The following is a 43,423-nucleotide window of genomic DNA, read 5'->3' as shown; positions in this document are numbered from 1 at the left end:
CGGCTGCCTGCGGCGCCAGGCCAGCGGCGGCCAGCGCCTGCTGGATGGCGTCGGTGGCGGCGGCGGGCCCGCGGCCCATCAGATTGCGGGTTGCGGCGCGCATGTGCGCCAGCATGTTGAGAGGTAGTTTCATGACCATCCTTAACGGTGCCGCGCATCGGCCGGGTCATCGCCGCGAACCGATACGCTAGTGAATTCGCCCTGCGAGCGCTGTCTTGACGACGGTGCTGGCATGCAGGGCACCTAATACGAAAATAGACTCGATGGTGGCCAGTGCCAGTTCCACGGAGACGTCGCCGGCGATGCTGGCCAGTCCCAGCACCTGGATTTGCAGGCGCTGGCCGGCTGCCTGAATCGCTTCCAGGTCGGCGCGCGAATAGTGCTGCATGCCCAATACCAGGCTTTTACGGGCGACGGTCTGTTTCACCACGTCGGCGTGCGTACCCAGCTGGTTGCGTATGGCCGTACGGATCAGATCCGTGCGGTTGGAATAAAATCCCTCCTGGACCAGCAGATCGATCTGCCCCAGGTCGATCAAGCCGAGGTTGATCGTGATTTTCTCGGATTCCCCAATTTTGGGCTTGCTGTCTTGCTTGGCCATAAGTCTCCAAAAACTCCATGTGGCATCCATTTGCCATCTGTATGGATGGTAGTATAGTTCTGAAACACCTCAAGTCAAGCGGCATCTGGCCTGACCGGGGCGCCGGACGGGCCGCCGCAGAGTGAGAATGTCACGTAAAATATATTTTCGGAGCATGCATTTTTCGTCATATTTTCGTTCGAAAATATATGTACGGAAACATTGCATGGCGATGCCGCCGACTCGCCGGCGTGGTTTCGCGGCATAATGAAAGCCTTCACGTTTACCGATGCCGCTCCATGATGGTCGATACTCCGCCAGCCGTTCCGCTCCCCTTGCCGTCACCGGTGCCATCGCCCTGCGTCAGCCTGTGCAAGATGAACCGCGGCAGCGGCTTGTGCGAAGGCTGCTTGCGCACGCTCGACGAGATCATTGCCTGGAGCAAGGCCGACGACGATTTCAAGCGCGCCGTGTGGGCCGAATTGCCGGGCCGTGTATCCCTGCTCGATTTCGAGCCCGACTACTGAGGACGCCCATGCCGCGATCGCCAGCGCTGTTCCCCGATTCCATTCAGGTGTTCGAACGCGGCTGGCTGTCGTCGAATAACATCCTGTTCCAGGGCCGGGACGACACGGCCCTGATCGACAGCGGCTATGTCACGCATGCGCCGCAAACCCTGGCCCTGCTGCGCCACAGCCTGGCCGGCCGGCCGCTGGAGCGGCTGTTCAACACCCATCTGCACTCCGACCATTGCGGCGGCAACGCGCTGCTGCAAGCCGAATATGGCTGCCATACGGCCATTCCCGCGTCGGAAGCGGACAAGGTGGGGGCGTGGGACGTCGACGCCCTCAGCTTCCAGGCCACGGGCCAGCAATGTCCGCGCTTCGGCTTCGACGCCACCGTCTCGCCCGGCGACACCTTCACCCTGGCCGACATGGCCTGGCAAGCGCTGGGCGCGCCGGGCCACGACCCGCACTCGCTGATTTTTTACTGCGCCCAGGAAGGCATCCTCATTTCCGCCGACGCCCTGTGGGAAAACGGCTTTGGCGTGATCTTCCCCGAACTCGATGGCGGCTCCGGCTTTCCTGAAGCGCGCGCCACCTTGGACCTGATCGCCAGCCTGGACGTGCGCGTGGTGATCCCCGGCCACGGGCGGCCGTTCCAGGATGCCGCCGGTGCCCTGCAGCGCGCGTACTCGCGCCTCGACTACCTGGCGTCCGATCCCGTGCGCAATGCGCAGAACGCGGTGAAAGTGCTGCTGAAATTCCTGCTGCTGGAACGCCAGCGCATCGCCCTTGCCGAGATACCCGCGCTGCTGCGCGGCATGCCCGTCTTCGAAGAGGCCAACCGGCGCTTCCTGCGCCAGGAAGCGGCCGCGCTGGCCGAATGGGCCGTCTCGCAGTTAGTGAGGGCTGCAGCGGCACATGTCGAGGGTGAGTACTTGCTTAACGAGGGCTGAAACGCGGGTGCGATAAATTCAGCACGATCGTACTTTTTCTGCACTATAATCAACGCTCAGTGTTTTTTTACGTCCGATCAACTTTCCAGCGAGTCCGCCATGGCATTGCCTGTTGCGTTGCAAAACCTCTCCTTACCCGTTATCGCGTCGCCGATGTTCATCGCCAGCGGCCCGGCCCTCGTCGCGGCGCAGTGCAAGGCCGGCATCGTCGGATCCTTCCCCGCCCTGAACGCGCGTCCCGCCGAATTGCTCGACACCTGGCTCACGGAGCTGCAGGCCGAACTGGCCGCCTTCCAGGCCGCCAATCCGGATAAAAAAGTGGGACCGATCGCCGTCAACCAGATCGTGCACCAGTCAAACGACCGCCTCGCGCATGACGTGGAAGTGTGCGTGAAACACCAGATCCCCATCATCATTTCCTCGCTGCGCGCGCCGCCCAAGGAAATGCTCGACGCCATCCACAGCTATGGCGGCATCGTGCTGCATGACGTGATCTCGATCCGCCACGCGAAAAAGGCGCTGGAGGCGGGTGTCGATGGCCTGATCCTGGTGGCCAGCGGCGCCGGCGGCCATGCGGGCACCCTGTCGCCGTTCGCGCTGGTGGGCGAAGTGCGCAAATTCTTCGATGGTCCGCTGGCGCTGTCGGGTTCCATCGCCACGGGCGACGCCGTGCTGGCCGCGCAGGCGATGGGCGCGGACTTTGCCTACATCGGCTCGCGCTGGCTGGCCACCAAGGAATCGAACGTCAGCGACGGCTACCGCGACGCCATCGTCGATTCCAGCGCGGCGGACATCGTCTACACGAACCTGTTTACTGGCGTGCACGGCAATTATCTGAAGAAATCGATCGTCGCGGCCGGACTCGATCCGGAAGCCCTGCCCGAAGCGGACAAGAGTTCGATGAATTTTGGCTCGGGCAGCGCCAAGGCCTGGCGCGACATCTGGGGCGCGGGCCAGGGCGTGGGCTTGATGGATGACGTGCCGAGCGTCGAAGAGATGGTGGCGCGCCTGAAGGCCGAATACGATGCGGCGCGCGCGCGGCTGAAGCTGTAACGTTGGTGAGGATGTCGGATGACGCGCTGCACGCCAATCCGACCTGCTCGAACCTGGTGGCGTAGGTCGGATTAGCGCAGCGTAATCCGACTACCATCATGAATCACTCCTGCTTCAAGTCCTCGGGCTTGATGGCCCACAGGCCCGGCAGGTTGCGCCAGTAGCCATACGCATCCATGCCGAAGCCGACGACGAAGCGGTTCGGGATCACCAGGCCGACGATATCGGCTTGCACGGGTTTTTTCTTGCCGATGGCCTTGTCGGCAAACACGGCCAGGATCACTTCGGAGGCGCCCATGTCCAGCAAGCGCTGCTTGACGTGCGCCAGGGTTTCGCCTTCGTCCAGGATGTCGTCGAGCACGATGACGGTACGGCCCGCCACGTTCGAGCGGGGGATGACTTTCCACACCACTTCGCCACCCTTGTCGTCGTCGCCGTAGCGGCTGACGTGGATGTAGTCGAACTCGAGCGGAAAGCTCAGCTGCGGCAGCAGGTTGCCCGTAAACACGACGGCGCCGCCCATCACGCCCAGCACCAGCGGGAACTCCTGCGAGTCCTCGGCGTTGAAGCGCGTGTTGAGCACATCGGCCATGCGCGTGATCGACGCCTGCACGGTATCTTGGTCGAACAGCAGTTCCGCGTTCTTGATCAGGTCACGGGCACGGTTGTGATGAAATTCTTGCATGGACTCTTGCATGGCGATGAATGGGGCTGATGGTCAATGCCGGTATTATCCCGCAAATCGGCCTTATTTGTAATCGCGCATGTCGTCGATGACCTTGCCATCCTGCGCCAGGCTGCCCACGGCCACGAGCACCACGTCGCCGCGCAGCTTGGTCAGTTCGCGGATCGAGCCAATGATGGCCTCGGTGCCGCTGGCGTCATGCGGATCGTCGACTTCGCAATGCAAAGCCATCTCGTCGTTGGCCATGCGCCCGGACACCACCAGCCGCGCCTTCCTGATCTGCGGGTGGCGGCGCGCGATTTCATGCACCTGCGACGGATGCACGAACATGGCGCGCACCTTGGTGGTCTGGTCGGCGCGTCCCATCCAGCCGCGGATGCGCGTATTCGTGCGCCCGCACGGCGACTCCGGCGCGTCCGTCAGCACGGCCGACAGGTCTCCCGTGGCAAAGCGGATCAGCGGGTAGTCGGCATTGAAGACGGTGACGACGACTTCGCCCACTTCGCCCGGCGCGACGGGCATGCCGCTGCCCGGGTGGACGATTTCGAGCAGCACGTTTTCATCGATCACCATGCCCGGATTGAGCTTGCCATTGCTGGCCGTTTCATAGGCGATGCTGCCGATATCGGCCGAGGCATAGGTCTGGAACACGTGCGGCACGCCGTTCGCGGCAAACCAGCTGCGCAGGGATTCGGGCAAGGCTTCCGCACCCATCACGGCCTTGGTGACGCTGCTGATGTCGGCGCCCATCTCGCGCGCCTTCTCGATGATCAGTTTCAGGAATGACGGCGTGCCGATATACGTGTCGGGCTTCAGGTCGACCATCGCCTGCACCTGCATTTCCGTCTGGCCGATGCCGGCCGGGATGACGGTGCAGCCCAGGCGCGCCGCGCCCCCTTCGACCATGAAGGCGGCCGGCGTGAAGTGGTACGAAAAGCAGTTCTGCAGCAAGCCGCCGGCGCGCACGCCGGCCGCATACATGGGCCGCGCGAAGCGCCACCAGTCGGGGCCGCGGCCTTCCGGGTCGAAGATGGGGCCGGGCGAGACAAACACGCGCGACAGGGCGTTCTTCGGCGTCGTGTTCAAGCCGCCGAACGGCAGGGTATCGTGCTGCAATTGCTTGAGGTCGGACTTGCGCGTCACGGGCAGTTGCGCCAGCGCGGCGCGGCTGGTGATGTCGGCGGCGTTGACGCCATCGAGGATGCGGGCCCAGCCCGGCGCCTTTTGCGCGCGCGCGATCAGCTGCGGCAGGCCGGCCATCAATTCGCGTTCGCGCTCTTCGGGGGCGCGTGCTTCCAGACTGTCGAGCGTATCGGTCATGTTGCGGATTCTCCAATGTCACGTTGCAGTTTTTTCGTCAGCCTGGCAAAAATCAGGCTGTATGAGCGGTGCAGCAGGGCCGCCATTTCTCCGTCGTCGAGCGCATCGGGGCTGGCGATATGCACCCACTTGGCCCGTGCCAGGTACGGCGCCGGGCGGATGCCGGGGCGGTCCGTCAACTCCAGGAAGCGTTCCGCATCGACCTTGAAGCTCATGCCGCGCGTGCTGTGCGCTTCCGCGCCGCACAGCGCGAACATCCGGCCACCGACGCAAAACGCCAGTACGTTCGTCCATTTGATGTCTTGCGTCGCGCCGGGAAAGCCGCGGCACACTTGCTTCGCCCGTTCCAGGTCCATGCTTTGCTTCCTGCCTCAGGCCAGCCAGCGCTTGCGGCGGCGGTAGAACTTCATGTCGCGGAAGCTCTTGCGCCCGGCGCTGGAGACGCCCAGGTAAAACTCTTTGACGTCTTCGTTGCTGGCCAGTTCCTGGGCCTGCCCTTCCATCACGACGCGGCCGTTTTCCAGGATGTAGCCGAAATCGGCATAGCGCAGCGCCACGTTGGTGTTCTGTTCGGCCAGCAGGAAGGACACGTTTTCCTTGTGGTTCAGGTCCTTGACGATGCCGAAGATCTCTTCGACGATCTGCGGCGCGATGCCCATCGACGGCTCGTCCAGTAAGATCATCGACGGCTTGGCCATCAGCGCGCGGCCGATGGCGCACATCTGCTGTTCGCCGCCCGAGGTGTAGCCGGCCTGGCTGCTGCGCCGGGTTTTCAGGCGCGGGAAATAGTGATACACCTTGTCCAGCGCCTCCTTCAATTCGCCGCGCGACAGGCTGCGCGTGTAGGCGCCCGTCAGCAGGTTTTCCTCGATGGTCAGATGGCCGAAACAGTGGCGTCCTTCCATCACTTGCGACAGGCCCCGCTGCACCAGTTCATTCGGCGTCAGCTGGTCCACGCGCTCGCCCTTGAACTGGACTTCGCCCTTGGTGACGTCGCCCCGCTCGCCGCGCAGCAGGGTCGAGATGGTTTTCAGGGTGGTCGATTTGCCGGCGCCGTTGGCGCCCAGGAGGGCCACGATCTTGCCCTGCGGGACTTGCAGCGACACGCCCTTCAGGACCAGGATCACGTGGTCGTAGATGACTTCGATATTGTTCACCGACAGGTAGGGCGGCGGCGTTTCCGGTGTTTGCGTGGCAGTGGGTGTCATGGCTGCTTCGTTTTCATATGTGTTGGCGATGCTGTCGGATTACGCTTCGCTAATCCGACCTACGTGGATGCGGCGTAGGTCGGATCAGGCCGCAGGCCGTAATCCGACACCACCATCGGCAGCGATTTACTTCATGCACGCCGGCGTGATTTTCTTCTCTTCCGCGTACTTGTTCGAGGATTCCTCGACGAGCTTGCGCACCAGGGCCTTGTCGCCGACGATCCACTTCGGCGTGATGGCGGTCCACTTCTTGCCATCCCACTGCTGCACTTTCACGGCGCCCGAGCCTTCATGGTCGTCGCAGCTGGTCTTCACGGTGGGGAACATGCCCAGCGCGCCGACGGCCTTCTGGCGCGCATCGTCGACGTTCAGGTTTTCCAGGCCCCAGCGCATCTGCTCGCCCGTGATCGGTTTGCCCTTGCCGAATTTTTCCTGCGCCGTGCGGATCGCCTCCACCCACAGGATGCCGGCCGTCACGCCGCGCATGTGGTAGACGGAGCCGATGCGCGACTGGTCGGACAGGTTGCCCTTGCCGGACGCGTAGAGCTTCTTGCGGATGTCGTCGAGCACGGGGTAGTTGCCCGGCGTATTGAACGTCATCGCCGTGTAGCCCTTGGCCGCGTCGCCCGACGGAATCGTGTCTTCCTCGGAACCGGCCCACCAGACGCCCAGCATTTTGTCGCGCGGGAAGCCGTTGCGCTGCGCCGTCTTGATGGCAACGGAGTTCATCACGCCCCAGCCCCACAGGATCACGTGGTCCGGCTTGGCCTGGCGGATTTGCAGCCATTGCGATTGCTGTTCGCTGCCTGGCGGCGCGACGGGAATTTTCACCAGTTCGAAGCCGTACTGTTTCGACAGCGCTTCGAGCACGGGCAGCGGCTCCTTGCCGAAGGCTGAATCGTGGTACAGGTGGACGATTTTTTTGCCTTTCAGCTTGTCCATGCCGCCATCCTTGTCGCCCAGGTACTTGATCATGCCGGCGGCCTGGCTCCAGTAGCTGGAGATCAGCGGATACACGTAGGGGAAGACCTTGCCGTTGGCGGCGTCCGAGCGGCCGTAGCCGATCATCGTCATGGGGATCTTGTCCTGCGCCACGCGGTCCAGGATGCCGTAGGCGACGCCCGTGGAGAGGGTTTCGACCAGGGTGGCGCCGCCCTGCTTGGTTTTCAGGCGTTCATAGCATTCGACGCCGCGCGACGGGTTGTATTCGGTTTCGCATTCTTCCCAGCTGATCTTCACGCCATTGACGCCGCCGCCCAGGTTGACCAGGTTGAAGTAGTCGATGATGCCGCCGTAGAAACCGGAGCCGCCGGCCGCGTAAGGGCCCACGCGGTAGGACGGCAGGGCGATGTACTGTTCCTTGTCCTGATTTTTCTCCTGACCTTGCGCGCTGCCGGCAATGGTGAGTGCGGCACTGGCGATGGCGGCGGCCAGCATGAGCGATTTGATGTGTTTCATTGTGTCTCCTCTTGTTTTATTTGGTATTCAAGTGAACCGACATCGACTGCAAAAACTTAATGGGGGAAGGGCCAGAGTCTCAACTTTTCTTTCGCGATCTGCCACAGCCTGGCCAGGCCGTGCGGTTCGACGATCAGGAAGAAGATGATCAGCGCGCCGAACACCATCAGTTCCAGGTTCGACGCCACGCTGGTCGGCAGTGCCAGGCCATGCGCGATGGTGTTCAGGAAGACGGGCAGCAGCACGATGAAGGCCGCGCCCAGGAAGGAACCGAGGATCGAACCGACGCCGCCGATGATGATCATGAACAGGATGCGGAAGGACAGGTCCAGGTTGTACGCTTCCGGTTCCACCGTGCCCAGATAGGCATACGCATACAGCGCGCCGGCCACGCCGCAGTAGAAGGAGCTGACGGCAAACGCCAGCAGCTTGGTGCGCATCAGTCTGAAGCCGATCACCTCGGCCGCCATGTCCATGTCGCGCACGGCCATCCACGAGCGGCCCACGTTCGAGCGGATCATGTTCTTGGCCAGCAGCGCCATGCCGGCCACGATGGCCAGCACCAGCAGGTATTTGCTTTGCGGCGTGTCGAACTGGTAGCCCAGGATGCTCATCTTCTGCACCGTGATGACGCCCGAGGAGCTGTAGTTGGTCAGGTACGGGATCTTGGTCAGGCACCAGACGACGAAGAACTGCGTCGCCAGCGTGGACGCGGCCAGGTAGAAGCCGCGGATGCGCAAGGAGGGCAGGCCGAAGGCAATGCCCACCATGGCCGCGCACAGGCCGCCCAGGATGAACGACAGCAGCAGCGGCAATCCCGGCAGGCGCGCCATGAAGTTATACGAGGCAAAGGCGCCCACGGCCATGAAGGCGGCCGTGCCCAGCGACAGCTGGCCTGCGTAGCCGGTCAGGATGTTCAGGCCCAGTGCCGCCAGCGCGAAGATCAGGAACGGGATCAGGATCGCCGACAACAGGTAGGGCGAGGCGAAATACGGCAGGAGGAAGACGGCGACGAGGAGCGTGGCCGTCAGCGCCAGGCGGTCCTGGCGGATCGGGAAGATCTGGTTGTCAGCCTGGTAGCTGGTCTTGAATTGTCCTGCTTCACGGTAAATCATGGCGTGTCCTTTGCGATGGAGCGATAGCGTTGTGCGGCGTGTGCATGGTGCGGCGGCGCGGCGTCAGATGCGCCGGATGATGCGTTCGCCGAACAGGCCTTCCGGGCGCACCAGCAGGAACAGCAGGGCCAGCACATACGGGAACCAGCCTTCGATGCCGCCGCCCACCATGGGGCCCAGGTAGACTTCGGCCAGCTTTTCCGACGCGCCGATGATCAGGCCGCCGACGATGGCGCCCGGCACCGAGGTAAAGCCGCCGAGGATCAGCACCGGCAGAGCCTTTAACGCGATGAAGGTCAGCGCGAACTGCACGCCGTTGCGCGCGCCCCACAGCAAGCCCGCCACCATGGCCACCAGGCCCGCCACGCCCCATACGACGGCCCAGATGCGCTGCAGCGGAATGCCCACGGCCAACGCCGCCTGGTGGTCGTCGGCGACGGCGCGCAGGGCGCGGCCCACCTTGGTCTTCGAGAACAGCAGGGCCAGACAGATCACCAGCAGCGCGCAGATGCCGGCCGCCACCACGTCGAACTGCGAGACGATGATATTGAAATGCTCCATCAGGAAGGGCATCGGCACGTCTTCGATGGGCAGGTCCAGCTTGTGCACCTGCGAGCCCCACATCAGCTGCGCCAGGCCCTCGATGAAAAAGGTCAGGCCGATGGTGGCCATGAAGAGCGTGATCTCGGGCTGGTTGACGAGGGGCCGCAAGACCACCCGTTCGATCGCCATGCCCAATACGATCATGGTCGCCATCGTCAGCGGGATGGCCAGCCACAGCGACAGGCCGAATTTGTCCATGATGCCCACGCAGGTGAGGGCGGCGAAAAACACCATCGCGCCCTGCGCAAAATTGAACACGCCCGAGGCCTTGTAGATCAGCACAAAACCGATGGCCACCAGCGCGTACATGACGCCCGACAGCAGGCCGCCGATCAGCACTTCAAAGAAGAAATTGATATTCATGAGTTGTCCAATGGGTTGCGCGTAGCCCTGCCCGATTACGGGCAGGTCGTTTCGCCGGCAGGCAGCGTGCTGCCTGAATTCCCGGCTACACCACCTAAATAAGCGTTGATGACATCCTGGTTGCTGCGCACCTCGTCGGGCGTGCCGTCGCCGATCTTCTTGCCGTAGTCGAGCACCACGACGCGGTCGGAGATATCCATCACCACGCCCATGTCGTGCTCGATCAGCACGATGGTCGTGCCCAGCTGGTCGTTGACGTCGAGGATGAAGCGGCACATGTCCTGCTTTTCTTCCACGTTCATGCCGGCCATCGGTTCGTCCAGCAGCAGGATTTCCGGCTCGGCCACGAGGGCGCGGCCCAGTTCCACGCGCTTTTGCAAGCCGTAGGGCAGGCGCCCCACGGGTGTCTTGCGGATGGCCTGGATTTCCAGGAAGTCGATGATTTCCTCGGCCTTCTTGCGGTGTTCGATCTCCTCGCGCCGCGCCGGTCCCCAGTACAGGGCTTGCAGCAGGAAATTCGACTTCATTTTGAGGTTACGCCCCGTCATGATGTTGTCGAGTACCGTCATGCCTTTGAACAGGGCGATGTTCTGGAAGGTGCGCGCGATGCCGGACTTGGCGGCCGCATAGCAATCCATGCCGCGCCGGTGTTCGCCGCGGTAGATGATTTCTCCCTGCTGCGGGCGGTACACGCCATTGATCACGTTCAGCATCGAGCTTTTGCCCGCGCCGTTCGGGCCGATGATGGCGCGGATTTCATGCTGCTTGACGTCGAACGAGATGTCGGTCAGCGCCTTCACGCCGCCGAACGACAGCGAGATGTTCTTCAGGTCGAGGATGACGGGACCCGTCTTGCGGGCCGTGCCGAAATGGGCGTCGAGTTCGTTCATTTGCATCGTGCTGTGCTCCATCATGCGGCCAGGCCCTGGGGCCGGTACGTTTTGCTGTCCCAGATCTGCAGGTCGGCGCTGGTCGAGCCAAGGCGGCCGTCCTCGAATTTCACCTGGGTCTCGATGTATTGCGTTGCCTTGCCCTCATACAGGGCGGAAATGAGCACCGCGTATTTTTCGGCGATGAATTTGCGGCGTACCTTGCGCGTGCGCGTCAGCTCGTCGTCGTCCGGGTCGAGTTCCTTGTGCAGCACGAGGAAGCGGTGCACCTGCGTGCGGTCCATCAGCGGGTCGGCCGCCAGTTCCGCGTTGACCTGCTCGATGCAGTCGCGGATCAAGCCGTAGGTTTCGGCGCGCGCCGCCAGGTCCGTGTAGCCGGAGTAGGCGATGCCGCGCCGTTCGGACCAGTTGCCCACCGCTTCGATGTCGATATTGATGAAGGCGCAGACCTGGTCGCGCGCATGGCCGAAGGCCACCACTTCCTTGATGAAGGGGAAGAACTTGAGCTTGTTTTCGATGTAGTTGGGCGCGAACATGGCGCCGCAATTCATCTTGCCGACGTCGGCCGCGCGGTCGATGATCTTCAGGTGGCCTTCGCCGTCGAACACGCCCGCGTCGCCCGTATGAAAGTAGCCGTCGGCATCGATCACTTCTGCCGTCGCATCGGGACGCCTGAAGTAGCCGCTCATGGTGGCGGGCGACTTCACCAGCACTTCGCCGTTGTGCGCCAGCTTGACTTCCACGCCAGGCGCGGGCAGTCCCACGCTGTCGAACTTGATATTGCCATCCGGCTGCAGGCACACATAGGCGCAGGTTTCGGTGGAACCGTACAATTGCTTGAGATTGACGCCGATGGAGCGGTAGAAGCGGAACAGGTCGGGGCCGATGGCGGCGCCGGCCGTGTAGGCGACGCGCACGCGCGACAGCCCCAGCACGTTTTTCAGGGGGCCATAGACCAGCAGTTCGCCCAGCTGGTAGCTGAGGCGGTCCGCCAGCGACACGGGCTTGCCATCCAAAATCTGCGCGCCGCAGCGCTTGGCCACGTCCATGAAATGGCTGAACATGCGGCGCTTGATGCTGCTCGCGTCTTCCATGCGTATCATCACGCTGGTGAGCATGTTCTCGAACACGCGCGGCGGCGCAAAGTAGCAGGTGGGACCGATTTCGCGCATGTCGATCATCACCGTGTCGCCCGATTCGGGGCAGTTGACGGTGAAGCCGGCCACCATGGCCTGCGCCAGCGAGAACAGGCAGTCGCCCACCCACGCCATGGGCAGGTAGGACAGGATGTCTTCCTCGTCGGTGAGCTTGTCGAAGGCCACGCCGCCTTCGCCGGCGGCCAGCAGCGCCGTATGGCTCTGGCACACGCCCTTCGGTTTGCCCGTGGTGCCCGAGGTGTACAGGATCACGGCCGAATCGCTGCCGCTGCCCGCCGCCACGGCGGCGTCATAAAAGCCCGGGTGTTCGCGGTCGTAGGCCCGGCCGAGCACCTGCAGCGCGGCAAAGGAGGTCAGCTCCGGCTGGCGGTAATGGCGCATGCCCCGTTCATCGTCATAGGCGATGTGGGCCACGTGCGGGTACAGGCTTTTCAGTTCCAGCAGCTTGTCGACCTGCTCCTGGTCTTCGACGATGGCGTAGCGGATTTCCGCGTCCTGCAGCACGTAGGCCATGTCGGCGGCCGGCGCGTCCTGGTACAGCGGCACGGGCACGCCGCCCAGGCTTTGCGCGGCCAGCATGGCCCAGTACAGGCGGGGCCGGTTGTCGCCGATGATGGCCAGGTTCATGCCGCGCTGGAAGCCGATGGCGGCCAGGCCGCAGGCCAGTGCGCGCACCTCGTCGTTGACCTCATGCCAGGTCCAGGTTTGCCAGATGCCCAGGTGTTTTTCGCGAAATGCGGGCTTGTCGGATCGTGCTGTCCCGTGTTGCAATAAGCGCCGCGGAAAAGTCGGCATGGTTGCTGTGGTATTCGTTTGCACCAGTGTCCCCCTGTTGCTTGTCTCAGGCCCCACCTCGTTGGATGGCGCTCTGTGTTTTTTATGTGTAAGGCGTTTGTGCAATGATAGTAGCTTGCGTTAGTTTGCCGAGTTGTCTTTTCGGGGACATTTACCCACTTTTCGATGGTGCATCGCACAATGACCAACCCTGATATCAGCCTCAAGGATGCCGTGCGCGCGGCCAACTGGGCGCAGCTGCTCGATCCCGTGCAAATGGCCCGGGTGGAGGCGGATGTGTTTGAAACCTTCGTGTCGAAAGGCGGCTTTGTCTGCCGCAAGGGCGAGCCGGTGGACAACTGGATAGGCGTCATCAGCGGCATGGTCAAGATGAATAATTTTTCCGCCTCGGGCAAGGCCATGACCTTCATCGGCGTGCCGCCCGGCAGCTGGTTCGGCGAAGGTTCATTGCTGAAGAATGAAATCCGCAAATACGACACCATGGCCCTGCGCGACACGCGCGTGGCGCGCCTGCCCGGCACCACCTTCCACTGGCTGCTGGAAACGAGTCTGCCGTTTACGCGCTTCCTGCTGATGCAGCTGAACGAGCGCCTGGGGCAGTTCATCGGCATGGTGGAAAACGAGCGCCTGCTGGACCTGAACACGCGCGTGGCGCGCTGCCTGGCCTCGATGTTCAACTCGCACCTGTACCCGGGCGTGGAAACGCTGGTGCAGCTGTCGCAGGAGGAGATCGGCCTGCTTTCCGGTTCCTCGCGCCAGCGCGCCAACCAGGCCTTGCAGGTACTGGAAAAGAAAGGCTTGCTGCGCCTCGATTACGGCGGCATCCGCGTGCTGGACCTCGATGGCTTGCGCCGCTATGAAGCCGACGACGCCGAATGAGGCCGCGCTGCCGGAACAGCCTGCAAGCGCCCGGCTAATCGCGGTATCATAGGCGCTTCCCAGCACCGCACCTTTTCGCCGCCATGCAGACATCCGTTCAGAGTACCCCCGCCTCCCGTTTGACCGAGCTGCGCGCCGCCATGCGCGCGCAGCACATCGACGCCTGCATCGTGCCATCGGCCGATCCGCATTTGTCCGAATACCTGCCGGCCCGCTGGCAGGGCCGCGAGTGGCTGTCGGGCTTTACGGGTTCCGTCGGCACCCTGGTCGTCACGCAGGATTTCGCCGGCGTGTGGACCGATGGCCGCTACTGGGAGCAGGCGGAAGACGAACTGGCCGGCAGCGGCATCGTCCTGAAGAAGATCCCGTCCGGCGCCAGCGTGCTGTATATCGACTGGCTGGGCGAGACCATGCAGCCGGGGCAGACGGTGGCCGTCGATGGCGCCGTGCTGGGCCTGGCCAATGCGCGCCTGCTGCAGCAGGCGCTGGGCGCGCAAGTGACCCTGCGCACGGATACCGATGTGCTGAACGCCGTCTGGCCGCAGCGTCCGGCCATGCCGGCCGCGCCCGTGTACGAGCACGCGGCCGCGTATCCGGCCCTGTCGCGCACGCAGAAGCTGGACGCCCTGCGGGCCGGCATGGCGGCCCACGGCGCCAGCCACCATGTGATTTCCACGCTCGACGATATCGCCTACCTGTTCAACCTGCGCGGCGCCGACGTCAACTACAACCCCGTCTTCCTCGCACATGCGCTGGTGGGTCCGGAGCGCGCCACCCTGTTCGTCGCCGACGGCAAGCTGCCGGCCGCCCTGCGCGCCACCCTGGAGAGCGAAGGCGTGGACGTGGCCGCGTATGACCGCGCGGCGGCCGTGCTGGCCGCCCTGCCTGCGGGCGCCACCTTGCTGCTGGACCCGCGCCGCATCACGTTCGGCACGCGCCAGGCCGTGCCCGATGGCGTGCGCGTGGTGGAAGCCATCAACCCGACCACCCTGGCCAAGTCGCGCAAGACGGACAGCGAAGCGGCGCATGTGCGGGCGGCCATGGAGCAGGATGGCGCGGCCCTGTGCGAGTTTTTCAGCTGGCTCGATGCCACCCTGGCCGACCCGCAGCGCGCGCCGCTGACGGAAATCGGCGTCGACGAACACCTGACGGCCGCGCGCGCACGCCGCGCCGGTTTTGTCAGCCCCAGTTTCGGCACCATCGCCGGCTTCAATGCGCACGGCGCCATCATGCATTACCACGCCCATGCGGGCACGGAAGCGACCATCGAAGGCGACGGCTTGCTGCTGATCGATTCGGGCGGCCAGTACCTGGGAGGCACCACGGATATCACGCGCGTGGTCCCCGTCGGCACGATCACGGCCGAACACCGGCGCGACTTCACCCTGGTCCTGCGCAGCATGATCGCCCTGTCGCGCGCGCAGTTCCCGCGCGGCGTGAAGTCGCCCATGCTCGATTCGATCGCCCGCGCGCCCCTGTGGGCCGAGGGCATCGACTTCGGCCACGGCACGGGCCATGGCGTGGGCTTTTTCCTCAATGTCCATGAAGGGCCGCAATCGATTTCGCAGTCCGCCATGCCGGAGCCGCAGACGGCCATGGAGCCGGGCATGATCACCTCCGTCGAGCCGGGCATCTACCGCCCCGGCCAGTGGGGCATCCGCATCGAGAACCTGGTGCTGAATGTCCCGGCAGGGACGACGCCCTTCGGCGAATTTTTGCGCTTCGAAACCCTGACCCTGTGCCCGATCGACACGCGCTGCGTGGAGCGGGCGCTGTTGCGCGACGACGAGGCGGCCTGGCTCAACGACTATCACGCTACCGTGCGCGCGCGCTTGTCGCCGCACCTGGCGGGCGACGCGCTGGCGTGGCTGGAACAGCGCACGGGAGCCATCTGATGCGCTCGACCCGCGCCACCTCCGCCATCGAGCGGCTCAAGGAACGCACCGGCCACCGCCTCTACACGATGGCGCGCACGGGCGATGAACTGTTTTTTCTCACGGAAGGCCCGGGCTTGCCGCCTTTGTGCCCGCCGCTGGAACTGGACGCCTTTGTCGCCTTCGTCAATGGCCTGGGACCGCAAAAGGCGCGCCGCGTCAGCAAGCTTGACGTGGCGTTTGAAAAGCAGCTGACGAAAAAGCCCCAGGACTAAATGCCGACCATCGACTTCCTGCGCGCCTACTGGTCGCCGGCCGAGCTGGCGACGAATGGCGTGATCCTGCTGAACCTGCTGGGCGCGCTGCTGCTGGGCTTGCTGGTGGGCTACGAGCGCTCGTATCACGGGCGCGCGGCGGGCATGCGCACCTACAGCCTCGTATGCATGGCCTCGGCCGCGCTGACGGTGCTGGGCGGCTATCCCGAGTTCTGGTACGGCGGGCATGGCGCCATCGTCGGCAGCGATCCCACGCGCGTCATCCAGGGCATCGTCACGGGCGTGGGCTTTCTCGGCGCCGGCGTCATCATGCGCGAAGGCTTCAATATCAGCGGCCTGACGACGGCCGCCTCGATCTGGGCTTCGTCCGTGATCGGCATCATGGTCGGCATCGGCTTTTATTTGTCGGCCATGGGCCTGGCCTTCCTGTGCGCGATGGCGATGATTTTCCTGTCAAAACTGGAAAACTGGCTGCCGTCGCGCCACGCGGTGGCCATCACCATGCGCTTCAAGCAGGGGTTTATGCCGCGCGAAGATGCGCTGCGGCGCATGGCCGCCAAGCGCGGTTATGACATCGCCAGCGGCTCGCTGACCATCGGCAGCACGGACGGCATGCAGGAGTGGCGCTTTGTCGCCATCGCGCATGGCAAGAATACGGGCGCCAGCCTGTCGGCCATGTCGGCCGAACTGGCCGCCTTCGAAGGCATCGCCGGCTTCCAGCTGTCGCATGCGCGCAACTGAAAAGGATGGACATGGACGCACAGGCCCAAAACGTACTCGATTTCTGGTTCCTGCCGCCGGATAAGCCAGGCCATGGCCAGTCGCGCATGGAATGGTTCCGCAAGGATGACGGCTACGACGCGCAGATACGCGAGCGTTTCGGCGCGCTGATCGACGCGGCCATCGGGGGCGGCTTGCGCGAATGGGAAGCGACGCCGCGCGGCGCGCTGGCGCGCCTCATCGTGCTCGATCAATTCACGCGCAACGTCTATCGGGGCACGCCGCGCGCGTTTGCCGGCGACGCCCAGGCGCTGGCGCTGGCCGTCGCCCTGACGCAGGCAGGGCAGGACCGGCAACTGCCGCCCATGCTGCGCGCGTTCGCCTACCTGCCGTTCGAACATGCGGAAGACCTGGCCATGCAGGCGCGCGCCGTCGAATTGTTCCAGCTGCTGTCGCAGGCACAGCCCGGCTTTGACGGCATGCTCGATTATGCCGAGCGCCACCAGGAAGTAATCGCCCGCTTTGGCCGCTTCCCGCACCGTAATGCCATTCTGGGCCGGCCCTCCACGCCGGAAGAAGCGGCATTCCTGCGCCAGCCCGGCTCCAGCTTCTAGGCCGCCATGAACGTCACCCTCAACATCATCGGCGCCGGCCATGTGGGCCGCGTGCTGGGCCGTCTGTTCGCCGGCGTGGACGGTATCGCCGTGCAGGACGTGCTGACGCGCTCGATGGCGTCGGCGCAGGCGGCCGTCGATTTCATCGGTGCCGGCACGCCCGTCGCGCACTATGCGGCCTTGCGCCATGCCGACGTCACCATGCTGGCCGTGGCGGACGACCAGATCGGCCCCGCGTGCACGGCACTGGTGGCCGAGGGACGGCAGGCGGGCGCCATCGTGTTTCACTGCAGCGGCGCGCTGGCGTCGAACGTGCTGCTGGCGGCCGCGCAGGCGGGCGCCTCGGTGGCCAGCGCGCACCCGATCCGCAGCTTTGCCGACCCGCAGAAGGTGGCGGCCACTTTTGACGGCACCTTTTGCGGCGTCGAAGGCGATGCGCTGGCGCTGGCCTTCCTCACGCCGGCCTTGAACGCCATCGGCGCGCGCCCCGTGCCCATCGATCCGGCCGCCAAGACCCTGTATCACGCCGCTGCCGTATTTGCCAGCAATTACCTGGTGACGGTGCTCGATGCGGCGCTGCGCGCCTACCAGGCGGCCGGGATTCCCGAACCCGTGGCGCGCGAACTGGCGCAGCCCCTGGTGACGGAAGCGGTGGCCAATGTGTTTCGCCTGGGCGCCGCGCCCGCGCTGTCCGGACCCATCGCCCGCGGCGACTCGGCCACCGTGCAACGCCAGCAGCAGGCGGTGCAAGGCTGGGATGCCGCCACGGGCGAGTTGTACCGGGCACTGGTGGCGCCCACGCAGGCGCTGGCCAAACGCAAGTCCGAGCGCTAGCTCGCGTGCACGCCGTTGCGTCCCTGCTGTTTCGCCTGATACAGGGCGCTGTCGGCGCGTGAAAAGAACGCCGATTCGCTTTCGTCGGGCCGGTACTCGGTCACGCCCAGGCTGATCGTCACGGGTATCTGCGGCGCGGGCAGGCCGAAATCGTGCTGCTCGACGGCGGCGCGCAGGTTTTCCGCCACTTCCGCCGCCTTGGCCAGGCTGCAGTTATTCAGCAGCACCAGGTATTCCTCGCCGCCCCAGCGCGTGATGACGTCGCTTTCGCGCACGGTGGCGCGCGCCACGTCGGCCACGCCACGGATGACCTTGTCGCCCCACAGGTGGCCGTGCGTATCGTTGACGCGCTTGAAGAAATCGATGTCGAACAGGATGGCCGACATCGGCTGCGCCGTGCGCTTGGACAGGAGCATGGCGCGCTGGAACAGCAATTCCAGCGATTGGCGGTTCAATAGCCCCGTCAGCGCATCCGTCGAGGCGATGCGCTCGATGCGGCGCTGGTAGCGGTTCACCGTCAGCAAGGTCAGCACCAGTACCAGCAGGGTGACGCCAAAGCTGATGGCCAGGTTGAAGATGAATACGCGCTGCAGCGACTGGACTTCGTCGCTGACATTCTGCTCGACCACCAGGTACCAGCCCAGTTCGGGAATGAAGCGCGAATTGACGAGGATTTGCGCGCGGCCCAGCTGGTACGACAGGTGCGTCGGTTCGCTCTGCTGGTTGATGATCCGGTCGGCAATGGCGGTCACGCCGGGCAGGCTGCGGATGTTGCCGTGCCCGTTGCGCATGGTCTTGCCTGCCAACACCAGGGTGCCGGCGCCGTCGACAAAATAGATGTTGCGGTGGAAGCGCGCCTGGTAGCGGTCGATGATATGGCTCATGGTGGCCAGGGTCAGGCCGATGCCGGTGGCACCGATGAACTGGCCGTCGTAGTCGTACACGCGGTGGTTGATGAAGATGGTCATGCTGTCGCGGTTGGCCATGTCCACGTCGACATTGGTTTCGTAGTCGCTGTTTTCCATGGCGCGCACGCGGTAGTACCAGATGTCGCGCGTCGCTTGCGGGCTGACGGATTTCAGCGTGCCTTCGGCATAATAATATTTGCTGCTCTTGTCCGAGACGAGAAAGCTGGTGATGGCGCCGTATTTCTTCTTCACTTCGGCCAGGTAGCGCACGATCTGCGCCGGGTCGCGCTCGCCGGCGAGTATCCAGTCGCGCACGAAGGTGTCGTGCGCCATCAGCGACGAGATGAAGACGGGGCGCAGCATGTCTTTCTGGATTTCGGAATAAATATTGTCGCCCGTCAAAGGCAAGGTCTGGTCGGCGATGCCATGCTCGATGGCCTGGCGCGAGGCCAGGTAGCTGGCCAGGCTGGTGGCCATGAAGCCCGCCCCCAGGATCAGGGTCAGGAGGATGAGCAGGCGGTACTTGATCGACAGAAGGCGCATGGAGACGAGGGTGGGCAGGCCAGGGCGTGCAGGTCTTGCCGCAGGCGCCTGGCGCTGAAGCAATCTTTACGCAAGCCAAAAGTATGCAGCAGGCCGGGTATTGGCGCAATGATAACTGGCTTTATTGATAATTTACGCTGGCGAACGCGACCAGATAACCACGACTTACCAAATAAAAGTGCCGATTTGTCGACAAAGATGCAAATTAGCAATAAGATTTAACGAGGGGAATCATTGCGCAGCACCCCTGTCTTGCCGCCCGTTTCAGGCGCAGGACACCACGCGCTGGGAGTGTAGTATGTTATTTTTAAAGAGTACGTCCGTCAGCAAGGCCCCCGGTATTTATGAGGTCGACATCGCCGCCAAACCACCGGGCAAGACCTTCGGCATTTTCCTCGCCACCGATCCCGACCATCCACCGCATGCCTTGCTGGGACAATTGAAGGCGCTCGGTTTCGAGAATACCTATAGTTCGCCCTACCTGCACAAGGACTCGGGCAAGGTGCTGGACCTGCATTTCCAGAAAGATGGCACGGATATCTTCAAGGGCTGGAAAACCGAGGAGTGCACGCACAACCTGGCGGCCATCACGGCCCTGTTCGAGGAGCATGGCATCGCCATCGCGCCGCGCGTCATGTCGATGGCGGAAGCCTACGCCTGAACGCCTGTCACAACCTGCTGCGCGTCGTGCTTTGCGGCCGCCGATGCCCACTGCCTCGGCGGCCCGTGCATGCGCACAGCGCCGCTTCTCAGGCCAGCGGGGGCACCGAGCCCCACTGCCGCTCGCCACGGTTTTGTTTGGCGTTTTAAGCAGCGTCAGCCAACCTCCACGCCGATGTGATACAGCGCCCACGGGCAGCTGGCGAAGCGTTCGGCCAGGGGCAGTGCGGCCACGGCTGCGATGCGGTCCGCATCGTGGATCGCCCACAGGGGCCCCAGGCCGCCCAGCGCCATCGCCTGTCCATCCAGGTGGGTGGCGACAATAAAACGCTGTGCGCGCGCCTGCGCCACGGTCAGCGCCGCCGCGTAGCCGTCCACGGCGCGCAGCAGCAGGCGCACCTCGCTATCGTCCGGGGCGCCCGCTACCTTCAACACATCGACCAGCAGCGGCCCGCGCAGGGCATGCGCCTTGCCGTCGTATTCCAGGGTGGGGTGGATGGTGCGTGCCGGCAAGTTCGCCAGCGCCGCAAAGTCGAATGCCCGCGCCCGCTCAAAGCTGATTTTTTGCTTGTGCATCATCTGGTCGCGCACGGCGTCGAACGGCCCCCGGTTGGGCTTGTCGACGCTGCCCGTGATGGTCAGCAGGGCCGGGCCGCGCAGGCCGGCGGCGGCGGGCGCGGCCCGGGCAATGGCGGGCACGGCCGCGGCAGCCATGGCTGCGGCGAGAAACTGGCGTTTGTGCATGCACTTCTCCTTTGAACTGAAAATCGCTAATGTTCTTAAGTCTATCTTAAGTTCGCTCAACGGTGCGCATCTTTGCTTTATTGTCAGTTTGAAATTTCCGCTTACATCTTGTCACAGTTCTTACGGAATGGAGAAAGACGTAGATTTTTTCGGCTGTTATTGTGTAGTCATCGCACTTCGCTGAACTGCGAATCCAGGCACCATTCACTAATTGAAAGAGAGAACATGATGAAGAAGAAAATCCTGTTTGCAATGATCGCCACGGCCACCGCACTGACCGGCATGAGCGCCGCACACGCCGAAGGCGCCTATGTGGGTGCCGGCATCACGGGCAACCGTTACAACTTCGATATTCCTGGCGCCACCAGCGCCGATAATCACAGCGGCTACAAGGCAGGCGCCAAGGTCTTCGCCGGTTACGATTTCGATAAAACCTGGGCAATCGAAGGCGGCTATGCCGATTTCGGCAGCAGGGATTACAGCTATGTCACCGGCGCCGGCAACGGTTCCGTGAAAAGCGATTCGCACGGCTACTACCTGGCCGGCAAGGCCACCATGCCGGTGAGCGACAAAGTGGGCGTGTTCGGCAAGCTGGGTGTGGCCAAGGTCAAGAACAGCTTGAGCGGCACGGGTCTGTCGTCCGGCATCAGCGGCAACGACAAGACAGGCGTGTACGCATCCGTCGGTGCCCAGTACGCGATCAACGAGAAAGTCTCGCTGACGGCGGAAGTGGAACACTTCGGCAAGAGCGCCGACCAGGGCCGCAAGGCGACGGGCCTGGCACTGGGCGCACGCTACAATTTCTAATCACTTAGAAGTGTGCTGAAAAAAAAGGCAGTTACCGCGAGGTAACTGCCTTTTTGCATTGCCGGACCGAAATTACGTGGTCAGCGGCTTGTAGCGGATACGTTTTGGTTTCGCGCCTTCTTCACCCAGGCGTTTCTTCTTGTCGGCTTCGTATTCTTGATAGTTGCCGTCAAAGAAGGTCACTTGCGAGTTGCCTTCGAACGCCAGGATGTGCGTGGCGATACGGTCGAGGAACCAGCGGTCATGCGAAATGACCATGACGCTGCCGGCAAATTCCAGCAGGGCGTCTTCCAGCGCGCGCAAGGTTTCCACGTCCAGATCGTTCGACGGTTCATCGAGCAGCAGGACGTTGCCGCCCATCAGCAAGGTTTTTGCCAGGTGCAGACGTCCGCGTTCACCGCCGGACAGGTTGCCCACTTGCTTTTGCTGGTCCGAGCCCTTGAAGTTGAAGCGGCCCAGGTAGGCGCGCGACGGCATTTCGAAGCGGCCCACGGTCAGCATGTCGGCACCGCCGGACACGTCTTCAAACACGGACTTGTTGTCGGCCAGCGAATCGCGGTTCTGGTCGACGATGGAGACGCGCGCCGTCTGGCCGATGGCCACTTCGCCGCTGTCCGGCGTTTCCTTGCCGGTGATCATCTTGAACAGGGTCGATTTACCGGCGCCGTTGGGGCCGATAATGCCGACGATGGCGCCTGGCGGCACGGTAAAGCTCAGGTTATCGATCAGCAGGCGGTCGCCGAACGCTTTCGACACGTTCTTGAACTCGATGACTTCATTGCCCAGGCGTTCGGCCACGGGAATGAAGATCTCCTGCGTCTCGTTGCGCTTCTGGTACTCGTGCTCGGACAGCTCGTTGAAGCGGGCCAGGCGGGCTTTCGACTTGGCCTGGCGCGCTTTCGGATTCTGGCGCGACCATTCCAATTCCTTCTGCAGCGCCTTCTGGCGCGCCGATTCCGTCGCCTCTTCCTGTTTCAGGCGGGCTTGCTTCTGGTCCAGCCAGGTCGAGTAATTGCCCTTCCATGGAATGCCGTGGCCGCGGTCCAGCTCCAGGATCCACTCGGCCGCATTGTCGAGGAAGTAGCGGTCATGGGTGATGGCCACCACGGTGCCGGGGAAGCGCAGCAGGAATTGTTCCAGCCAGTCGACCGATTCCGCATCCAGATGGTTGGTCGGCTCGTCGAGCAGCAGCATGTCCGGTTTCGACAGCAGCAGCTTGCACAGCGCCACGCGGCGCTTTTCACCGCCGGACAGCACGCCGATCCTGGCATCCCATGGCGGCAGGCGCAGCGCGTCGGCGGCCATTTCCAGCTGCAGGTTCAGATTGCCGCCGTCGGAAGTCGAGATGATCGCTTCCAGGCGTGCCTGTTCCGTGGCCAGGGCGTCGAAATCGGCGTCTTCCTCGGCATACGCGGCGTACACGGCTTCCAGCTTGGCTTGTGCTTCAAATACTTCGCCCAGGCCCGATTCCACTTCCTGGCGCACGGTCTTTTCCGGGTCCAGCTGCGGTTCCTGCGGCAGATAGCCGATGTTCAGGCCCGGCATCGGCACGGCTTCGCCCTGGATGTCGGTGTCGATGCCTGCCATGATTTTCAGCAGGGTCGATTTGCCGGAGCCGTTCAGGCCCAGCACGCCGATCTTCGCGCCTGGGAAGAAGGACAGGGAAATATCTTTCAGAATCTGGCGCTTGGGCGGGACGATTTTGCCCACGCGATTCATGGTGTAGACGTAATTTGCCATTAGAAATCTCGGGTGATATACAAAGACGGACAGGATACGGTAAACGCCCGCTTCCGGCCAGCGCTGCGCGCTGCCGGGCCGGGCAAAGAGGCGATTACGCCGCCAAGCGGGCGCGGCGGCCGTTCCACAGCCCTTCGGCCGCATACAGGGCCAGCGCCGTCCAGATGACGAGGAAGCCCAGCATGCGCTCGGGCGTGAAGGATTCGTGGAAGACCCACACGCCGATCAGCAACTGGCCCGTGGGGGCGATATATTGCAGCAAACCCAGTACGGCCAGCGGCAGGCGGCGTGCGCCGGCGGCAAACAGCAGCAGGGGAATGGCCGTGATGGGGCCGGACGCCAGCAGCAGGGCGCGCGTGGCGGTGGAATCTGTATTGACGAAGCCGCTCTGGCCATGCCAGGCCAGCCACAGCATGTAGGCCAGCGCCAGGGGAAATAAAATCAGTGTTTCAAACGACAGGCCCTCGAGCGCGCCCAGCGCGGCCGTCTTGCGCAGCAAGCCATAGCCGCCGAACGTGGCGGCCAGCAGCAGGGCGATCCACGGCACCTGCCCCGCCTGCCAGGTGAGCCAGGCCACGCCGCAGGCGGCCAGGCCGATGGCCAGCCACTGCAGGCGGCGCAGGCGCTCGTGCAGCAGCAGGAAGCCCAGCATGACGTTGATCAGGGGCGTAATGAAGTAGCCGAGGCTGGCGTCGACCACATGGCCGTTGTTGACGGCCCAGATATAGATGAACCAGTTGGCGGACAGCAAAAACGCGCTGGCCACGAAGCTGGCCACCACTTTCGGCTGGCTCCTCAGGCTGCCCAGCCAGCCCCACTGGCGGCGCACGGTCAGCACGATGCCCAGGAACAATAGCGACCAGACCATGCGGTGCGCCAGGATTTCCTGCGGCGCGATCTCGCCGATGGCATGGAAATACAGGGGGAACAGGCCCCAGCACAGGAAGGCGAGGGAGGCGTAGAGCATGCCTGGATTCATGATGGCGTTCGCTAAAGAGTAGACAGTCTGTCATTATGGCTGAAAACACCGGGGGCTGCCCGGCGCCGCTGGCGAGGCGTAGAATGGCAACAAATCAACGGCCGCAAGTCCGCGCAGCAACGCGGAGCGGCATAAAACAACGACCTTGGGGCAGCCCGGAACCATGCAAAAATACTCTTGCTATTTGCTAATACCTATCATATTGTGCGATGCAACAAAACAAAAACGGGTGCAATCTTGACGTCGGAACACAAAAAAAGCAGCCTGGTCGGCTTGACGCTGGCTGCTGTGGGCATCGTCTACGGCGATATCGGCACCAGTCCCCTGTACACCCTGAAGACGGTCTTCGACCCGACCCACGGCCTGTCCGTCACGCATAACAACCTGCTGGGCATCGTCTCGCTGATCTTCTGGGGCCTGACCCTGATCGTCTCCCTCAAGTACGTGACCCTGGTGCTGCGCGCCGACAACCGCGGCGAGGGCGGCATCATGGCCCTGATGGCGCTGGTACTGTCGTCCGTCAGCAAGTCGTCGCGCTGGCATGTGCCGCTGATGGTGATCGGCGTCTTCGGCGCCACCCTGTTCTATGGCGACAGCGTGATCACGCCGGCCATTTCCGTGCTGTCGGCCATCGAGGGCCTGGAAGTGGCCACGCCCGCCTTCAGCCCGTACGTCGTGTGGCTGACGATCGCCGTGCTGGTGGGCCTGTATTCCGTGCAATCGCACGGCACGGCCGGCATCGGCCGCTTCTTCGCCCCCGTCATGCTGATCTGGTTTGTCGCGCTGGCCTGCATGGGCGTGGTCAACATCATCAAGTCGCCGGCCATCCTGGCCGCCGTCAATCCCCTGCACGCGGTGGCTTTCCTGTTGGAAAATGGCCGCATCGCCTTCCTGTCGCTGGGCGCCGTGGTGCTGGCGCTGACGGGCGCCGAGGCGCTGTACGCGGACATGGGCCACTTCGGCAAGAAGCCCATCCGCATGGCCTGGTTCCTGATCGCCTTCCCCGCGCTGGCATTGAACTACCTGGGCCAGGGCGGCCTGCTGCTGGCGCATCCGGAAGCCATTTCCAATCCGTTCTACCAGCAGCTGGGCGCCTGGAGCGTGTACCCGCTGGTGATCCTGTCGACCATGGCCACCGTGATCGCCTCGCAGGCCACCATTTCCGGCACCTTCTCGATGACCAAGCAAGCGATCGCGCTGGGCTTTTTGCCGCGCATGCGCGTGCGCCACACGTCGGAAAGCGAAATCGGGCAGATCTACATTCCCGCCGTCAACTGGCTGCAGCTGGCCGTCGTGCTGATGGCCGTCGTCGGCTTCGGCTCGTCGGAAAAGCTGGCCGCCGCCTACGGCATCGCCGTCACGGCCACCATGCTGGCCACCACCATCCTGACCTTCTTCGTCATCCGCTACCGCTGGAAGATGAATTTGCTGCTGTGCTGGGCCGCTACCGGTTTCTTCCTGATCATCGATGTCAGCCTGTTCTCGGCCAGCGCCCTGAAACTGTTTCACGGCGGCTGGTTCCCGCTGCTGCTGGGCTCGATCTTGTTCATCATCATGCTGACCTGGAAGCGGGGCCGCCAACTGGTGTTCGAGAACCTGGAAAAGCATGCGATTCCGCTCGACGACTTCCTTTCCTCGCTGTTCATCGCGCCGCCGCTGCGCGTGCCCGGCACGGCCATCTTCCTGCGCGGCGAAACGGACGGCGTGCCGCATGCGCTGCTGCATAACCTGTTGCACAACAAAGTGCTGCACGAACGGGTGATCTTCCTGACCGTCTTCATGCATGAAGAGCCGTGGGTGGCGCCATCGGAGCGCGTGCGCGTGGTCGACCTGGGCCACCAGTGCTACCAGGTCAATGTGCATTACGGTTTCAAGGATGAACCGGACATTCCGGCGGCGCTGGCGCAATGCGCGCAGCAGGGCCTGGATTTCGAGATGATGGAAACGTCGTTCTTCATCGCGCGCCAGACCATCATCTCGACGCCGGGCGCCGGCATGATGCCGTGGCGCGAGCACCTGTTCGTCACCATGTCGCGCAATGCGCGCACGGCAGCCGACTACTATCAGATCCCCAGCAACCGGGTGATCGAACTGGGTACGCAGGTGGAAATTTAAACAATGTGATAATTATGTCAATGTTGCATTGACGCACAAATTTATCGCCGCGCTTACGTCTGCTTACAAACGGGGCCGGCGACTCCTGTTAAACTCCAGCCCGTACCGGTCCGCACCGTACGGGCCTTAGCCACACACCAATATTTAAAGGGAAACCATGAAATCGGTATTTCAATTGATCGCCACGCTCGCTTGCGCCGTGGCCCTGACCGCCTGCGGTGCTGCTGCCAATACCGAGAAGCCGGTCGTGCTGGACCCGAATACACAGGTGAAAGAGCTCACCATTACCAATCCGGTGGTCGGCACCGGCACGGCGGCGGCGGCCGGCGATACCCTGCTGGTGACCTACACGGGCTGGCTGTATGACGCGACCAAGCCGGACAACAAGGGCAAGCAGTTCGATGCATCTCCCGCGCTCACCGGTTTCGAGTTTCCCTTGGGCATAGGCAAAATGATCCTGGGCTGGGACCGCGGCCTGGTCGGCATGCAGGTGGGCGGCACGCGCCGCCTGCTCATACCGTATGACCTGGGCTATGGTGTCAGCGGCTCCCGCGACCCCGTGACGGGCGCCGTGGTGATCCCGGCCTACGCCGGCCTGGTGTTCGACATCACGCTGGTCAATGTGACGAAAAAGTAAGCGCGCACAGGGTAGCGTGACAAAGGGCGATTCCACGGAATCGCCCTTTTTGCTTTGGAGGACAGGCGCCGTCAGGCCGGCGCCAGCTCCTGGAAGTAATAGGTGGCGCCGCCCAAGTCGGCTGGCGCGTCGTATTGCAGCACCTGCGTGCGGCGCAGCGCCACCGGTGCGCTGAAGGCGGGACCGTCGTAGACGAAGGTGTGGAATTCGCCGTTTTCACCGCAGGCATCGACGCCGGGCGGCAGGTCGGCCAGGAAGGCGGCGTCGAATTCGCGCCCGCAAAATTCGCGCGGCAGGTGCCGGCCATTGATGCACACGACGATGGCCTTGAAGCCGGCGGCGAGAAATTCGTCGACCAGCGCGCGCCGCGCCTCTCCCCACAGGGGCAGATGCGCCGTCAGGCCGGCCGCGGCGCAGACCTTTTCTTCCCAGTCGCGGTGCGGCTGCAGGTCGATGTCGCCGAAGATGGCGTGGGCGATGCCTTCGTCCTTCGCCGCGCGCAGCATGGCGATGAATTTTTCCTCGTAGCTGGCCCAGCTGGCGTGATAGCGCTGCAGGCGCGCACCCAGGCTGGCCGCCTGCGCTTCGAGCAATTCGGGCGGCACGCCGTGCGAGCGCGATTTGCGGCCATCTTCATCCATGGCCGTGACCAGCAGCGGCACGCGCAGGCCGGCGTTGCGCGCGCGCCACAGGGCCAGGCAGGAATCCTTGCCGCCGCTCCAGGAAATCAGGGCCGTCGTCATGCCGCCGTGCCCGCCGCCACGGCACGCAGCATGTCGATGTGCTGTATGCCGTCTTCATCGTAGGGCGCGCTGACGGTGACAAAGCCGAACGACTGGTAGAAGCGCTCCAGGTACTGCTGCGCGCCGATGCGGATGGCGTGGCCCGGGTGCTGGCGCTCGGCCCGCGCGATGCCTTCCGCCAGCAGTTGCCGGCCGGCGCCCGTGGTGCGCGCCTCGGGCGCCGTCAGCACGCGGCCCAGCGACATTTCCTCATACTTGGCGCCGGGCGCCAGCACGCGCAGGTACGCCGCCAGCTGGCGCTGGCCGCCGGCCGTCTGCCAGCCCAGCAAGTGCATGGCTGGCTGGTCATGTCCATCGAGGTCCGGGTAAATGCACTGCTGTTCGATGACGAACACGCGCTGGCGCAAGGCCAGCACCTGGTACAAATCGTGGGGGCCGAGTTCGTCGAACGTGTTCCATTGCCAGCTGATCATGGTTCATCCTTGATTGAGAGTGGCCATGATTTTACCGGCTTCACGCCGCCGGCGCGGGATAGCGCTGCGCATACCACTGCTTCAGGTGCTCGATGCAGCGCGTCACGCGGGGCGCCACCAGCTGGCGCGACGGGTAGATGGCAAACAGCGCCAGGCTGGGACGCTGGATGTCGGGAAACAGCTCGACCAGCGCGCCGCTGGCCAGTTCTTCGCGGCAGACAAAGGTGGGCAGGATGCCGATGCCCAGGCCCTGCAGGATCAGGCTGCGCATGAACAGGGTGTTATTCGTGCGCACCCAGTTCGGCACTTCGATGTCGCTGTGCGGCCCCGCATGGCGCAGCGGCCAGCGGCTGCCGAACAGGGCGTGGCTGTAGATGAAGCAGCAATGGCGTGTCAGGTCCGTGGGGGCCAGCAGGGGAGCGTGGCGTGCCAGGTAGGCGGGCGCGCAGCAGATGTGCAGGCGGTAGTCGTGGATGTGGCGCGCCACATAGCTCGAATCGGTGAGCGCCGTGGTGACGCGAAAACCCAGGTCGTAGTTGGCGGCCGCCAGGTCCACGTATGCATCTTCCAGGTCAATGTCCGGGCGCAAGGCCGGCGACTCGGCCATGAAATCGGCCAGGCCCTCGGCCAGCTCGCCCACGCGGCGCACAAGGCCTTGCTGGACCAGCTGGCGCTGACGGTGCCGGGCCGCTCGCCCGTGATCAGCCTGAAACGGGTGGAGCAGATCGGCCATGGCCACTATGCGGCCGTGCTGGTGCCGGGCGGCCACGCGCCCATGCAGGACTTGTTGAAGGATGCCAGCCTGGGCGCCTTGCTGCGCCAGTTCCATGCGGACGGCAAGCCGACGGCGCTGCTGTGCCACGGCCCCATCGCCCTGCTGTCGGCCCTGCCGCAGGCGGGGGCATTTGCGGCCGCGCTGGAGGCGGGCCAGACGCCGCCAACGCCGGCCGGCTGGATCTACAGCGGTTACCGCATGACGGTGATCAGCAACCAGGAAGAGGCGGCGGCGCAGGGCGCGCTCGGCGGCGGCACGATGAAGTTCTATCCGCAGTCGGGCTTGCAGGCGGCCGGTGCGCAATATGTGCAGAACCAGGCGCCGTGGAGCAGCAACGTGGTGGTCGACCGCGAACTGATCACGGGACAGAATCCCGCCTCGGCGCCGGCCCTGGCGGACCAGCTGCTGCAGGCGCTGTGTTAACGCAACGTTAACGCAACATCCCCGGCGGCGCCAGGGCGCGGCCGGGGATGTGCAACGGGCGCAGGGCCGCGTGTTCTATTACACGATCGTCAGGGTGACGTCGATGTTGCCGCGCGTGGCATTCGAGTAGGGGCACACGATGTGGGCGGCGGCGACCAGCGCTTCGGCGGCGGCGCGGTCCATGCCCGGCAGCGAAATTTTCAGTTCCACTTCGATGCCGAAGCCCGTGTCGATGGCGCCGATGCCGACGTTGCCTTCGATGGACAGGTCTGCCGGCAGGGCGATCTTGTCGCGGCCGCCAACGAATTTCATGGCGCCGATGAAGCAGGCCGAGTAGCCGGCGGCGAACAGTTGTTCCGGATTGGTGCCCACGGCGCCATTGCCGCCCAGTTCTTTCGGCGTGGTCAGCTTGACGTCCAGCACATTGTCGGACGATACGGCACGGCCTTCGCGGCCTCCGGTGGCGGTAGCTTGAGCGCGGTACAGGACTTGTTTGATCGACATGATGGTTTTCCTTGAGTTGATTAAATAGTTAACGACTAAATAGTGTGCTACTTGCTTCGCGGGCTGGCGCCCCAGGATGCCCGTCTGAAGAAGCGATTGCCGGCGTCCATGTGCTCAATATATATCGTGCGCTATTTAATTGCAAGCGATTTTATTTTGAGGCGGCGCCTATTTGTGCATTATTTTTGGGCCTTTGTCGCCGGTATTGCCCTTCCATCGCATAATGGCCTCCGTCGCCGGGGCCGATTGCTATGCTGGGCCCACTTCAAACCCCAAGGAAAAATCATGACCAGCCTCTTCTTTATCCTGCGCATCACCCTGGCCACGATGGTCACCTACATCATCGCCACGGCTATCCTGGTGGAGAATTTCCTGCGCTATATCTTCGGGCATACGGAAGGCTTTTTTGTCATCGTTGGCGCACTGCTGGCCAGTGCCGTCGTCACGAATGCGTTTTCGCATGTGCGGCGCGTGCGCCTGATCGCCGGCGCCGTCAATGCCAGCACCCTGTCGAGCCGCCAGCGGCGCCAGATCGAGATCCCGTTCGAGGCGGGCGAAGTGTTCGACATGATCGACGCGGCCATCCGCGAACTGCCGGGCAGCGAGGTGGTCGAAAGCGCGCGCGACAGCCTGCAGGTGCAGGCCCGCGTGCGCCGCGCGGCGCCGTACACGCACACGGGCTTGCCCCGCATGCGCGTGCTGGGTTTCCTGGAGCCGCGGCCGAACCAGATCCTTGCCACCGTCACGCCGAATGGCGAGGCGGGCAGCGTGACCCTGATCTGCGAGCCGGCGCGCAATGCCTGGACCGACTGGTTCCTCGTCGACCATGGCAGCAACCTGGAAAACGCGGAAGCGGTGACGCGGGCGATGACGCGCCGGGTGGCGCAGCGGCGCCGCGGCGAGCAGGCCGAGGCGCGCCAGACGGTGACGGAAAAGGAACTCACGGTGGCCAAGCTGAGCCTGCTGCACGCGCAGGTGGAGCCGCACTTCCTGTACAACACCCTGGCCAGCGCGCAGCTGCTCACGCGCAGCGATCCCGTGCGGGCCGACGAAATGCTGGGCAACCTGATCCTGTACCTGCGCCACTCGCTGCCGCGCACGGAGCAGGCGATGTCGACCCTGGGCACGGAGCTGGAACGGGCGCGCGCCTACCTCGATATCCTGAAAATCCGCATGGGCGAGCGCCTGAACCTGCAGATCGAAGTGCCGCAATACCTGCGCCAGGTGGAACTGCCGCCCATGATGCTGCAAACCCTGGTGGAAAACGCCATCAAGCATGGGCTGGAGCCGAAAAGCGGCGGCGGCACCATCTGGATCATGGCGCGCAGCGGCAATGGCACGGTGATCGTCACGGTGGCCGACGACGGCAAGGGGTTCAGCGACGACGGCGCGGGCACGGGCATTGGTTTGCGCAATGTGCGCGAACGCCTGCGCCTGACCTACGGCAATGCCGCCGCGTTTGCCATTGTCGCCAATTTCCCCGATGGCGTGACGGCCACCATCACGGTGCCGGACAGCACGGCGCAAGGAGTGTCGTATGCATGAGATTGAAATGACGTGCGTCATCGCCGAAGACGAGACCCTGCTGCGCGATGCGCTGGCGGCGCTGCTGGCTGAAGCGTGGCCCAATTTGCGCATCGTCGCCGCCTGCGACGACGGCGGCACGGCGCTCGAGGCCATCGCCACCCTGCGTCCCGACGTGGCGTTTCTCGATATCCGCATGCCGGGCCTGACGGGGCTGGAAGTGGCGGCCGGCGCGCTGGAAGCGAGTCCCGGCACGCAGGTGGTGTTCGTCACCGCCTACGACCAGTACGCGATCGATGCCTTCGACAACGGCGCCGTCGATTACCTGTTAAAACCCATCGCCCGCGAGCGCCTGCAAGCGACCCTGCAGCGCTTGCGGGCGCGCGCCGGCAAGGCCAGGACGGGCGACGGCGCGCTGGCCGGGCTGCTGCAGCAATTGAGCAGCGCCCTGCCGGCGGCCGCCAAGTCGCCGCCGCTGGTATGGCTGACGGCCAGCAGCGGCAAGGATACGCGCCTGATCATGGTGGAAGATATCGCGTATTTTCAGTCGGACACCAAGTACACGGCCGTCATGACGGCCGAGGGCGAGGCGTTGCTGCGCAAGCCGATCCGCGAACTGCTCGACGTGCTGGACCCGGCCATCTTCAAGCAGATCCACCGCTCCACCATCGTCAACATGAAGATGGTGGCGTCCGTCACGCGCGACGAGGTGGGACGGGGCATCCTGCGCCTCAAGACGCGGCCGGAAACCCTGGCCGTGAGCCAGCCGTTCATGGCGCTGTTCAGGAATATGTAGAGCTGCTCAAGCCGGGGGCAGACCCTCAACACCGCCAACGCCAGGCTCACCGTCAACGTGGACGGGGGGCTGACCCCAGAATTACTCCGCAGTTTCAAAACCCTCAAGCACATTGACGACATTGATGCCGATTTCCTTCACCGCATAGCCGCCTTCGAGGATGAAGGCGGTGGGCAGGTTCAGGTGCGCGAGGCGCTCGCCCACGCGTAGGTAGTCGGCGCTTTGCAGGCAGAAGTGCGACAGCGGGTCGCCGGCGAACGTGTCGACGCCCAGCGACACCACCAGCGCGTCGGGCGCGTACATGGCGATGCGCAGGCAGGCCGTTTCCAGCGCGGCGAACCAGCTGGCCGCGGACGTGCCGGCCGGCAGCGGCAGGTTCACGTTGTAGCCGAGCCCCGCGCCGCTGCCCGTCTCGTCGGCATGGCCCAGGTAAAACGGATACTCGCCGCGCGGATCGGCGTGGACGGAGGCAAACAGCACGTCGTCGCGCGCATAGAAAATGCTCTGGGTGCCGTTGCCGTGGTGGTAATCGATATCGAGGATGGCGACCTTGCGCGCGCCGTCGTCGAGCAGATGCTGCGCGGCCAGCGCCGCGTTGTTGAGAAAACAGTAGCCGCCGAAGAAATCGCTGCCCGCATGGTGGCCCGGCGGGCGCGTGAGGGCGAACGTGGCCCGTTCGCCCAGGCGCAGCGCGTGGGCCGCATTGACGGCGCAGTCGGCGCCCGTCTTGGCCGCCGTCCACGTGCCGGCCGTCAGCGGCGTGCCGTTGTCCATCGAGTACAGCCCCAGCTTGGCCGTGAAGTCGTCCGGTTCGATGTCGTGGCGCAAGGTGCGCACGGGCCATACGGATGGCAGCGCATCCTTGCCCGCGTTGTCCGGGTCGAGCGCCAGCCAGTCGTGCCAGGCGTGCCGCAGGAAGTGCAGGTAGCGGGGCGTGTGGATGCGCTCCAGCGACGTCAGCGGCACGCCGTGCGGCGTGACGATGCGGCCCAGGTTGCGCCGTCCCAGCTCGGCCACCACCATGTCGGCCCGTTCGGGCGTCTCGAAGCAGGGCACCATGGCGCCGCGAAACATCTCGAAGCGGCCCCGGTGCTGGCCGTGCAACTCATTGTAGAAGGTCAGCATGGGGCGCTTTGCGCAAGGTCAGGCTCAGGTGTGCGAGCACAGGGTGCTGGCGCGGTAGGCAGCGACGAAATCGTCGAAGCTGCCGGCGGGCGCCGCTTCCATGGCGCGCTGCTCGGCCAGCGAGCTGGCGGCCATCTCGTCGAAATACGCGCTTTGTTCCGGCGCCGGCGGCTGCGCGCGGAAATAGGCGGCGTGGCGTTCGCTCTGGCGCAGGCCGAAGGCGGCAAACGAGCCGCCGTTGGCGCGCAGTTCGGCCAGCACCTTCGCCGATGGCGTCGCATCGGGGTCGGCCAGTTTACGGGCTTGCGCCGCCAGGCTGTCCGCGTGCTGCGTGCCACCGTGGCGCGCGTCGAGCAGCGCCGCCACGGGGGCGATGCGCGCCAGCAGCTCCTCGCCCCACGCTTGCAGGCCGATCTCCTCGCCGTCGCGGCGCAGGGCCAGGCCCGGCTTGCGGCCTTCCTTGACGGTGCGGGCGAAATTGTTCGTGTAGCAGGCGCTTTGCTCGGCCGAGATGGGCGCGCTGTCGTCGAGCGCGCAGAACAGCAGGAACGCGTCGAGGAAGCGGCCCGTTTCCAGGCTGATGCCCACCGGCTCGAACGGGTCGACATCCATGCAGCGCACTTCGATGTATTGCACGCCGCGCAGGCACAGGGCCTGGATGGGGCGCTCGCCCGTGCGGATCACGCGCTTCGGGCGGATGGTCGAATAGTATTCATTTTCGATCTGCAGCACGTTGGTGGACAATTGGATCCACTCGCCATCCTTTTTGGTACCCAGCGCTTCATACGGCGGATACGGATCGTTGACGGCATGCGTGAGCGCGTTGACGTAGTCGTCCAGGCTGTTCTCGTGCGGACGCAGGCCCGACTGGGCATCGTTCTGGTAGCCGAGGTCGCTCATGCGCAGGCTGGTGGCATACGGCAGGAACAGGGTGTCGTCGGACAGGGTGTCGAGCTTGTGCGCGCGGCCGCGCAGGAAACCGGCCGACAGGGCCGGCGAGGCGCCGAACAGGTACATCAGGAGCCAGCTGTAGCGGCGGAAATTGCGGATCGTCGCCAGGTAGCTTTCCGACTGCACGTCTTTCGGCGTGGCCGTCGCGTGCGCGGGGCTGGCGCTGGTGTCCGGATTGCTGGCCAGCACTTGCCACAGCTGCTCGTCGAGCGAATAGTTATAGTGGATGCCGGCGATGCATTGCATGGCTTTGCCGTAGCGCAAGGCCAGGCCGCGCCGGTAGACGTGCTTGAGCATGCCCATGTTCGAGGTGCCGTAGTTGGCGATCTCGATTTCCGCTTCGGGCGGCAGCTGGCAGGGCATCGACTGGCTCCACAGCAACTCGTCGCCGAGGCGGCTGTAGGCGTGGCGGTGCACGGTGTCGAGCTTGTCGAGCGTGACGGCGATATCCTGTTCCGCCGGCGTGATGAATTCGAGCAGCGCTTCCGCGTAGTCGGTGGTGATTTCAGGGTGCGTCAGCGCCGAGCCCAGTGCGGCGGGGTGGGGCGTGGAAGCCAGATGGCCGGCATGGTCGACGCGCAGGGTTTCACGCTCGATGCCGCGCAAGCCGCCCAGCAGCGCGCGGTTGGCATCTTCGGTCAGCAATGCCAGGCGGCGAGTCAACAGGTTGGGCAATTTGAGCTTCCTTTCTTGTGCAGCAGATAAATAATTTGTGCTGAGATTAACCGAATTTTGGCAAATGCGTCGGCGCCGGCCCAAAAAACGCCGCGTCGCCAGCGTCCGCCCCGGGCAAGGAGGGCGGCGCTTCGGTCAGGAATTCGCTTGATATTTTAACAAACTGCGGAGCATCTGGCGCGTCGCCGGATCAAGCCCCGTGCACGTGGACGGGCTCAGCCCAGGCGGGCGCCGCTGACGCGCTCGATGCCGGCCAGGTCGCGCCAGCTTTGCACTTTGCTGTAGCCGGCGTCGGCCAGCAAGCCGCGCACGGCCGGCGCCTGGTCGTAGCCGTGTTCCATCAGCAGCCAGGCGCCTGACGCCAGGTGGCGCGCGGCGCCGGAGACGATGGTGCGCAGGGCCGACAGGCCGTCCGCGTGGTCGGTCAGCGCGCCGGCCGGCTCGAAGCGCAGGTCGCCTTCGGCCAGGTGGCGGTCGCCGCTGGCGATGTAGGGGGGATTGGAGACGATCAGGTCGAATTTTTCCGTCCCCAGCGCCTCGAACCAGTCGCTGGCCATGAAGGTGATGTTGACGCCGTTGGCGCTGGCATTGCGGCGCGCCACGGCCAGGGCCGCGCTGCTCACGTCCAGGGCCGTGACGACGGCGTCGGGCCGCGTGTAGGCCAGCGCGACGGCGATGGCGCCGCTGCCCGTGCCCATGTCGAGCACGCGTCCGCCGGGCGGCAGGCGTTCGAGCGCCAGTTCGACCAGCACTTCCGTGTCGGGGCGGGGGATCAGCACGGCCTCGTTCACTTCGAACGGCAGGCCGAAAAATTCGCGCTGGCCCACGATATAGGCGATCGGCTCGCCTTGCAGGCGGCGCGCCAGCAAGGCCGATAGACGCCCCGCCTCGTCGCTAGTGAGCACACGCTCCGATTGCGTGATCAGCGAGACGCGCGACAGGCCCAGCGCGTGGCCCAGCAGGATGCGGTTGTCGAGCGGGTCGAGCAGGGGACGGATTTGCAGGGCGCCGACAGTGCTGCCGGCGGGGATCAGTGTTTCTGGCATGGTGCTTTCAATTATTTCTGACGGCGCAGCAAGGTCCACAGCAGGCCGAGGGCAAACATGGCGAACCAGAGGAACGCCCATTGCGGGATGGACAGGCCGAAAAATGGCTCGCCGGCATTTTCGCAGGCGCCATACGATTCAAACATGAAGGGCATGACTTGCGCCGTGAAAATCTTGTTCAGCGCCGTTTCCACGGGGTCGATGCCGCACGAGAAGCCGGGATTGGCCAGCACGTACAAATGCTTGGCGCCCACGCCCAGGCCGCCCAGGGCCGCCAGCAGGCCGATGCCGGCGCCGATTTTCGGCCGCTTCGCCGCCGCGCCCGCCAGGCAGGCGATGCCGATGGCGAGGAACAGGTAGCGCTGGATCACGCACAGCGGGCAGGGCGCCATGTTCATGGCATGCTGCAAATACATGGCGACGCCCAGCATCAGGAAACACAGGGCGGCGATCGACAGGAGGACGGTGCGTGAATTTTTCATGGGCGACACGGTGAGGTGAATAGGGAAAAAGCGTTACGCATTCTCGCACAAGGGCAGATTTTTATTGCTTAGCCGCTACTTAAACCCAAAGGCAGAATCCGGGGTCGGACCCTCAGGGACTCGGCGTCCCCGTCCGACCCCAGCCCTTGCTTTGGGTTACTTAGTCTCCTAGCGCTGCAAGTAACTCCGCCTGGTGCTCTGCCGCCAGCGCATTCGTCAGCTCCGTCAAATCCCCATCCATGATGAAGTCCAGCTTGTACAAGGTCAAATTGATGCGGTGGTCCGTCAGCCGGCCTTGCGGGAAGTTATAGGTGCGGATGCGCTCGCTGCGGTCGCCCGAGCCGATCAGGCTCTTGCGGGTGGCCGCTTCCTTCGATTGCTGTTCGCGCAGCTGCACGTCCTTGATGCGCGCGGCCAGCACTTTCATCGCCTGCGCCTTGTTCTTGTGCTGGCTGCGGTCATCCTGGCATTCCACCACGATGCCGGTCGGCAAGTGGGTGATGCGCACGGCGGAGTCCGTTTTATTGATGTGCTGTCCGCCCGCGCCCGAGGCGCGGTAGGTGTCGATGCGCAGGTCGGCCGGGTTGATGTTGACGTCTTCCACTTCGTCCGCTTCCGGCATCACGGCCACCGTGCAGGCGGACGTGTGGATGCGGCCCTGCGTTTCCGTGGCCGGCACGCGCTGCACGCGGTGGCCGCCCGACTCGAATTTCAGCTTCGAGTACGCGCCATTGCCGACGATACGCACGATCACTTCGCGGTAGCCGCCCAGGTCGGAATCGGACGAGGACACCAGTTCCACCTGCCAGCGGTTGCGCTCGGCAAAGCGTGTGTACATGCGCAGCAAATCGCCGGCGAACAGGGCGGACTCGTCGCCGCCTGTGCCGGCGCGGATTTCCAGGAAGATATTGCGTTCGTCGTTGACGTCCTTCGGCAGCAGCATGGTCTGCAATTCGCGCTCCAGCTGCGCCATGGTGGCTTTCGCCGCCTCGATCTCTTCCTGGGCGAATTCCTTCATGTCCGGGTCGGACAGCATCTCTTGCGCCGTCGCAATATCGTTGCCCGCTTCCTGGTAGGAGCGGTACAGGGCCACCAGCGGGCCCAGTTCGGCATGCTCGCGCGTCATCTTGCGGTAGCTGTCCATGTTCGACGTGGCGTCCGGGTGCATCAGCAGTTCGTCGAGTTCGACCAGGCGGTTCGCCAGTTGATCGAGTTTGGCCAGCATGGATGGTTTCATAGCGATTCGTGGTAGAGAGTGTAGGGATGGTGCGGGTCCGGCAAGCCCGGCAGGCGGGCAGGGGCGGCCGCGCAGGCGGCCAGCGGGCTGCGCTAACGGCGGGGGCGGAACAGTTTCGGCAGCAGGGTGACCAGCTGCTTGCGCTCGTCGCCCTGCGCATGGTGCAGCGCCTGCTGCGGGCCGTGCAGGAACTTGGCCGTCAAGCCTTTCGACAGCGCTTCGAGCACGGCGTCGATGTCGGCGCCCTTGGCCAGCATCTTGCGCGCCCGCTCCACTTCCATCAGGCGCAGCGCTTCGCTGTTTTCATGCAGATGCTGGATGACGGGCACCATGGCGCGGTCGTCGACCCAGCTCATGAACGATTGCACGCGCGTCTCGATGATGGCTTCCGCTTGCGCCACGGCCGCTTGCCGGCTTTCCAGGCCCGTCTGCACGACCTTGCCCAGGTCGTCGACCGTGTACAGGAAGACGTCGTTCAAACGGCCCACTTCCGCCTCGATGTCGCGCGGCACGGCCAGGTCGACCATGAACATGGGCTTGTGGCGGCGTGCCTTGATGGCGCGCTCGACCAGGCCCAGGCCCAGCAGCGGCAACGATGACGCCGTGCACGAGATGACGATGTCGAACTGCTGCAGTTGCTCCGGCAAATCGGCCAGGCGGATGGCCGTGCCGTTGAAGCGGTGCGCCAGTTCCTCGCCCCGTTCCATGGTGCGGTTGGCAATGGTGATGCTTTTCGGATTCTGCGCCGCAAAGTGCGTGGCGCACAGTTCGATCATTTCGCCGGCGCCGATGAACAGCACGTTTTGCTCGGCAATCTTGTCGAAGATGCGCTGCGACAGGCGCACGGCGGCGGCCGCCATCGACACGCTGTGGGCGCCGATTTCCGTGCTGCTGCGCACTTCCTTGGCCACGGAAAAGCTGCGCTGGAACAACTGGTGCAGATACGTGCCCAGGCCGCCCGCCTCGTCGGCCGTGCGGATGGCGTCCTTGATCTGCCCCAGGATCTGCGTTTCGCCCAGCACCATCGAGTCCAGCCCGGAGGCGACGCGGAAGGTGTGGCGCACGGCATCGTGCTGCGGCAGCATATATAAGTGGGGGCGCAGCTCGCTGTAGTTGAGCTGGTGATAATCGGCCAGGAAATGCGCGCCCGCGTCGAGCGGATTGGGCACATGGCTGGCCGCATACAGCTCCGTGCGGTTGCAGGTCGACAGGATGGCCGCTTCGTCGTTGTCGCGCAGGTCGATGCGCTGGAACCAGGTGCGCGCCGCCATCACCGCCTGGCCCAGGTGCTCAGGCGCAAACGCCAGCTGTTCGCGGAGCGACACTGGGGCGGTGGTATGGTTGAGGCCGACGGCAAGCAGTTGCATTTCAGGGCTGTTGGGAATTCTTATGCCGACATTATAGCGCCTTGTGCCCGCTCCTTGAGCAGTCCGCCTGTTTTTGCCCTGCTGCGCCGGCGTCACCCACCCAGTTTTTCCAGGCGATATCCATAGCTGTAGACGGGCACGAGGCGGTAGCCGTGTTCCGGTTTCAGCTGCAGCTTGTTGCGCACGCGCGAGACGTGGGTATCCATGGTGCGCGAAGGCAGGGCCGTGTCGCGTTGCCACACGGCTTCGTGGATGTAGGCGCGCGACAGGGGACGGCCCAGGTTGCGGAAAAACAGTAGCGCCAGGGCGAATTCCTTGTGCGTCACGTCCAGTACTTCGCCATCGCGCAGCAGACGGCCGGGGCGGGTCTCGAACGTGTAATGACCGAATTGCAAGTACTCGGCGCCATTCTGGGCCGGGTAGGCCACGCGCAGCAGCGCCTGGGTACGCAAGGTCAGTTCGCTGCGCCGCAGGGGCTTGATCATGTAGTCGTCGGCGCCCGCCGTCATGCCCGCCACCACGTCGTCTTCGCCCGAGCTGTTGGTCATAAACAACACGGGCGCCTTCGGCGCCAGTTTTTCCCGGGCACGGCGCAATACTTCCGCACCGTCCAGATCGCTGACATGCCAGTCGAGGATGAGCATGTCGCAACTGTCCTTGCGCAGTTGTCCCAGCATCTCCTTGCCACTCTGAAACTCGTGGCAAGCGTGGCCGGCGGCGGTGAGCACCTGGCAGATCAGTTCTGCCTGGCTATGGTCGCTATCGAGTACGGCAATTCGCATAATGGGCTGGAGTGTGTAGCAACAAACAGACGGTCCGCTCTGCTTATCGTAATGTTAAGGAATGCTCAAGTGAAATATAACAGAGATTGCAACTGTGTCCAGTGAAATCGGCAGACCGGGCCTTTACGTTACACTTGTTGATCGACCCCTCACCGCGGAGTAACGGCCATGACAGGCAAGAGCAGCACAGATTGGACCCTGATACCGGCCAGCCGCGCCGAAATCGAGCAGGTGCGCGAGCGTTGCCGGCGCCTGGTGCAGCGGCGCGCCATGATGTCGGCGGGCGCTTCGGCCATTCCCATCCCCGGCGTCGACCTGATGTCCGACGTGGGCCTGTTTTCCATGCTGATCAATGATATCAACCACGAATTCGGTCTCACGCCCGAGCAGATCGAGCGTCTCAACCCGCAGTTCAAGATGATGGCCTACCGCGCGGCGGTGGGCATGGGGGGCATGCTGGTGGGTAAGCTGGTATCGCGCGAACTGATCCTCCACCTGCTCAAGCGCAGTGGCGTCAAGATTGCCACCAAGCAGGTGGCGCGCTTCGTGCCGTTTGCCGGCCAGGCCGTGGCGGCCGCCATCGGCTACGCCGTGTTCCGCCAGATCGGCAACCAGCACGTGAATGCCTGCGCCGCGGTGGCGCAGGAGTTGCTCACGGTCAGGCCGGACTAAACCTCAGGCGTCCGGCAGCACCACATTGACGTCGAGTACTTCCAGGTTGCCCTGGCGGTCCAGCGAGATCTTGATGTCGTCGGCATTGACCTTGGTGTACTTGGAAATGACGGCGATCAATTCCTTGTGCAGGGCGGGCAGGAAGTCCGGACCATCGCGCCCGCTGCGTTCGCGGGCGATGATGATCTGCAGGCGTTCCTTGGCCGCGGTGGCCGTCTTCGGCTTGGGGGGGAACAGGAAAGAAAGCAAGGCCATATCACTTCGCCCCAAAAATGCGCTGGAGTAATCCAGGCTTTTCATAGTTGGTAAAGCGCAACTCGATATCTTCGCCGAGGAAACGCGAGACCACGTCTTCATAGGCTTGCGCCACGTCCGTGCCCTTGAAATGGATGGCCGGGTTGCCCTGGTTCGAGGCAGCCAGCACTTGTTCCGATTCCGGGATGATGCCCACCAGCGGGATGCGCAGGATTTCCTGTACGTCCTGGTAGGACAGCATTTCATCCGATTCCACGCGTTTCGGCGAGTAGCGGGTAATCAGCAAGTGTTCCTTGACGGGTTCGCCGCCCGTCTGCGCGCGGCGCGACTTGGCTTGCAGGATGCCCAGGATGCGGTCCGAATCGCGCACCGACGACACTTCCGGGTTGGTGACGATGATGGCTTCGTCGGCAAACGTCAGCGCCATCAGCGCGCCATGTTCGATGCCGGCCGGCGAATCGCAGATGATGAACTCGAAACCCATGTTGATCAGGTCGTTCAACACGCGTTCCACGCCTTCTTCCGACAAGGCATCCTTGTCGCGCGTTTGCGAGGCAGGCAGGATGAACAGGTTGTCGCAGTGCTTGTCCTTGATCAAGGCCTGGTTCAGCGTGGCCTCTTTATTGATCACATTGATCAGGTCGTAGACGACGCGGCGCTCGCAACCCATGATCAGGTCGAGGTTGCGCAGGCCCACGTCGAAGTCGAGCACGGCTGTCTTGTGGCCGCGCATGGCCAGGCCAGTGGAAAAACTGGCGCTAGAGGTCGTCTTGCCGACACCGCCCTTGCCGGACGTCACAACAATAATTCTTGCCACAAATAATCCTTTTCAGATATCTCTTGAATTGTGCAGCTTAAGAGCGGTTCACGGGAGTGACCGGATTGACAGAGTGTATATCGATTCTGTCTCCAGCCAAACGAATTTGCGCGGGTCCGCGCGCCATTTCTGGCGGGAAACCATCCTCGAACGTGCGGTAGACACCGGCGATCGAGACCAGTTCCGGTTCCATGGCCAGCGCGAAGATGCGCGCCTGGGCATTGCCCGAGGCGCCGGCCAGCGCGCGGCCGTACAGCGAGGAATACACGTGGATGCTGCCGTCGGCGATGATTTCGGCGCCATTGTTGACGACGGCGGTGATGATCAGGTCGCAGCCGCGCGCGTAAATGCGCTGGCCGGCCCGCACGGGCGTGTCGACCACCATCACTTGCGCTTCGGCGCCCGCCTGGGCGGCCGCCGTCGGGGTATCCTTGGGGCCATCCTTGGGCGGCGCATCGTCGCGCGTCTTGCCGCTGTCGAGGCTCAGGCCTTGCGCCAGGATGGCGTCATGCATCTCGGCCGGCGCATTGCGCACGGCCACGGCATTCAAACGGTATTTTTTCAGCAGGGCCACGAGGGCGGCCCAGTCGATGGGCACGCTGCCGGAGGGCAAGGCCGCCACGTCCAGCACGGCCAGGTCGTCCTCGAAAAAGTCCGCCACGCCCCCTGTCATGTCGCGCAGGGCGGCATCGAGTGCCTGCGTATCGGCGCTATGCAAAATGGCGGAGACGGCGACGACGGTGGAAATCTTGATTTCGATAGGCTTCTGCGACGGGCTTTTGGACATAAACATTTATCAAAGTGAAACTGCGGCAGGCCAACTGTTCCGTACGGCAACAATAGGGAGCAGTAAATTTCTTGCATTCTACTGCAAAAAAATCGCCGTCAGGGACCTGGAGTGTGCTATTCCGCAGGGCAACAGTAACTTCTTGTAAAAAAACAAGGGCGGCGCCCGGGAAAACCCGTGCGCCGCCCCGAAAACAGCCGAGAATGCGGCCTGAGTACGCCGATGTCATCACGCCGCCCGCATCTGCCGTGCCGCCGCGAGCATATTTTGCAGGGCCGCTTCCGTTTCCGCCCAGCCCCGCGTCTTCAGGCCGCAGTCGGGGTTCACCCATAAATTGGCTGGCGGGATGACGGCGCTGGCCTTTTGCAGCAGTCTCACCATGTCGGGCGTGGAGGGGATGCGCGGCGAGTGGATGTCGTACACGCCGGGGCCGATTTCGTTCGGATACTGGAACTGGCCAAAGCCCGCCAGCAGCTCCATGTCCGAGCGGCTCGTCTCCAAGGTGATCACGTCCGCGTCCATGGCGGCGATCTGCGGCAGGATGTCGTTGAACTGCGCGTAGCACATGTGCGTGTGGATCTGCGTCGCGTCGCCGACGACGGACGCGGCGATGCGGAAGGCGCGCGTGGCCCACTCCAGGTAGGCGTCCCACTGGCCGCGGCGCAGCGGCAAGCCTTCGCGGATGGCCGGCTCGTCGATCTGGATGATGCCGATGCCGGCCGTTTCCAGGTCGGCGACCTCGTCGCGGATGGCCAGGGCCAGCTGCAGCGCCGTGGCGGCGCGCGGCTGGTCGTCGCGCACGAACGACCATTGCAGGATCGTGACGGGGCCCGTCAGCATGCCTTTCATCGGTTTATCGGTCAGGCTTTGCGCGTGCACCGTCCATTCGACGGTCATGGCGGCCGGGCGCTGCACGTCGCCGTAGAGGATGGGCGGCTTGACGCAGCGCGAGCCGTACGACTGCACCCAGCCCA

46 protein-coding genes (1 of these 46 running past the window's edge) are annotated in these 43,423 nt (G+C 64.0%); 17 read left to right on the top strand and 29 right to left on the bottom strand.

The features are described from left to right. Positions 1–187: 187 nt before the first annotated feature. Positions 188–601 (bottom strand): CopG family transcriptional regulator, encoded by a 414-nt coding sequence (locus GCN74_RS16215; protein WP_152257636.1) that lies wholly within the window; start codon positions 599–601, stop codon positions 188–190. Between the two features lie 278 nt (positions 602–879). Between GCN74_RS16215 and GCN74_RS16210 the strand changes: the two genes are divergently transcribed. The 3 genes from GCN74_RS16210 (at position 880) to GCN74_RS16200 (ending at position 3,092) form a co-directional block, all read left to right on the top strand. Beyond that, complete coding sequence (locus tag GCN74_RS16210) at positions 880–1,107, top strand: DUF1289 domain-containing protein (protein WP_413541548.1); 228 nt, start codon at positions 880–882, stop codon at positions 1,105–1,107. A gap of 8 nt (positions 1,108–1,115) precedes the next feature. Continuing rightward, positions 1,116–2,039, top strand: a complete 924-nt coding sequence (locus GCN74_RS16205; protein ID WP_152257635.1) for an MBL fold metallo-hydrolase — start codon at positions 1,116–1,118, stop codon at positions 2,037–2,039. Between the two features lie 99 nt (positions 2,040–2,138). Next, entirely contained in the window at positions 2,139–3,092 is a 954-nt protein-coding gene (locus GCN74_RS16200) for an NAD(P)H-dependent flavin oxidoreductase (protein ID WP_152257634.1), read from the top strand. A gap of 103 nt (positions 3,093–3,195) precedes the next feature. Here GCN74_RS16200 and GCN74_RS16195 read toward each other — a convergent pair whose 3' ends face one another. From GCN74_RS16195 to GCN74_RS16155, 9 genes are all read right to left on the bottom strand, one after another. Then, positions 3,196–3,777 (bottom strand): hypoxanthine-guanine phosphoribosyltransferase, encoded by a 582-nt coding sequence (locus GCN74_RS16195; RefSeq protein ID WP_152257633.1) that lies wholly within the window; start codon positions 3,775–3,777, stop codon positions 3,196–3,198. A gap of 63 nt (positions 3,778–3,840) precedes the next feature. Next, complete coding sequence (locus tag GCN74_RS16190) at positions 3,841–5,097, bottom strand: phenylacetate--CoA ligase family protein (protein ID WP_152257632.1); 1,257 nt, start codon at positions 5,095–5,097, stop codon at positions 3,841–3,843. Then, entirely contained in the window at positions 5,094–5,453 is a 360-nt protein-coding gene (locus GCN74_RS16185; protein ID WP_152257631.1) for an MmcQ/YjbR family DNA-binding protein, read from the bottom strand. The genes GCN74_RS16190 and GCN74_RS16185 overlap by 4 nt, the downstream gene beginning before the upstream one ends. 15 nt (positions 5,454–5,468) lie before the next feature. After that, positions 5,469–6,305: an ABC transporter ATP-binding protein gene (locus tag GCN74_RS16180; protein WP_152257630.1), complete on the bottom strand. Its 837-nt coding sequence runs from the start codon at positions 6,303–6,305 to the stop codon at positions 5,469–5,471. A 126-nt stretch (positions 6,306–6,431) separates the two neighbouring features. After that, complete coding sequence (locus tag GCN74_RS16175) at positions 6,432–7,763, bottom strand: ABC transporter substrate-binding protein (protein WP_152257629.1); 1,332 nt, start codon at positions 7,761–7,763, stop codon at positions 6,432–6,434. A 56-nt stretch (positions 7,764–7,819) separates the two neighbouring features. Next, a complete protein-coding gene (locus GCN74_RS16170; RefSeq protein ID WP_152257628.1) occupies positions 7,820–8,878 on the bottom strand; it encodes a branched-chain amino acid ABC transporter permease in 1,059 nt (352 codons plus the stop codon). A gap of 63 nt (positions 8,879–8,941) precedes the next feature. Then, the gene (locus tag GCN74_RS16165) at positions 8,942–9,838 is read right to left on the bottom strand and encodes a branched-chain amino acid ABC transporter permease (RefSeq protein WP_193317115.1); all 897 of its coding nucleotides are present in this window, start codon (positions 9,836–9,838) and stop codon (positions 8,942–8,944) included. A 41-nt stretch (positions 9,839–9,879) separates the two neighbouring features. Next, complete coding sequence (locus GCN74_RS16160; RefSeq protein WP_226939077.1) at positions 9,880–10,740, bottom strand: ABC transporter ATP-binding protein; 861 nt, start codon at positions 10,738–10,740, stop codon at positions 9,880–9,882. A gap of 14 nt (positions 10,741–10,754) precedes the next feature. Further along, positions 10,755–12,686, bottom strand: a complete 1,932-nt coding sequence (locus GCN74_RS16155) for an AMP-binding protein (RefSeq protein ID WP_152257625.1) — start codon at positions 12,684–12,686, stop codon at positions 10,755–10,757. Between the two features lie 180 nt (positions 12,687–12,866). Between GCN74_RS16155 and GCN74_RS16150 the strand changes: the two genes are divergently transcribed. From GCN74_RS16150 to GCN74_RS16125, 6 genes are all read left to right on the top strand, one after another. Continuing rightward, positions 12,867–13,565 carry a Crp/Fnr family transcriptional regulator gene (locus GCN74_RS16150; RefSeq protein WP_152257624.1) on the top strand — a complete coding sequence of 233 codons (699 nt, stop codon included), beginning with the start codon at positions 12,867–12,869 and terminating at the stop codon, positions 13,563–13,565. Positions 13,566–13,648: 83 nt separating this feature from the next. Continuing rightward, positions 13,649–15,460: an aminopeptidase P family protein gene (locus tag GCN74_RS16145; protein WP_152257623.1), complete on the top strand. Its 1,812-nt coding sequence runs from the start codon at positions 13,649–13,651 to the stop codon at positions 15,458–15,460. Beyond that, on the top strand, positions 15,460–15,714 hold the full coding sequence (locus GCN74_RS16140; RefSeq protein ID WP_077398459.1) for a hypothetical protein: 255 nt from the start codon (positions 15,460–15,462) through the stop codon (positions 15,712–15,714). Before GCN74_RS16145 ends, GCN74_RS16140 begins: the two co-directional genes overlap by 1 nt. Then, positions 15,715–16,455 carry an MgtC/SapB family protein gene (locus GCN74_RS16135; RefSeq protein WP_152257622.1) on the top strand — a complete coding sequence of 247 codons (741 nt, stop codon included), beginning with the start codon at positions 15,715–15,717 and terminating at the stop codon, positions 16,453–16,455. Positions 16,456–16,460: 5 nt separating this feature from the next. Then, positions 16,461–17,048 (top strand): DUF924 family protein, encoded by a 588-nt coding sequence (locus GCN74_RS16130; RefSeq protein WP_152257621.1) that lies wholly within the window; start codon positions 16,461–16,463, stop codon positions 17,046–17,048. A 6-nt stretch (positions 17,049–17,054) separates the two neighbouring features. Then, a complete protein-coding gene (locus GCN74_RS16125; protein ID WP_152257620.1) occupies positions 17,055–17,882 on the top strand; it encodes a Rossmann-like and DUF2520 domain-containing protein in 828 nt (275 codons plus the stop codon). Here the strand turns inward: GCN74_RS16125 and GCN74_RS16120 are convergent. Further along, entirely contained in the window at positions 17,879–19,333 is a 1,455-nt protein-coding gene (locus tag GCN74_RS16120; RefSeq protein WP_152257619.1) for a sensor domain-containing diguanylate cyclase, read from the bottom strand. The genes GCN74_RS16125 and GCN74_RS16120 overlap by 4 nt on opposite strands. A 298-nt stretch (positions 19,334–19,631) precedes the next feature. Here GCN74_RS16120 and GCN74_RS16115 point away from each other — a divergent pair, with 298 nt between their 5' ends. Beyond that, a complete protein-coding gene (locus GCN74_RS16115) occupies positions 19,632–19,994 on the top strand; it encodes a hypothetical protein (protein ID WP_152257618.1) in 363 nt (120 codons plus the stop codon). Between the two features lie 155 nt (positions 19,995–20,149). Here the strand turns inward: GCN74_RS16115 and GCN74_RS16110 are convergent, their stop codons facing one another. Next, on the bottom strand, positions 20,150–20,737 hold the full coding sequence (locus GCN74_RS16110) for a molybdopterin-dependent oxidoreductase (RefSeq protein WP_152257617.1): 588 nt from the start codon (positions 20,735–20,737) through the stop codon (positions 20,150–20,152). A gap of 225 nt (positions 20,738–20,962) precedes the next feature. Between GCN74_RS16110 and GCN74_RS16105 the strand changes: the two genes are divergently transcribed. Continuing rightward, positions 20,963–21,544 (top strand): porin family protein, encoded by a 582-nt coding sequence (locus GCN74_RS16105; protein ID WP_152257616.1) that lies wholly within the window; start codon positions 20,963–20,965, stop codon positions 21,542–21,544. A gap of 72 nt (positions 21,545–21,616) precedes the next feature. Here GCN74_RS16105 and ettA read toward each other — a convergent pair whose 3' ends face one another. Together ettA and rarD are read right to left on the bottom strand one after the other, a co-directional pair. Continuing rightward, positions 21,617–23,284 carry an energy-dependent translational throttle protein EttA gene (gene ettA / locus GCN74_RS16100; RefSeq protein ID WP_152257615.1) on the bottom strand — a complete coding sequence of 556 codons (1,668 nt, stop codon included), beginning with the start codon at positions 23,282–23,284 and terminating at the stop codon, positions 21,617–21,619. Positions 23,285–23,378: 94 nt separating this feature from the next. Continuing rightward, entirely contained in the window at positions 23,379–24,263 is an 885-nt protein-coding gene (rarD, locus tag GCN74_RS16095) for an EamA family transporter RarD (RefSeq protein ID WP_152257614.1), read from the bottom strand. 237 nt (positions 24,264–24,500) lie between these two features. On the opposite strand from rarD, the gene GCN74_RS16090 reads away from it, so the two are divergent. Continuing rightward, positions 24,501–26,378, top strand: coding sequence for a potassium transporter Kup (locus GCN74_RS16090; RefSeq protein ID WP_152257613.1), 1,878 nt, complete (start codon positions 24,501–24,503; stop codon positions 26,376–26,378). A gap of 157 nt (positions 26,379–26,535) precedes the next feature. Further along, entirely contained in the window at positions 26,536–27,015 is a 480-nt protein-coding gene (locus GCN74_RS16085) for an FKBP-type peptidyl-prolyl cis-trans isomerase (protein WP_152257612.1), read from the top strand. A gap of 71 nt (positions 27,016–27,086) precedes the next feature. On the opposite strand, the gene GCN74_RS16080 is transcribed toward GCN74_RS16085, so the two are convergent. The 3 genes from GCN74_RS16080 to GCN74_RS16070 are packed head-to-tail and all read right to left on the bottom strand — an operon-like array spanning position 27,087 to position 28,880. Beyond that, entirely contained in the window at positions 27,087–27,758 is a 672-nt protein-coding gene (locus GCN74_RS16080) for a diphthine--ammonia ligase (protein WP_152257611.1), read from the bottom strand. Then, entirely contained in the window at positions 27,755–28,231 is a 477-nt protein-coding gene (locus GCN74_RS16075; protein ID WP_152257610.1) for a GNAT family N-acetyltransferase, read from the bottom strand. Before GCN74_RS16075 ends, GCN74_RS16080 begins: the two co-directional genes overlap by 4 nt. A gap of 40 nt (positions 28,232–28,271) precedes the next feature. Next, the gene (locus GCN74_RS16070; RefSeq protein ID WP_226939076.1) at positions 28,272–28,880 is read right to left on the bottom strand and encodes a substrate binding domain-containing protein; all 609 of its coding nucleotides are present in this window, start codon (positions 28,878–28,880) and stop codon (positions 28,272–28,274) included. 6 nt (positions 28,881–28,886) lie between these two features. Here GCN74_RS16070 and GCN74_RS16065 point away from each other — a divergent pair, with 6 nt between their 5' ends. Continuing rightward, positions 28,887–29,429, top strand: a complete 543-nt coding sequence (locus GCN74_RS16065) for a type 1 glutamine amidotransferase domain-containing protein (protein ID WP_226939075.1) — start codon at positions 28,887–28,889, stop codon at positions 29,427–29,429. Positions 29,430–29,507: 78 nt separating this feature from the next. Here the strand turns inward: GCN74_RS16065 and GCN74_RS16060 are convergent, their stop codons facing one another. After that, on the bottom strand, positions 29,508–29,933 hold the full coding sequence (locus GCN74_RS16060) for an organic hydroperoxide resistance protein (protein ID WP_152257608.1): 426 nt from the start codon (positions 29,931–29,933) through the stop codon (positions 29,508–29,510). 285 nt (positions 29,934–30,218) lie between these two features. On the opposite strand from GCN74_RS16060, the gene GCN74_RS16055 reads away from it, so the two are divergent. Then, positions 30,219–31,478, top strand: a complete 1,260-nt coding sequence (locus GCN74_RS16055) for a histidine kinase (protein ID WP_152257607.1) — start codon at positions 30,219–30,221, stop codon at positions 31,476–31,478. Then, on the top strand, positions 31,471–32,253 hold the full coding sequence (locus GCN74_RS16050; RefSeq protein WP_152257606.1) for a LytR/AlgR family response regulator transcription factor: 783 nt from the start codon (positions 31,471–31,473) through the stop codon (positions 32,251–32,253). The genes GCN74_RS16055 and GCN74_RS16050 overlap by 8 nt, the downstream gene beginning before the upstream one ends. Before the next feature lie 81 nt (positions 32,254–32,334). Here the strand turns inward: GCN74_RS16050 and GCN74_RS16045 are convergent, their stop codons facing one another. The 7 genes from GCN74_RS16045 to GCN74_RS16015 all read right to left on the bottom strand — a co-directional run bounded on the left by GCN74_RS16045 (position 32,335) and on the right by GCN74_RS16015 (position 39,918). Then, positions 32,335–33,378 (bottom strand): histone deacetylase family protein, encoded by a 1,044-nt coding sequence (locus tag GCN74_RS16045; RefSeq protein WP_152257605.1) that lies wholly within the window; start codon positions 33,376–33,378, stop codon positions 32,335–32,337. Positions 33,379–33,402: 24 nt separating this feature from the next. Further along, complete coding sequence (gshA, locus tag GCN74_RS16040) at positions 33,403–35,004, bottom strand: glutamate--cysteine ligase (protein ID WP_152257604.1); 1,602 nt, start codon at positions 35,002–35,004, stop codon at positions 33,403–33,405. Positions 35,005–35,219: 215 nt separating this feature from the next. Continuing rightward, a complete protein-coding gene (gene prmC, locus GCN74_RS16035) occupies positions 35,220–36,050 on the bottom strand; it encodes a peptide chain release factor N(5)-glutamine methyltransferase (RefSeq protein WP_152257603.1) in 831 nt (276 codons plus the stop codon). Positions 36,051–36,061: 11 nt separating this feature from the next. After that, on the bottom strand, positions 36,062–36,532 hold the full coding sequence (locus tag GCN74_RS16030) for a disulfide bond formation protein B (protein ID WP_152257602.1): 471 nt from the start codon (positions 36,530–36,532) through the stop codon (positions 36,062–36,064). 160 nt (positions 36,533–36,692) lie between these two features. Continuing rightward, a complete protein-coding gene (prfA, locus tag GCN74_RS16025; protein ID WP_152257601.1) occupies positions 36,693–37,769 on the bottom strand; it encodes a peptide chain release factor 1 in 1,077 nt (358 codons plus the stop codon). A 92-nt stretch (positions 37,770–37,861) separates the two neighbouring features. Next, a complete protein-coding gene (gene hemA, locus GCN74_RS16020) occupies positions 37,862–39,136 on the bottom strand; it encodes a glutamyl-tRNA reductase (RefSeq protein WP_152257600.1) in 1,275 nt (424 codons plus the stop codon). Positions 39,137–39,228: 92 nt separating this feature from the next. Further along, the gene (locus GCN74_RS16015; RefSeq protein ID WP_046681910.1) at positions 39,229–39,918 is read right to left on the bottom strand and encodes a response regulator transcription factor; all 690 of its coding nucleotides are present in this window, start codon (positions 39,916–39,918) and stop codon (positions 39,229–39,231) included. 168 nt (positions 39,919–40,086) lie between these two features. Here GCN74_RS16015 and GCN74_RS16010 point away from each other — a divergent pair, with 168 nt between their 5' ends. Then, the gene (locus GCN74_RS16010) at positions 40,087–40,590 is read left to right on the top strand and encodes a hypothetical protein (RefSeq protein WP_152257599.1); all 504 of its coding nucleotides are present in this window, start codon (positions 40,087–40,089) and stop codon (positions 40,588–40,590) included. A gap of 3 nt (positions 40,591–40,593) precedes the next feature. Here the strand turns inward: GCN74_RS16010 and minE are convergent, their stop codons facing one another. The 4 genes from minE to metE all read right to left on the bottom strand — a co-directional run. Beyond that, positions 40,594–40,845, bottom strand: coding sequence for a cell division topological specificity factor MinE (minE, locus tag GCN74_RS16005; RefSeq protein ID WP_034752886.1), 252 nt, complete (start codon positions 40,843–40,845; stop codon positions 40,594–40,596). A gap of 1 nt (position 40,846) precedes the next feature. After that, complete coding sequence (gene minD / locus GCN74_RS16000) at positions 40,847–41,662, bottom strand: septum site-determining protein MinD (RefSeq protein ID WP_152257598.1); 816 nt, start codon at positions 41,660–41,662, stop codon at positions 40,847–40,849. A gap of 37 nt (positions 41,663–41,699) precedes the next feature. Then, positions 41,700–42,449: a septum site-determining protein MinC gene (gene minC, locus GCN74_RS15995; RefSeq protein WP_152257597.1), complete on the bottom strand. Its 750-nt coding sequence runs from the start codon at positions 42,447–42,449 to the stop codon at positions 41,700–41,702. A 228-nt stretch (positions 42,450–42,677) separates the two neighbouring features. Next, positions 42,678–43,423: the 3' end of a 5-methyltetrahydropteroyltriglutamate--homocysteine S-methyltransferase gene (gene metE, locus GCN74_RS15990; RefSeq protein ID WP_152257596.1), read on the bottom strand. Its footprint extends 1,576 nt past the window's final position; only the last 746 of its 2,322 coding nucleotides appear in the window; its start codon lies beyond the right edge, outside the window — the gene reads right to left on this strand; the stop codon is at positions 42,678–42,680.

Source organism: Janthinobacterium sp. FT14W (assembly GCF_009208755.1).
GTDB lineage: Bacteria > Pseudomonadota > Gammaproteobacteria > Burkholderiales > Burkholderiaceae_D > Janthinobacterium > Janthinobacterium violaceinigrum.
Note: the sequence above shows the minus strand (reverse complement) of the source record. Positions and strands in the feature narration are given on the sequence as shown.

Bases quoted from the DNA above. Each gene is read 5' to 3' on its own strand.
- GCN74_RS16115 (WP_152257618.1), top strand. From the start codon at position 19,632: ATGTTATTTTTAAAGAGTACGTCCGTCAGCAAGGCCCCCGGTATTTAT.
- GCN74_RS16075 (WP_152257610.1), bottom strand. From the start codon at position 28,231: ATGATCAGCTGGCAATGGAACACGTTCGACGAACTCGGCCCCCACGAT.
- GCN74_RS16130 (WP_152257621.1), top strand. From the start codon at position 16,461: ATGGACATGGACGCACAGGCCCAAAACGTACTCGATTTCTGGTTCCTG.
- GCN74_RS16120 (WP_152257619.1), bottom strand. From the start codon at position 19,333: ATGCGCCTTCTGTCGATCAAGTACCGCCTGCTCATCCTCCTGACCCTG.
- GCN74_RS16185 (WP_152257631.1), bottom strand. From the start codon at position 5,453: ATGGACCTGGAACGGGCGAAGCAAGTGTGCCGCGGCTTTCCCGGCGCG.
- prmC (WP_152257603.1), bottom strand. From the start codon at position 36,050: ATGCCAGAAACACTGATCCCCGCCGGCAGCACTGTCGGCGCCCTGCAA.
- GCN74_RS16215 (WP_152257636.1), bottom strand. From the start codon at position 601: ATGGCCAAGCAAGACAGCAAGCCCAAAATTGGGGAATCCGAGAAAATC.
- GCN74_RS16150 (WP_152257624.1), top strand. From the start codon at position 12,867: ATGACCAACCCTGATATCAGCCTCAAGGATGCCGTGCGCGCGGCCAAC.
- GCN74_RS16015 (WP_046681910.1), bottom strand. From the start codon at position 39,918: ATGCGAATTGCCGTACTCGATAGCGACCATAGCCAGGCAGAACTGATC.
- hemA (WP_152257600.1), bottom strand. From the start codon at position 39,136: ATGCAACTGCTTGCCGTCGGCCTCAACCATACCACCGCCCCAGTGTCG.
- GCN74_RS16190 (WP_152257632.1), bottom strand. From the start codon at position 5,097: ATGACCGATACGCTCGACAGTCTGGAAGCACGCGCCCCCGAAGAGCGC.
- GCN74_RS16030 (WP_152257602.1), bottom strand. From the start codon at position 36,532: ATGAAAAATTCACGCACCGTCCTCCTGTCGATCGCCGCCCTGTGTTTC.
- GCN74_RS16170 (WP_152257628.1), bottom strand. From the start codon at position 8,878: ATGATTTACCGTGAAGCAGGACAATTCAAGACCAGCTACCAGGCTGAC.
- GCN74_RS16200 (WP_152257634.1), top strand. From the start codon at position 2,139: ATGGCATTGCCTGTTGCGTTGCAAAACCTCTCCTTACCCGTTATCGCG.
- GCN74_RS16195 (WP_152257633.1), bottom strand. From the start codon at position 3,777: ATGCAAGAATTTCATCACAACCGTGCCCGTGACCTGATCAAGAACGCG.
- GCN74_RS16140 (WP_077398459.1), top strand. From the start codon at position 15,460: ATGCGCTCGACCCGCGCCACCTCCGCCATCGAGCGGCTCAAGGAACGC.
- GCN74_RS16145 (WP_152257623.1), top strand. From the start codon at position 13,649: ATGCAGACATCCGTTCAGAGTACCCCCGCCTCCCGTTTGACCGAGCTG.
- GCN74_RS16175 (WP_152257629.1), bottom strand. From the start codon at position 7,763: ATGAAACACATCAAATCGCTCATGCTGGCCGCCGCCATCGCCAGTGCC.
- GCN74_RS16135 (WP_152257622.1), top strand. From the start codon at position 15,715: ATGCCGACCATCGACTTCCTGCGCGCCTACTGGTCGCCGGCCGAGCTG.
- GCN74_RS16210 (WP_413541548.1), top strand. From the start codon at position 880: ATGATGGTCGATACTCCGCCAGCCGTTCCGCTCCCCTTGCCGTCACCG.
- GCN74_RS16180 (WP_152257630.1), bottom strand. From the start codon at position 6,305: ATGACACCCACTGCCACGCAAACACCGGAAACGCCGCCGCCCTACCTG.
- prfA (WP_152257601.1), bottom strand. From the start codon at position 37,769: ATGAAACCATCCATGCTGGCCAAACTCGATCAACTGGCGAACCGCCTG.
- minE (WP_034752886.1), bottom strand. From the start codon at position 40,845: ATGGCCTTGCTTTCTTTCCTGTTCCCCCCCAAGCCGAAGACGGCCACC.
- GCN74_RS16110 (WP_152257617.1), bottom strand. From the start codon at position 20,737: ATGCACAAACGCCAGTTTCTCGCCGCAGCCATGGCTGCCGCGGCCGTG.
- GCN74_RS16125 (WP_152257620.1), top strand. From the start codon at position 17,055: ATGAACGTCACCCTCAACATCATCGGCGCCGGCCATGTGGGCCGCGTG.
- GCN74_RS16050 (WP_152257606.1), top strand. From the start codon at position 31,471: ATGCATGAGATTGAAATGACGTGCGTCATCGCCGAAGACGAGACCCTG.
- GCN74_RS16085 (WP_152257612.1), top strand. From the start codon at position 26,536: ATGAAATCGGTATTTCAATTGATCGCCACGCTCGCTTGCGCCGTGGCC.
- GCN74_RS16010 (WP_152257599.1), top strand. From the start codon at position 40,087: ATGACAGGCAAGAGCAGCACAGATTGGACCCTGATACCGGCCAGCCGC.
- GCN74_RS16055 (WP_152257607.1), top strand. From the start codon at position 30,219: ATGACCAGCCTCTTCTTTATCCTGCGCATCACCCTGGCCACGATGGTC.
- minC (WP_152257597.1), bottom strand. From the start codon at position 42,449: ATGTCCAAAAGCCCGTCGCAGAAGCCTATCGAAATCAAGATTTCCACC.
- GCN74_RS16105 (WP_152257616.1), top strand. From the start codon at position 20,963: ATGATGAAGAAGAAAATCCTGTTTGCAATGATCGCCACGGCCACCGCA.
- GCN74_RS16155 (WP_152257625.1), bottom strand. From the start codon at position 12,686: ATGCCGACTTTTCCGCGGCGCTTATTGCAACACGGGACAGCACGATCC.
- GCN74_RS16160 (WP_226939077.1), bottom strand. From the start codon at position 10,740: ATGCAAATGAACGAACTCGACGCCCATTTCGGCACGGCCCGCAAGACG.
- GCN74_RS16080 (WP_152257611.1), bottom strand. From the start codon at position 27,758: ATGACGACGGCCCTGATTTCCTGGAGCGGCGGCAAGGATTCCTGCCTG.
- GCN74_RS16060 (WP_152257608.1), bottom strand. From the start codon at position 29,933: ATGTCGATCAAACAAGTCCTGTACCGCGCTCAAGCTACCGCCACCGGA.
- rarD (WP_152257614.1), bottom strand. From the start codon at position 24,263: ATGAATCCAGGCATGCTCTACGCCTCCCTCGCCTTCCTGTGCTGGGGC.
- ettA (WP_152257615.1), bottom strand. From the start codon at position 23,284: ATGGCAAATTACGTCTACACCATGAATCGCGTGGGCAAAATCGTCCCG.
- GCN74_RS16205 (WP_152257635.1), top strand. From the start codon at position 1,116: ATGCCGCGATCGCCAGCGCTGTTCCCCGATTCCATTCAGGTGTTCGAA.
- GCN74_RS16045 (WP_152257605.1), bottom strand. From the start codon at position 33,378: ATGCTGACCTTCTACAATGAGTTGCACGGCCAGCACCGGGGCCGCTTC.